This window comes from Micromonospora sp. DT62, from assembly GCF_049847285.1.
GTDB classification, from domain to species: Bacteria; Actinomycetota; Actinomycetes; order Mycobacteriales; family Micromonosporaceae; genus Micromonospora; species Micromonospora reichwaldensis.
On sequence record NZ_JBNCOB010000014.1, the window covers coordinates 1 to 57,671 of the forward strand.

The 57,671-nt window shown below is 72.3% G+C and carries 50 protein-coding genes, 1 tRNA gene and 1 pseudogene (1 of these 52 running past the window's edge); 33 read left to right on the forward strand and 19 right to left on the reverse strand.

Annotation, left to right across the window (positions count from 1 at the left end; genetic code table 11):
• Window positions 1-933 (reverse strand): hypothetical protein (locus ACPXCB_RS19505; RefSeq protein ID WP_425877169.1); only part of this gene is annotated, 933 nt, incomplete at its 3' end.
• Here ACPXCB_RS19505 and ACPXCB_RS19510 point away from each other — a divergent pair.
• Together ACPXCB_RS19510 and ACPXCB_RS19515 are read left to right on the forward strand one after the other, a co-directional pair.
• Complete coding sequence (locus tag ACPXCB_RS19510; RefSeq protein WP_425877162.1) at window positions 889-1,938, forward strand: tetratricopeptide repeat protein; 1,050 nt, start codon at window positions 889-891, stop codon at window positions 1,936-1,938. The genes ACPXCB_RS19505 and ACPXCB_RS19510 overlap by 45 nt on opposite strands.
• The gene (locus ACPXCB_RS19515) at window positions 1,935-2,951 is read left to right on the forward strand and encodes an HAD-IIA family hydrolase (protein ID WP_425877066.1); all 1,017 of its coding nucleotides are present in this window, start codon (window positions 1,935-1,937) and stop codon (window positions 2,949-2,951) included. Before ACPXCB_RS19510 ends, ACPXCB_RS19515 begins: the two co-directional genes overlap by 4 nt.
• A 135-nt stretch (window positions 2,952-3,086) precedes the next feature.
• Here ACPXCB_RS19515 and ACPXCB_RS19520 read toward each other — a convergent pair whose 3' ends face one another.
• Window positions 3,087-3,425, reverse strand: coding sequence for an SCP2 sterol-binding domain-containing protein (locus ACPXCB_RS19520; protein ID WP_425877163.1), 339 nt, complete (start codon window positions 3,423-3,425; stop codon window positions 3,087-3,089).
• Window positions 3,426-3,538: 113 nt separating this feature from the next.
• On the opposite strand from ACPXCB_RS19520, the gene ACPXCB_RS19525 reads away from it, so the two are divergent.
• The 13 genes from ACPXCB_RS19525 (at window position 3,539) to ACPXCB_RS19585 (ending at window position 19,315) form a co-directional block, all read left to right on the forward strand.
• The gene (locus ACPXCB_RS19525) at window positions 3,539-4,141 is read left to right on the forward strand and encodes a hypothetical protein (protein ID WP_425877067.1); all 603 of its coding nucleotides are present in this window, start codon (window positions 3,539-3,541) and stop codon (window positions 4,139-4,141) included.
• A gap of 28 nt (window positions 4,142-4,169) precedes the next feature.
• Window positions 4,170-4,475: a hypothetical protein gene (locus ACPXCB_RS19530; protein WP_425877068.1), complete on the forward strand. Its 306-nt coding sequence runs from the start codon at window positions 4,170-4,172 to the stop codon at window positions 4,473-4,475.
• A gap of 21 nt (window positions 4,476-4,496) precedes the next feature.
• Complete coding sequence (locus tag ACPXCB_RS19535) at window positions 4,497-5,357, forward strand: TlyA family RNA methyltransferase (protein WP_151455230.1); 861 nt, start codon at window positions 4,497-4,499, stop codon at window positions 5,355-5,357.
• Between the two features lie 40 nt (window positions 5,358-5,397).
• Complete coding sequence (locus ACPXCB_RS19540) at window positions 5,398-6,315, forward strand: NAD kinase (RefSeq protein WP_425877069.1); 918 nt, start codon at window positions 5,398-5,400, stop codon at window positions 6,313-6,315.
• A gap of 115 nt (window positions 6,316-6,430) precedes the next feature.
• Window positions 6,431-8,188, forward strand: a complete 1,758-nt coding sequence (recN, locus tag ACPXCB_RS19545; protein WP_425877070.1) for a DNA repair protein RecN — start codon at window positions 6,431-6,433, stop codon at window positions 8,186-8,188.
• 119 nt (window positions 8,189-8,307) lie between these two features.
• On the forward strand, window positions 8,308-9,486 hold the full coding sequence (gene steA, locus ACPXCB_RS19550; protein ID WP_425877071.1) for a putative cytokinetic ring protein SteA: 1,179 nt from the start codon (window positions 8,308-8,310) through the stop codon (window positions 9,484-9,486).
• A gap of 27 nt (window positions 9,487-9,513) precedes the next feature.
• Complete coding sequence (locus ACPXCB_RS19555; protein ID WP_425877072.1) at window positions 9,514-10,452, forward strand: copper transporter; 939 nt, start codon at window positions 9,514-9,516, stop codon at window positions 10,450-10,452.
• Window positions 10,453-10,513: 61 nt separating this feature from the next.
• Window positions 10,514-11,380, forward strand: coding sequence for a hypothetical protein (locus ACPXCB_RS19560; protein WP_357580373.1), 867 nt, complete (start codon window positions 10,514-10,516; stop codon window positions 11,378-11,380).
• Window position 11,381: 1 nt separating this feature from the next.
• The gene (locus tag ACPXCB_RS19565) at window positions 11,382-13,085 is read left to right on the forward strand and encodes a lipid II flippase MurJ (RefSeq protein ID WP_425877073.1); all 1,704 of its coding nucleotides are present in this window, start codon (window positions 11,382-11,384) and stop codon (window positions 13,083-13,085) included.
• Between the two features lie 55 nt (window positions 13,086-13,140).
• A complete protein-coding gene (locus tag ACPXCB_RS19570; protein WP_425877074.1) occupies window positions 13,141-14,310 on the forward strand; it encodes a glycosyltransferase family 4 protein in 1,170 nt (389 codons plus the stop codon).
• A complete protein-coding gene (locus ACPXCB_RS19575; RefSeq protein ID WP_425877075.1) occupies window positions 14,310-16,697 on the forward strand; it encodes a hypothetical protein in 2,388 nt (795 codons plus the stop codon). Before ACPXCB_RS19570 ends, ACPXCB_RS19575 begins: the two co-directional genes overlap by 1 nt.
• A 151-nt stretch (window positions 16,698-16,848) precedes the next feature.
• Window positions 16,849-18,600, forward strand: coding sequence for a CTP synthase (locus ACPXCB_RS19580; RefSeq protein ID WP_425877076.1), 1,752 nt, complete (start codon window positions 16,849-16,851; stop codon window positions 18,598-18,600).
• 109 nt (window positions 18,601-18,709) lie between these two features.
• Entirely contained in the window at window positions 18,710-19,315 is a 606-nt protein-coding gene (locus ACPXCB_RS19585) for an NUDIX domain-containing protein (protein ID WP_425877164.1), read from the forward strand.
• 64 nt (window positions 19,316-19,379) lie between these two features.
• Here the strand turns inward: ACPXCB_RS19585 and ACPXCB_RS19590 are convergent, their stop codons facing one another.
• On the reverse strand, window positions 19,380-19,721 hold the full coding sequence (locus tag ACPXCB_RS19590) for a TM2 domain-containing protein (protein WP_311413956.1): 342 nt from the start codon (window positions 19,719-19,721) through the stop codon (window positions 19,380-19,382).
• Window positions 19,722-19,947: 226 nt separating this feature from the next.
• Between ACPXCB_RS19590 and ald the strand changes: the two genes are divergently transcribed.
• The 9 genes and pseudogenes from ald to ACPXCB_RS19635 all read left to right on the forward strand — a co-directional run bounded on the left by ald (window position 19,948) and on the right by ACPXCB_RS19635 (window position 29,098).
• The gene (gene ald / locus ACPXCB_RS19595; protein ID WP_425877077.1) at window positions 19,948-21,063 is read left to right on the forward strand and encodes an alanine dehydrogenase; all 1,116 of its coding nucleotides are present in this window, start codon (window positions 19,948-19,950) and stop codon (window positions 21,061-21,063) included.
• 11 nt (window positions 21,064-21,074) lie between these two features.
• Window positions 21,075-22,067 carry a site-specific tyrosine recombinase XerD gene (locus ACPXCB_RS19600; RefSeq protein ID WP_425877165.1) on the forward strand — a complete coding sequence of 331 codons (993 nt, stop codon included), beginning with the start codon at window positions 21,075-21,077 and terminating at the stop codon, window positions 22,065-22,067.
• A gap of 365 nt (window positions 22,068-22,432) precedes the next feature.
• Window positions 22,433-23,356 carry a ParA family protein gene (locus tag ACPXCB_RS19605; protein WP_121397670.1) on the forward strand — a complete coding sequence of 308 codons (924 nt, stop codon included), beginning with the start codon at window positions 22,433-22,435 and terminating at the stop codon, window positions 23,354-23,356.
• A gap of 35 nt (window positions 23,357-23,391) precedes the next feature.
• Window positions 23,392-24,429: pseudogene (locus ACPXCB_RS19610) on the forward strand (segregation and condensation protein A); the annotation flags it as partial.
• 485 nt (window positions 24,430-24,914) lie between these two features.
• On the forward strand, window positions 24,915-25,829 hold the full coding sequence (gene scpB / locus ACPXCB_RS19615; RefSeq protein WP_425877166.1) for an SMC-Scp complex subunit ScpB: 915 nt from the start codon (window positions 24,915-24,917) through the stop codon (window positions 25,827-25,829).
• Window positions 25,816-26,586, forward strand: a complete 771-nt coding sequence (locus ACPXCB_RS19620) for a pseudouridine synthase (protein WP_425877078.1) — start codon at window positions 25,816-25,818, stop codon at window positions 26,584-26,586. Before scpB ends, ACPXCB_RS19620 begins: the two co-directional genes overlap by 14 nt.
• A 157-nt stretch (window positions 26,587-26,743) precedes the next feature.
• A complete protein-coding gene (gene cmk, locus ACPXCB_RS19625) occupies window positions 26,744-27,424 on the forward strand; it encodes a (d)CMP kinase (RefSeq protein WP_327027806.1) in 681 nt (226 codons plus the stop codon).
• Window positions 27,421-28,824, forward strand: coding sequence for a ribosome biogenesis GTPase Der (gene der, locus ACPXCB_RS19630; protein ID WP_132234404.1), 1,404 nt, complete (start codon window positions 27,421-27,423; stop codon window positions 28,822-28,824). Before cmk ends, der begins: the two co-directional genes overlap by 4 nt.
• 200 nt (window positions 28,825-29,024) lie before the next feature.
• A tRNA-Pro gene (locus ACPXCB_RS19635) sits at window positions 29,025-29,098 on the forward strand.
• Between the two features lie 114 nt (window positions 29,099-29,212).
• Here ACPXCB_RS19635 and ACPXCB_RS19640 read toward each other — a convergent pair.
• The 3 genes from ACPXCB_RS19640 to ACPXCB_RS19650 all read right to left on the reverse strand — a co-directional run bounded on the left by ACPXCB_RS19640 (window position 29,213) and on the right by ACPXCB_RS19650 (window position 33,476).
• Window positions 29,213-30,424 (reverse strand): tyrosine-type recombinase/integrase, encoded by a 1,212-nt coding sequence (locus ACPXCB_RS19640; RefSeq protein ID WP_425877079.1) that lies wholly within the window; start codon window positions 30,422-30,424, stop codon window positions 29,213-29,215.
• Window positions 30,425-30,427: 3 nt separating this feature from the next.
• The gene (locus ACPXCB_RS19645) at window positions 30,428-30,637 is read right to left on the reverse strand and encodes a helix-turn-helix transcriptional regulator (protein WP_425877080.1); all 210 of its coding nucleotides are present in this window, start codon (window positions 30,635-30,637) and stop codon (window positions 30,428-30,430) included.
• Between the two features lie 919 nt (window positions 30,638-31,556).
• Window positions 31,557-33,476, reverse strand: a complete 1,920-nt coding sequence (locus ACPXCB_RS19650) for a hypothetical protein (RefSeq protein WP_425877081.1) — start codon at window positions 33,474-33,476, stop codon at window positions 31,557-31,559.
• Window positions 33,477-34,692: 1,216 nt separating this feature from the next.
• On the opposite strand from ACPXCB_RS19650, the gene ACPXCB_RS19655 reads away from it, so the two are divergent.
• Both ACPXCB_RS19655 and ACPXCB_RS19660 read left to right on the forward strand, forming a co-directional pair.
• On the forward strand, window positions 34,693-36,417 hold the full coding sequence (locus tag ACPXCB_RS19655) for an AfsR/SARP family transcriptional regulator (protein ID WP_425877082.1): 1,725 nt from the start codon (window positions 34,693-34,695) through the stop codon (window positions 36,415-36,417).
• A gap of 182 nt (window positions 36,418-36,599) precedes the next feature.
• Complete coding sequence (locus tag ACPXCB_RS19660) at window positions 36,600-37,067, forward strand: NUDIX hydrolase (RefSeq protein ID WP_425877083.1); 468 nt, start codon at window positions 36,600-36,602, stop codon at window positions 37,065-37,067.
• 53 nt (window positions 37,068-37,120) lie between these two features.
• Here the strand turns inward: ACPXCB_RS19660 and ACPXCB_RS19665 are convergent, their stop codons facing one another.
• The 9 genes from ACPXCB_RS19665 to ACPXCB_RS19705 all read right to left on the reverse strand — a co-directional run bounded on the left by ACPXCB_RS19665 (window position 37,121) and on the right by ACPXCB_RS19705 (window position 49,032).
• Entirely contained in the window at window positions 37,121-38,146 is a 1,026-nt protein-coding gene (locus tag ACPXCB_RS19665) for a C40 family peptidase (RefSeq protein ID WP_425877084.1), read from the reverse strand.
• Window positions 38,147-38,433: 287 nt separating this feature from the next.
• Window positions 38,434-39,423 carry a DUF932 domain-containing protein gene (locus tag ACPXCB_RS19670; RefSeq protein WP_425877085.1) on the reverse strand — a complete coding sequence of 330 codons (990 nt, stop codon included), beginning with the start codon at window positions 39,421-39,423 and terminating at the stop codon, window positions 38,434-38,436.
• A gap of 75 nt (window positions 39,424-39,498) precedes the next feature.
• Window positions 39,499-40,815 carry a helix-turn-helix domain-containing protein gene (locus tag ACPXCB_RS19675; RefSeq protein WP_425877086.1) on the reverse strand — a complete coding sequence of 439 codons (1,317 nt, stop codon included), beginning with the start codon at window positions 40,813-40,815 and terminating at the stop codon, window positions 39,499-39,501.
• Window positions 40,816-41,027: 212 nt separating this feature from the next.
• Window positions 41,028-41,759, reverse strand: a complete 732-nt coding sequence (locus ACPXCB_RS19680) for a hypothetical protein (RefSeq protein ID WP_425877087.1) — start codon at window positions 41,757-41,759, stop codon at window positions 41,028-41,030.
• Window positions 41,760-41,855: 96 nt separating this feature from the next.
• On the reverse strand, window positions 41,856-42,545 hold the full coding sequence (locus ACPXCB_RS19685; RefSeq protein WP_425877088.1) for a hypothetical protein: 690 nt from the start codon (window positions 42,543-42,545) through the stop codon (window positions 41,856-41,858).
• Between the two features lie 308 nt (window positions 42,546-42,853).
• On the reverse strand, window positions 42,854-43,708 hold the full coding sequence (locus ACPXCB_RS19690) for a replication-relaxation family protein (protein ID WP_425877089.1): 855 nt from the start codon (window positions 43,706-43,708) through the stop codon (window positions 42,854-42,856).
• Between the two features lie 208 nt (window positions 43,709-43,916).
• Complete coding sequence (locus ACPXCB_RS19695; protein ID WP_425877090.1) at window positions 43,917-46,385, reverse strand: type IV secretory system conjugative DNA transfer family protein; 2,469 nt, start codon at window positions 46,383-46,385, stop codon at window positions 43,917-43,919.
• Window positions 46,382-48,085 carry a VirB4 family type IV secretion system protein gene (locus ACPXCB_RS19700; protein WP_425877167.1) on the reverse strand — a complete coding sequence of 568 codons (1,704 nt, stop codon included), beginning with the start codon at window positions 48,083-48,085 and terminating at the stop codon, window positions 46,382-46,384. The genes ACPXCB_RS19695 and ACPXCB_RS19700 overlap by 4 nt, the downstream gene beginning before the upstream one ends.
• A gap of 44 nt (window positions 48,086-48,129) precedes the next feature.
• Window positions 48,130-49,032 carry a PrgI family protein gene (locus ACPXCB_RS19705; RefSeq protein ID WP_425877091.1) on the reverse strand — a complete coding sequence of 301 codons (903 nt, stop codon included), beginning with the start codon at window positions 49,030-49,032 and terminating at the stop codon, window positions 48,130-48,132.
• 30 nt (window positions 49,033-49,062) lie between these two features.
• Between ACPXCB_RS19705 and ACPXCB_RS19710 the strand changes: the two genes are divergently transcribed.
• Entirely contained in the window at window positions 49,063-49,305 is a 243-nt protein-coding gene (locus tag ACPXCB_RS19710; RefSeq protein ID WP_425877092.1) for a hypothetical protein, read from the forward strand.
• Between the two features lie 11 nt (window positions 49,306-49,316).
• On the opposite strand, the gene ACPXCB_RS19715 is transcribed toward ACPXCB_RS19710, so the two are convergent.
• Window positions 49,317-49,526 carry a hypothetical protein gene (locus ACPXCB_RS19715; protein ID WP_425877093.1) on the reverse strand — a complete coding sequence of 70 codons (210 nt, stop codon included), beginning with the start codon at window positions 49,524-49,526 and terminating at the stop codon, window positions 49,317-49,319.
• A gap of 571 nt (window positions 49,527-50,097) precedes the next feature.
• Between ACPXCB_RS19715 and ACPXCB_RS19720 the strand changes: the two genes are divergently transcribed.
• Complete coding sequence (locus ACPXCB_RS19720; protein WP_425877094.1) at window positions 50,098-51,249, forward strand: hypothetical protein; 1,152 nt, start codon at window positions 50,098-50,100, stop codon at window positions 51,247-51,249.
• 114 nt (window positions 51,250-51,363) lie between these two features.
• On the opposite strand, the gene ACPXCB_RS19725 is transcribed toward ACPXCB_RS19720, so the two are convergent.
• The 3 genes from ACPXCB_RS19725 to ACPXCB_RS19735 form a co-directional block, all read right to left on the reverse strand.
• Complete coding sequence (locus ACPXCB_RS19725; RefSeq protein ID WP_425877095.1) at window positions 51,364-52,278, reverse strand: conjugal transfer protein TrbL family protein; 915 nt, start codon at window positions 52,276-52,278, stop codon at window positions 51,364-51,366.
• Window positions 52,279-52,288: 10 nt separating this feature from the next.
• Entirely contained in the window at window positions 52,289-52,588 is a 300-nt protein-coding gene (locus tag ACPXCB_RS19730; RefSeq protein ID WP_425877096.1) for a pilin, read from the reverse strand.
• A 360-nt stretch (window positions 52,589-52,948) separates the two neighbouring features.
• Window positions 52,949-53,725 (reverse strand): hypothetical protein, encoded by a 777-nt coding sequence (locus ACPXCB_RS19735; RefSeq protein ID WP_425877097.1) that lies wholly within the window; start codon window positions 53,723-53,725, stop codon window positions 52,949-52,951.
• 282 nt (window positions 53,726-54,007) lie between these two features.
• Between ACPXCB_RS19735 and ACPXCB_RS19740 the strand changes: the two genes are divergently transcribed.
• The 5 genes from ACPXCB_RS19740 to ACPXCB_RS19760 form a co-directional block, all read left to right on the forward strand.
• Window positions 54,008-54,583: a hypothetical protein gene (locus tag ACPXCB_RS19740; RefSeq protein WP_425877098.1), complete on the forward strand. Its 576-nt coding sequence runs from the start codon at window positions 54,008-54,010 to the stop codon at window positions 54,581-54,583.
• Window positions 54,576-55,418, forward strand: coding sequence for a TRM11 family SAM-dependent methyltransferase (locus tag ACPXCB_RS19745; RefSeq protein WP_425877099.1), 843 nt, complete (start codon window positions 54,576-54,578; stop codon window positions 55,416-55,418). Before ACPXCB_RS19740 ends, ACPXCB_RS19745 begins: the two co-directional genes overlap by 8 nt.
• Before the next feature lie 410 nt (window positions 55,419-55,828).
• A complete protein-coding gene (locus ACPXCB_RS19750) occupies window positions 55,829-56,026 on the forward strand; it encodes a hypothetical protein (protein WP_425877100.1) in 198 nt (65 codons plus the stop codon).
• Window positions 56,023-57,207 (forward strand): hypothetical protein, encoded by a 1,185-nt coding sequence (locus ACPXCB_RS19755; protein ID WP_425877101.1) that lies wholly within the window; start codon window positions 56,023-56,025, stop codon window positions 57,205-57,207. Before ACPXCB_RS19750 ends, ACPXCB_RS19755 begins: the two co-directional genes overlap by 4 nt.
• A gap of 43 nt (window positions 57,208-57,250) precedes the next feature.
• Window positions 57,251-57,671 carry the beginning of a DUF4192 domain-containing protein gene (locus ACPXCB_RS19760; RefSeq protein WP_425877102.1) on the forward strand. The gene runs 590 nt beyond the window's last position, so 421 of the gene's 1,011 nt are visible here — the first part of the coding sequence; it begins with the start codon at window positions 57,251-57,253; its stop codon lies off the right edge, out of view.

A 57,671-nucleotide genomic window follows, 5' to 3' on the forward strand; every position in this document is an offset into this window, starting at 1 on the left:
GGCGGCGACCGTCGTGAGGGTGGCGAGCGCCAGGGTGGTTTCCGTTCGGGTCCGCCGCGTGAGGGCGGCTTCCGCGGTGGGGACCGTCGTGAGGGTGGCGACCGTCCGGGTGGTTTCCGTGGCGGTGACCGCGAAGGCGGCTTCCGCGGTGGCGACCGTCGTGAGGGCGGCGACCGTCCGGGTGGCTTCCGTGGCGGTGACCGCGAGGGTGGCTTCCGTGGCGGCGACCGTCGTGAGGGTGGCGAGCGCCAGGGTGGTTTCCGTTCGGGTCCGCCGCGTGAGGGCGGCTTCCGCGGCGGCGACCGTCGTGAGGGTGGCGACCGTCCAGGCGGCTACCGGGGTGGTGACCGCGAGGGTGGCTTCCGTGGCGGCGACCGTCGTGAGGGTGGCGACCGTCCGGGTGGTTTCCGCGGGGGTGACCGTGAGGGTGGTTTCCGTTCGGGGCCGCCGCGTGAGGGTGGTTTCCGCCGTGAGGGCGGCGACCGTCCAGGCGGTTTCCGTGGCGGTGACCGCGAGGGTGGCTTCCGTGGCGGCGACCGTCGTGAGGGTGGCGACCGTCCGGGTGGCTTCCGTGGTGGCGACCGTGAGGGCGGGTTCCGTGGTGGCGACCGTCCGGGTGGTTACCGGGGCGGTGACCGCGAAGGCGGCTTCCGTGGCGGCGACCGTCGTGAGGGCGGCGACCGTCCAGGCGGCTACCGGGGTGGTGACCGCGAGGGCGGCTACCGGGGCGGAGAACGCCAGGGTGACCGTCGTGAGGGCGGCTTCCGGGGCGGAGAGCGTCGCGACGAGCGGCGGGAGCGTCCGGAGGCGGAGGGGGAGCGTACGGCGGCCCCCGCGCTGCCCGACGAGATCGTCGCGACCGACCTCGACAAGGACGTCCGGGCCGAGCTGCTCTCGCTGGCGAAGCCGGTCGCTGAGACGGTCGCCCGGCATCTGGTGGCGACGGGTCAGCTGATCGACGAGGACCCGGCCGAGGCGCTGGCGCACGCGCTGGCGGCCCGTCGGCTGGCGTCCCGGATCGCGGCCGTCCGCGAGGCGGTCGGCCTGGCCGCGTACCACGCGGGGGAGTGGCAGACCGCGATCGCGGAGCTGCGCACGTACCACCGGATGAGCGGGTTGCAGAGCCACCTGGCCGTGCTCGCGGACTGCGAGCGGGCCCTGGGCCGGCCCGAGCGGGCGATCGACCTGTTCCGTGGCGCGGACCGGGAGAAGCTGGACCAGGCCGTGGCGACCGAGCTGCTGATCGTGGCGGCCGGGGCGCGCGGCGACCTGGGCCAGAAGGACGCCGCCGTGGCCATGCTCCAGGTTCCCGAACTGACGAGCGAGACGGCCGAGCCGTGGACGGCCCGGCTGCGGTACGCGTACGCCGACGCGCTGCTCGCGGTCGGTCGTCGTGACGAGGCCCGCGAGTGGTTCTCCCGGGCCGCCGACGTCGACACCGAGAGCGAGACCGACGCCGCCGAGCGGCTGCTGGAGCTCGACGGTGTGGTGATCGAGGGCGACGAGGAGGACGAGGAGTCCGCCGAGGCGATCGCCTCCGGCCCCGGCGCCCCGGGCGCGGTACCGGCCCGGCCGGACGCCGACCTCGCCGGCGACACGGAGCCGACCGAGGACGAAGAAGACGAAGACGACGACGAGAACGACGCCGACGACGACGACGAAGACGAAGACGACGAAGACGACGAAGACGAAGACGACGACTACGAGAACGACGCCGACGAAGACGAAGACGACGACGAAGACGACGAGAACGACGAAGACGACGAGCAGGACGAGGCCGCGGTCGCGGCGGTGCCGTCGGACGACCTGACCGACGACGAGCTCGCCGACGACGAGGCGGGCGCCGATGCCGCCGGTACGCCCGGCGACGGCAGCGGGGCTGCCACCGACGGTGGCGAGCCCACCACCTCCGGCGAGTCGGACACTGCGCAGCGATGACGACGGGTGCCGGGGAGCGGCTGGTCGACGGGTACGCCCTGGTCGTCTTCGACCTGGACGGCGTGATCTACCTGATCGACCGGCCGGTCCCCGGCGCGGTCGAGGCGGTCGGCCGGCTGCACGCCGAGGGCCGCTCGGTGGCGTACGCGACCAACAACGCCTCGCGCCGCTCCAGCGAGGTGGCCGACCTGCTCACCGGGATGGGCGTGCCCGCCCGGCCCGAGGAGGTGCTCACCTCGGCGGCGGCCGCCGCGGAGCTGCTTCGCGACCAGCTTCCCGCCGGCGCCGCGGTGCTGGTCGTCGGCACCGAGGCTCTGCGGGCCGAGCTGCGCGCGGTCGGGCTGACCCCGGTGTCCCGGGCCGACGAGTCGCCGGTCGCGGTGGTGCAGGGGTTCGGCCCGCAGGTCTGCTGGGCGGACCTGGCCGAGGCGTCGGTGGCCGTACGCGGCGGCGCGACCTGGGTCGCCACCAACACCGACCCGGCCCTGCCCAGCGATCGCGGACCACTGCCGGGCAACGGTGCCCTGGTCGCCGTGCTGCGTACCGCGCTGCGCCGGGATCCTGACGTGGTCGTCGGCAAGCCCGAGCCGGCGCTGTTCACCACGGCGGCCCGACGTGCCGGCGAGGGCCGGACGCTGCTGGTCGGCGACCGGCTGGACACCGACATCGAGGGCGCCCGCCGGGCCGGACTGGACAGTCTGCTGGTGCTCACCGGCGTGAGTGACGCGGCCGAGCTGCTCGCCGCCCCGGCGCACCGCAGGCCGACGTACGTCTCGATGGACCTGGCGGGGCTCTTCGACCCGGCGGCAGTGGTGCGGGTCCCGGGCCCGGCGGACGCCGGCGGATGGTCGGTGACCTCGCGGGACGACGCGCTGGAGCTGGCCGGGTCGGGCCGCGCGCTGGACGCCCTGGCGGCGCTCTGCGCGACCGCCTGGTCGACGCGGCCGGCGCGGATCCGTCCCGGCTCGGCCGAGGCGGAGAAGGCACTGGCCGAACTCGGCCTGTCCGCCTGACAGCTGGCCGCCGCCGAACTCGATCCGGCTGACGGCCGCCAACGCCGAATTCATCCCTCTGTCGGCCGCACGACGCCGAACTCCATTGCGCCGCCGGCCACCCGCGTTGCCGGGCCAGGCCATGCGCGGGTTGACTCAGAGCAGCTTGCGCAGCTTCATCAGGTCGAGCGGGTTGGCCTTGATCGACACCCGTCGGGACGTGACCGCGCGGGTGATGTCGAGGTCACCGCGGACCAGTGCGAGCAGGTCGTCGCTGCCGGTGCTCAGCGCGATCTTGGCCTTCGGGTCGTCGCCGTCGGCCAGGTCGACCAGGCGGCCACCGGAGAGCCGGCCGTGGAAGGCGGTCTCCAGGTCGGTGATCCGGCAGGCCAGCGTCCGGTCGAAGTCGACCTTCTCCCGCACCGTCTCCGCGTTGCGGTCCAGCCGGGCCGCCAGATCCCGCAACGCCTGCCGGCATTCGTCCACGCTGGCCACCATCGCCCCCTCACCGCTCGCCACGCCGTCCCCGGCACCGTACCGCACAGGGCGTCGCGGGGCGCCCGGTAGCGTGGCACCTGCACACCCCCGCCCCGCGGAAGGAAACAGGCATGCAGGACGCGTGGCGCGCCTACCTCGAGCTGGCCATGGGCCTGACGGAGGCGCCCCGGAAGAAGGCCCAGGACGCGGTTCGCCGGGTCGTCGGCTCGGGCGGGGCGACCGCCGCCCAGCTGCAGACCCTCGCCGAGGAGTTGGTCTCCACGGGCGCGGCCAACCGGGAGTCGCTGACCAAGCTGGTGCGGTTCGAAGTGGACCGCGCCCTCGGCGCGGTGGGGCTCGCCACCGCCGACGAGGTCGCCGAACTGACCCGACGGGTGCACGAACTCGAGCGCCAGCTCCGGGACACCAAGGCGACCCTCGGCGCCCCGCCGCCGGTGCCCGCCCGCACCGAAGCGTCGGCGCACCCGGTGCCCGCCGCCGGGCCGTCGCCCGCCCCGGGGGCGGCCGAGCCGGCCGTACCGACCTCGGCGGCCCCCGCCCCGGTGGCGAGGCCGGCCGTCGCGAAGAAGGCGCTGGCCAAGAAGGCCGTGGCGAAGAAGGCGGTGGCCAAGCGGACGCCGTCGGCCCTCGCCCCGACCGAGGGCGCCGCGGAGCCGGTCCAGCCGGCGAAGAAGGCACCGGCCCGCAAGCGGCCGCCGGAGGACGAGGCGTGATGCGCCCGGCCCCGGCCGGGAGCGGATCGTGAGCGGCCCCTACCGGCCCGGCCCGCCGCCCGGCGCCCGCCCCGGCCCGCCGGGTGCCGGCCACGGTTCGGCGACCGGCCCGTTCCGCCCCGGTCCGCCGCCCGGCGCCCGGCCGGGCCCGCGCCCCGCCCCGCCGTTGCCGGAGTCCGCCGAGGACCTCGGCGAGGACCGGCATCCCGCCGTGGACGCCGCCGTACGGGCCATGGCCAACGCCGCGACGCTCGCCCCGGCCGACCAGATCGCGCAGTACGAGGCGGCGTACGAGACGCTGCGGGAGACCCTCGCCACCATCGACCAGACCTGACCGACCGGAGAAGAACCACGCATGGCACGTCGTAACCGGCTGGACGCCGAACTCGTCCGCCGCGGGCTGGCCCGCTCCCGGGAGCAGGCCGCCGCGCTGGTGGAGGCCGGCCGGGTCCAGTTGCGCGGCGTACCGGCCCGCAAGCCCGCCGCGATGGTCGACCCCGCCGATCCGCTCCTGGTCACCGGCGAGGACCCCGGCTCGGAGTACGTCTCCCGGGGCGGGCACAAGCTGGCCGGCGCGCTGGCTGCCTTCGCCCCGGGCGGGCTGACCGTGGCCGGCCGGCGGTGCCTGGACGCGGGTGCCTCCACCGGCGGCTTCACCGACGTGCTGCTGCGCGCCGACGCGGCGGAGGTGGTCGCGGTCGACGTCGGCTACGGGCAGCTCGCCTGGCCGCTGCGCAACGATCCCCGGGTGCGGGTCTTCGAGCGCACCAACGTCCGTACGCTGACGCCGGAGGTCATCGACGGCCCGGTCGACCTCACGGTCGCCGACCTGTCGTTCATCTCCCTGCGGCTGGTGCTGCCGGCGCTGGCCGGCTGCACGCGGCCCGACGGTGACCTGGCGCTGATGGTGAAGCCGCAGTTCGAGGTCGGCAAGGAGCGGGTGGGTGCCGGCGGGGTGGTCCGGGACCCGTCGCTGCGCGCGGAGGCCGTGCTCGACGTGGCCGCCGCGGCGGCCCGGCTCGACCTCGGCCTGGCCGACGTGGCCGCGAGTCCGCTGCCCGGGCCGAGCGGCAACGTCGAGTTCTTCGTATGGTTACGCCGGGACGCACCGCCGGCCGACCCGGAGCGGGTGCGCGCGGTGGTGACCGCCGGGCCGGGTGGCCCGGTGCCGTCCGGCGACCAGCCGGACGCGGCGACGGAGGAGGTGGCCGGGTGAGTGGACTGGCGAGCCCCGCGGTCGCGGGCGTGCCGCGCGGATGCCGCGCGGGCGCGACGGGACGGCCGTCCCGGTGAGCCGCACGGCGCTGCTGGTGACGCACACCGGTCGCCGGCGCAGCACCGAGCACGCCCGCGCCGTCGCCGCCGACCTGATCTCGGCCGGCTTCGAGGTGCGGGTCGTCGCCGAGGAGGCCGAAGACCTCGACCTGCCCGGAGTGGTCCCGGTGACCGGCATCGAGGCGGCCGCGGGCGCGGAGATCGTCTTCGCGCTCGGCGGGGACGGCACCTTCCTGCGCGCGGCGGAGCTGGCCCGCCCGGAGAAGGTGCCGCTGATCGGCATCAACCTCGGCAAGGTCGGCTTCCTCGCCGAGGCCGAGATCGACGACCTGGACAGCGCGGTACGCGACGTGGTCGAGCGCAACTACACCGTCGACGAGCGGCTCACCCTCGACGTGACCGCCGAGTTCGACGGCGGGCCGACCATCGAGTCCTGGGCCCTCAACGAGATCAGCGTCGAGAAGGGCGAGCGCGCCCAGATGCTGGAGCTGATGGTCGACGTGGACGGCCGCCCGCTGTCGCGGTACGGCTGCGACGGCGTGGTCTGCGCGACCCCCACCGGCTCGACGGCGTACGCGTTCTCGGGCGGCGGGCCGGTGGTCTGGCCGGAGGTGGAGGCCCTGCTGCTGGTGCCGATCAGCGCGCACGCGCTGTTCAGCCGGCCGCTGGTCACCGCGCCCACCTCCACGTTCGTCATCACCGTCGACCCGTTCACCACCCTCGCCGTGATGTCCTGCGACGGCCGACGCGTCTACGACCTGCCGCCCGGGGCGCGGGTCACCGTGCGGCGCGGCGCGCTGCCGGTGCGCGTCGTGCGGCTGCGGGACCGCCCGTTCACCGACCGGCTGGTGGCGAAGTTCGACCTGCCCGTGCACGGCTGGCGCGGCAACCGCCGCTGACCCGGGGTCCGGCCAGCGCCGATGGGCCGCCCCGGCGGGGTGTCGGCGGGCGGACGCACCGGCGCGCGCACGCCGGCTGGTCAAGTGTCGGGGGCCGCGTCTACTGTCGGTTGCTGTGCTGGAAGAGCTGCGCATCACCGGACTGGGCGTCATCGAGGACACCACGCTGCCGCTGACCGGCGGCATGAACGTCATCACCGGCGAGACCGGGGCGGGCAAGACCATGGTGGTCACCGGCCTCGGCCTGCTCTTCGGCGGGCGGGCCGACGCCGGGCGGGTGCGCGCCCAGCCGGGCCGGGCGGTGGTCGAGGGCCGGCTGCGGCTCGCGGGCCGCGTCGCCGCCACCGTGCACGCGCGGATCACCGACGCGGGCGGCGAGCCCGACGAGGACGGCTCGGTGCTGCTGAGCCGCACCGTCACCGTGGAGGGCCGCTCCCGGGCGCACCTGGGCGGGCGGAGCATGCCGGTGTCGATGCTCGGCGAGGTGGGCGAGCAGGCGGTGGCCGTGCACGGCCAGTCCGACCAGCTGCGGCTGCTGCGGCCGGCCGAGCAGCGGGCCGCGCTGGACCGCTTCGCCGGCCCGGAGCACGAGAAGCTGCTCGACGCGCTGCGCGAGGCGTACGCCCGCTGGCGCGCGGTGGTCGACGACCTGTCCGACCGGCGGCGCAACGCCCGCGAGCGCAACCAGGAGGCGGACCTGCTGCGCCTCGGCCTCGACGAGATCACCCGGGTGGACCCGCAGCCCGGCGAGGACGGCGAGCTGAAGGCGGAGGCGCAGCGGCTGGAGCACGCCGAGGGGCTGCGTACCGCGGCGCAGGTGGCCCACCAGTGCGTGGCCGGCGGCGTGGAGGCGACCGACGAGACGCCGGACGCGGCGGCGCTGCTCGGCACCGCCCGCCGCACCCTGGAGGCGCAGGCCGGCACGGACCCGGCGCTGGGCGAGCTGGCGGGGCGGCTGGAGGAGGCGGCGACCCTCGTCACGGACGTCTCCGCCGAGCTGTCGGCCTACCTCGCCGCGCTGGACGCCGATCCGGCCCGGTTGCAGACCGTCTACGAGCGGCGTGCGGCGCTGCGCGCGCTCACCCGCAAGTACGCCGACGACGTCGACGGGGTGATCGCCTGGGCCGAGCGTGCCCGCACCCGGCTGGCCGACCTGGACACCTCCGACGACCTTCTGGACGAGCTGGACCGGGAGGCCTCCCGGCTGGCCGGCGAGGTGGCCGACCTGGCCGGCCGGGTGTCGGCGTCGAGGCAGGAGGCGGCGACCCGCTTCGCCGAGCAGGTCACCGTCGAGCTGGCCGGGCTGGCCATGCCGCACGCCCGGATCGAGGTGGCGGTGCTGCCCCGCGCGGCCGGCCGCGCCGAGCCGACCCTGCTGGTCAACGGCACCGAGGTCGCCGTCGGCCCGGATGGCGGCGACGAGGTCGAACTGCGTCTGCTGGCCCACCCGGGCGCGCCCTCGCTGCCGTTGCAGCGCGGCGCCTCCGGCGGTGAGCTGTCCCGGGTGATGCTCGCCATCGAGGTGGTCTTCGCCGGCTCCGGCGGGCCACCCACGCTGGTCTTCGACGAGGTCGACGCCGGGGTCGGCGGCCAGGCCGCGGTCGAGATCGGCCGGCGGCTGGCCCGGCTGGCCCGTAGCCACCAGGTGCTGGTCGTCACCCACCTGCCGCAGGTGGCCGCGTTCGCCGACCGGCACCTGGTGGTGGCGAAGGACACGGGCGGGGCGGTCACCACCAGTGGGGTCCGGGTGGTGGAGGACACCGAGCGCGCCCGGGAACTGGCCCGGATGCTCGCGGGTTTGCCCGACTCCGACCTGGGTATCGCGCACGCCGAGGAGCTTCTCGCCGTGGCGGCCCGGGAAAGGCGCCCGTGAAGTCGGCGATTGTGAGCACAGGCACACCGGCCTGCGCGGTAGTGTGCTTCCCTGGGTAGGCGGCCCTGCTCAGGCATGTCGCGACAGATTTGCCTGCCTCACATGCCAGGATGGTCACGATGCGTCTACCCACGTTGCGCCGGACCCGGAACGCGGAACCGGGCAGGATTCTCGGCACCGCACGCCTCGACCGCCGGACAAAACGCCTGGTCGGCCGGCTCCGCCCCGGTGACATCGCGGTCATCGACCACGTCGATCTCGACCGGGTCGCCGCCGACTCGCTCGTCGCCGTCGGTGTCGGCGCCGTGCTCAACGCGAAGCCGTCGGTCTCCGGCCGCTACCCCAACCTGGGGCCCGAGGTGCTGGTCGCCGCCGGCATCCCGCTCCTGGACGACCTGGGGGAGGGGGTTTTCGAGCGGATCCACGAGGGCGACACCGTCCGGATCGAGGGCAACACCGTCTTCCTCGGCGACGAGCCGGTGGCGCACGGCAGCCTCCAGGACGCCGAGTCGGTGGCCAAGTCGATGGCCGACGCCCGGGAGGGGCTCTCGGTCCAGTTGGAGGCGTTCGCCGCCAACACGATGGACTACCTCCGCCAGGAGCGCGACCTGCTCCTCGACGGGGTCGGCGTGCCGGAGATCCAGACCGAGATGCAGGGGCGGCACTGCCTGATCGTGGTGCGCGGCTACGACTACAAGGCCGACCTGGACGTGCTGCGCCCCTACATCCGCGAGTTCAAGCCGGTCCTGATCGGTGTCGACGGCGGCGCGGACGCGCTGGTGGAGGCCGGCTACACGCCGGACATGATCATCGGCGACATGGACTCGGTCACCGACGACGTGCTGCGCTGCGGCGCCGAGGTGATCGTGCACGCCTACCCGGACGGCCGGGCGCCCGGCCTGGCCCGGGTCAACGGCCTCGGCGTGCCGGCGGTGACCTTCCCGGCGGCGGCGACCAGCGAGGACCTGGCCATGCTGCTGGCCGACGAGAAGGGCGCCTCGCTGCTGGTCGCCGTCGGCACCCACGCCACCCTCGTCGAGTTCCTCGACAAGGGGCGCGGCGGGATGGCCTCCACGTTCCTGACCCGGCTCAAGGTCGGCGGCAAGCTGGTCGACGCCAAGGGCGTGAGCCGGCTCTACCGGCAGAACATCTCCGGGTCGTCGCTGCTGCTGCTGGTGCTCTCCGCCATCGCGGCGATGGCGTCGGCGGTGGCGGTCTCCACCGTCGGCAAGGCGTACTTGGGCGTGGTCTCCGAGTGGTGGAACAATTTCGTGTTCCAGCTTGAACAGCTTTTCTAGCGTCCCACCGATCAAGAGGCTGCAGGTGTGATCAACTTCCGGTACCACGTCGTGTCCCTGACCGCGGTCTTCCTCGCGTTGGCGATCGGTCTGGTGGTCGGCACCGCCGCCCTCAACGGCCCGGTGGCCGACTCGCTCAAGGAGAACGTCAACGCGCTGCGCAAGGACAACCAGCAGATGCGCCAGGCGGTCCAGAGCATGGAGAAGGAACTCGAGCTCGAGGAGGACTTCGCGGCCCAGACAGCGGAGTTGTTGTTGCCCGGCAAGCTGACCGGCAAGCGGGTGCTGGTCGTCGGCCTGCCCACCGGGCGCGACCACACCGAAGGCGTGCTCAAGATGCTCCAGCTCGCCGGCGCCCAGGTGACCGGCCGCATCGACCTGCAGGACAAGTTCATCAACCCGGACAACAACAACAACCTGCTGGAGCTGGCGGTCACCGCCGCGCGCCCCACCGGCGCGCCGACCGCCGACCTGCCGAGCAACAGCAACGGTGTCGAGACGTCCAGCGCGCTGCTGGCCAGCGTCCTGATCGACCGGGCGGCCGGCGCCACCCCCGTCACCGAGGCCGACCGGCGGGCGGTGCTCGCCGCCTACGTCAACGCCAACTACCTGACCACCGAGAAGCCGGTCACCGCGCCGGCGGAGGCCGTCGTCCTGGTCAGCGGGCAGCCGTACGTGGACAAGGACTCGGCGAAGAAGGACGAGGCGGTGCTCAAGGTCGCCGAGCAGTTCGACCAGGCCGGGACGCTCGTCGTGGGCGGCAACGGCTCGGCCGGGGGCAACCTGGTGGCCGCCGTGCGGAGCGACCCGGTGCTGGTGCAGACCATCTCCACCGTCGACAACGCCAACACCGTCCAGGGCCAACTGGTCACCGCCCTCGCGCTGGTGCAGCAGGTCACCGAAAAGAAGGCCGGTCAGTACGGCGTCGCCGACAACGCCACCCTGCTGCCTAGACTGCCCCAGTGAGCGAACGACGTACCCCGCTGTCCGGATCCCGCTTCGCCGACGTACGGCGGGAGGGACGCGCGTGAGCCTGCTCGGTCGACTGCTGATCGCCGGCGCGGGCGCCGCCGCCGCCCGGTACGCGCTGCGCGAGGTGCGCACCTCGCCGGCCGGGCCCGCGCTGGAGCGCACCAACTTCCGCGGCCGCACGGTGAGCCTGGCCGCCGGCCCCGCCCTCGCCGCAGGTGCCGCCGCAACGGGCGCGTTCGGCGCCTCCAGCGGCCCGTCGGGAGCCGCGGCCCTGGTCGCCGGGGTGGGCGCCGGGGCGGTCGGGCTCTACGACGACGTGGTCGGCACCCGGCCGGAGCAGAAGGCGGCCAAGGGGTTCGCCGGGCACCTGGCCGCGCTGCGCGAGGGCCGGGTCACCGCTGGGCTGGTCAAGGTCGTGGGGGTGGGGGCCGCGGGCCTCGGCGCCGCCGCGCTGCTCGCCGCCGACCCCCGGGTCGCCGGGCATCGGCGTCGCCAGCGGCAGGGCGCGCTGGGGCGGGGCGTCGACGTGCTGCTCGGCGCCGGTGTCATCGCCGGCACCGCGAACCTGCTCAACCTGCTGGACCTGCGTCCCGGCCGGGCGCTGAAGTCCGGCCTCCTGCTCGGCGCCCCGCTGGCCGGTGGCCCGCACGGCGGGATCGCCGCCGGTGCCGTCGGGGCCGCCGCCGGGCTGCTCCCCGCCGACCTCGGCGAGGACGTGATGCTCGGCGACAGCGGCGCGAACGCGCTCGGCGCGCTGCTCGGCGTGGCGCTGGCCGCGCGTACCGGGCCCGTCGGGCGGGCCGGGCTGCTCGCCGTGCTCGCCGGCCTCACCGCGGCCAGCGAGAAGGTCAGCTTCACCCAGGTCATCCAGCGCACCCCCGGGCTGCGCGAGCTCGACGCACTGGGCCGGCGCGCCGACTGACGTGACGACCCCGGCACCCCTCGCCGGCGCCGGCCGTGTCGCCGGAGCGGCCGCGCTCATCGCCGTACTCACCGTCCTCAGCCGGCTCGCCGGCTTCGGCCGTACCGCCGTCTTCACCTGGACGTTGGCCCCGACCGACCTCGGCGGCACCTACGTGGTGGCGAACGCGGTGCCGAACTTCATCTTCGAGATCGTGGCCGGCGGGGCGCTGGCGAGCCTGGTCGTGCCGCTGCTCGCCGGTCCCGTCGCGACGGGAGACCGGGCGGCGGTGGCCCGGACCACCGGCGCGCTGCTCACCTGGACGGTGAGCCTGCTGGTGCCACTGGCCGTGCTGGTGGTGCTGCTCGCCGGGCCGGTGGTCGCGCTGCTCGGCGAAGGGCTGACCGCCGCCCAGCAGGCCAGCGGCGAGCGGATGCTGCGGGTCTTCGCCCCGCAGTTGCCGCTGTACGGGGTGGGCATCGTGCTGACCGGGGTGCTTCAGGCGCACCGGCGGTTCGCCTGGCCGGTGCTCGCTCCGCTGCTGTCCAGCCTCACCGTCATCGTGGTCTACCTGGGCTTCACCGCCGTCGAGGGGCCGCTGGCCACCGTCGCCGACGTGAGCCCCGGCGGCGAACTGCTGCTCTCCGCCGGCACCACGCTGGGCGTCGTCGTGCTCTCCCTGTCGCTGCTGGTTCCCGTCCGCCGGCTGAGGCTGCGGGTCCGACCCGGCTTCGGCTTCCCGGCCGACGCCCGGGCCCGGGTGGGCGGGCTGGTGGCGGCCGGCGCGGTGGCCGTCACCGCCCAGCAGGTCGCCCTGATGGTGAGCCTCAACCAGGTCACCTACGGCGCGGCGGCGAACCCGGGCGTCTACCAGTTGGCCCAGACGCTGTACCTGCTGCCCTGGGCCGTGCTGGCGGTGCCGCTGGCGGTCGCCGCGTACCCGGCGCTGGCGGCGGCCCGCGCGGCGGGCGACGAGGATGGCTACCGCGCCACCCTGGCGCCGGCCGTACGCGGCGTGCTGCTGTTCAGTTGCCTGGGGGCCGCCGCGCTGGTGGGCACGGCTGTCCCCGTCGGCCACCTCTTCTTCGCGCCGGCCCCGGCGGGCACGGCCGCCGCGGCGATCGCCGGGTTCGCGCCGGGCCTGCTCGGCTACGGGCTCTACGCGCTGCTGAGCCGGGCCCTCTACGCCCGGGGGGAGACCCGGGCGGCGACCGTCGCCATCGCTGCCGGCTTCCTGACGGTTCCGGCCACCGCCCTGCTGCTGGCCGCGGTGCTGCCGCTGCGGGACCGGGTGCTCGCGGTCGCCCTGGCCAACTCGGCCGGGATGGTGCTGCTCGGCGGGCTGCTGCTCGTCGCGGTGTGGCGCTCGGCCGGGCGCCCCGCGCTCGCCGGAGCGGGCCGGGCCGGCGCCGCCGGACTGCTCGCCGGCGCCCTGGCCGCGCTCGCCGGAACGGCCCTCGCCCGCTGGCTCGACGCGGCCGCCGGCGGCACCCCGACGACACCGGGCGCACTCGTGCAGGGCATGCTGTCCGGAGCCCTGGTCGGCGTCGTGTTCCTCGCCGTCGTCTGGCTGGTCGACCGGCGGGACGTGACGCCGCTGCTCGCCGGGGTGCTCCGGCGGCTGGGCAGGGCGGGCCGGCGTGGGCCGGCGGCCCCCGCCGATGGGACGGGCGAGGGCGACATCCCCCCGGAACGGGGTGGCGGGAAGGAGACGGTGTCCCGGTGAGCGGGTGCAGGACGGGTGACCGGCCGACGACTACCGACGAACGGGGGTGGTCGCGGTGACGCAGCCGGCACCGTTTCCCGGCTGGCGCGGCACGGTGGCCCTGCTGCTCGCCTCCAGCACCGGCGGCGTCGGGCAGCACGTCCGCTCGCTGGCCGAGGGGCTGACCGCCGCGGGCGCCTCCGTGCTGGTCTGCGGCCCCGCCGCCACGCAGGAGCAGTTCGACTTCACGGGCGTCGGCGCCCGGTTCCTGCCGGTGGAGATCCCGGCCAGCCCGACCCCGGCCGACGCCCGCGCGGTCACCGCGCTGCGCCGGGCCCTCGCCGCCGAACCGGTCGACGTGCTGCACGCCCACGGCCTACGCGCCGGGCTCGTCGCCGTGCTCGCCCGGCCCGCCGCCCCGCTCGTGGTCACCTGGCACAACGCGGTGCTCGCCGGCGGCCTGCGCGGCGGCGTGTCGCGCCTCGTCGAGCGGGTCGTCGCCCGGGGCGCCCGGGTGGCGCTCGGCGCCTCCACCGACCTGGTCGAGCGGGCCACAGCGCTGGGCGCGGCGGACGCCCGGCTCGCCCCGGTCGCCGCGCCGGCACTGCCCGCGCCGCGCCGCCGCCGGGCCGCCGTCCGCGCCGAGTTCGGCGTCGGCCAGGACCGGCCGCTGATCCTCTCCGTGGGCCGGCTGCACCCGCAGAAGCGGTACGACGTGCTGGTCGAGGCCGCCGCCCGGTGGCGTACCCGGACACCGGCGCCGGTCGTGGTGATCGCCGGCAGCGGCCCCGCCTACCTGCCGCTGGCCGCCCGGATCTCCGCCGCCCGGGCCCCGGTGACCCTGCTCGGGCACCGCACCGACGTGGCCGACCTGCTGGCCGGGGCCGACCTGGCGCTGGTGACCAGCGACTGGGAGGCCCGTCAGCTCTTCGCGCAGGAGGCGATGCGGGCCGGCGTACCACTGGTGGCGACGGCGGTCGGCGGCCTGCCGGAGCTGGTCGGCGACGCCGCGGTGCTGGTGCCGCCGGCGGACGTGGACGCCGTCGACGCGGCCGTGCGCGCCCTGCTCGACGACGACGCCGGGCGGGCCGAGCTGGCGCGGCGCGGCGCCGCCCGGGCCGCCTCCTGGCCCACCGAGGCGGACACCCTGGCCCAGCTGGCGGCGCTCTACGCCGAGCTGGCCCCGCACGGCGCCGGACCGGCCGCTCCTCCCGGCGCCGACGCCCCGTCGACGGGACGCCGGTGATGCGGCGCAGAATCGCCCCGATCCTGCTGACCCTGGTCGTGGTGGTGCTGGGCATCACCGCGCTGACCGCCCGCCCCGAACGGGCGGCGTCGCCCGGGCGTACCGCCGACTTCGTGGTGCTGGTCGGGGTCGCCGGGCTGCGCTGGGAGGACGTCGACCCGCAGACCACGCCGACGTTGTGGCGGATGGCCCAGAAGGGCTCGATCGGCTCCCTGTCGGTACGTTCCGCGCACCGCCCGACCTGCCCGGTGGACGGTTGGCTGACCCTCGGCGCCGGCAGCTACGCCGCCTGGAACGGCAGCCGTCAGGCCGGGGGCTGTCCACCGGCCCAGGTGACGGTCGAGCAGCCCGACGGCATCGGCGCGAACCTGCCCGACCAGGGGAGCGTCGTCCTGCACAACCAGGAGCGGCTGCCCTGGGGCACGGTGCCCGGCGCGCTGGCGGAGTCGGTGCGCTGCTCGGTGGCGGTCGGGCCCGGCGCGGCCGTGGCCGCCGCCCGACCGTTCGGCCGCGTCGACCGGTACGCGCCGGCGCTCCCGGCGGACCCGGCGGGCCTGCTCGGCTCCTGCGTGCTGAGCATCGTCGACCTCGGCACGGTCACCGGCGAGGACCCGGCGGCCCGGGCCGCGGTCGCGAGCGAGGCGGACGCCCGCCTGGCCCGGGTGCTGGCCGCCCGGCCGCCCCGCTCGCTGGTGCTCGTCGCCGGGGTGTCCGACACCGACGCCCCGTCCCGGCTGCACGTCGCCGTCGCCGACGGGCCGGGCTGGGAAGGCGGGTGGCTCACCTCGGCCAGCACCGGCCGCGAGGGCTACCTGCAACTGGTCGACCTCGCGCCGACCGCGCTCACCGCGCTGGGCCGGCCGATGCCGGAACGGCTCTTCCTCGGCCGACCGGCCGAGTCGGTCGGCGGGCGGCCGACGGACCTCGCCGCCGCGATCGCCGCGCCGGCGGACGCCGACCGGGAGGCGGCCGCCCAGCGCCGGGTGGCCGACTGGTTCTTCACCCTGCTGGCCGGCGCCCAGGTGCTGCTGGCCGTGGCGGTGCTGCCGCTGCTGCGCCGGGCCCGCCGGCACGCCGGCCCGTACGGCCCGGAGCCGGTCTCGCGGCGGGTGGTGGCGGTCGTGGAGCTGCTGCTGGTCGCGGCGGCCCTCGCCGTCCCGGCCGCGCTGCTGGCCGACGCCGTGCCCTGGTGGCGCGGGGACCACGCGGGCGTCTACTTCGCCGGGGTGACCGTGCTGCTGCTGGTCGCCGCGACCGCCGTGGTGCGGCTCGCGCCCGGGCACGCGAGCACGCTCGGTCCGCTCGGTGCGGTGGCCGGCCTGACCACGCTGGCTGTGGGGCTGGACGTGCTCACCGGCGCCCGCCTCCAGCTCAACGGGGTGGTCGGCTACTCCGCCCTGGAGGGCGGCCGGTACGCCGGGCTCGGCACCGTCGGGCTCGGGGTGTTCCTGGCCGGGTCCCTGCTGAGCGCGGGGTGGCTGGCCCAGCGGGTCCGTCGGTCCTGGCGGCCGCCCGTGATGGTGGCCGTCGGCGGCGCCGCCGTGCTGGTCGTCGGCAGCCCGTACCTGGGGGCCGACCCGATCGGCGCGATCGCGCTGACCGCCGGGTTGAGCGTCGCCGCGGCGATCAGCGCCGGCGGCTGGCTGACGATCAGCAGGCTCGCCTGGGCCACCATGGCCGGGCTCGCGCTGACGATCGGCTTCGCGGTGCTCGACCTGCGTCGGCCCGCCGCCGAGCGGGGCAGCCTCGGCCGGTTCCTGGCCGCCGTCGGTGACGGCACCGGCGGGCTCACCGTGCACCGCTCCAGCACGGCCAACTTCGAGACCCTGGTCAACAGCCCGCTGACGGTGCTGGCCCTGGCCGGCGCCCTGCTGGTCTGGTTCGCCCTGCTCCAGCCGTGGGGTGGGCTGATGCGGCTGTTCGGCATCTACCCGGCGATGCGGGCGGCGATGGCCGGCACCGCCGTCGCCGCCGTGATCGGCGGGGTGCTGGGCGGCGACGCCCTGGACGTGGCCGGCGCGGCCGCCGCCCTGGTGGTGCCGATGGCGGCGCTGGCCGCGCTGCGGGTGCTCGACCACTCCACGGACCGCACGCTGCCCGACGCGGGCCGCCCGCGCGACGAGGGGCCCGGCGGTACGGGCGACGGCTCGGGCGGGGACACCGGCGGGGGACCGGACGGCGCCGGCCCGGACCGGCCGGCACCGACCGGCGCGGGGCCGGGCGCCGCCCGTACCCCGGATCCAGGTGCGGAACCGGCCACGGCGGCGGCGCCCCCGGCTCCGCGCGCCCCGGACCCGGCGACCGGGGCGGCCGGGCCGACGGCCGGAACCGGCGCGGGGGAGCGCGCGCCGGCTGGCCTGACATCGACCGAGGTCACCGCCAGCTGAGGCGTCTGCGGGACGTCCCGCAGCCCGCTCCGGGTGCGCCCGGCGGGTGGACCGGGAGAGGTGTTACCGTGGAATCCCGTGGATCGCGTGATCACTTGGCTGATCGGCACGGCGGTCTGCACGACCGCGACGGACGACACGGGAGCAGGCCTTGGCCCCTTCAGCACGGACGACCAGGCACATTTTCGTCACCGGGGGAGTCGCCTCCTCGCTGGGTAAGGGCCTCACCGCCTCCAGCCTCGGCAACCTGCTCACCGCGCGCGGCCTGCGCGTGGTCATGCAGAAGCTCGACCCCTACCTCAACGTCGACCCGGGGACGATGAACCCGTTCCAGCACGGCGAGGTCTTCGTCACCGAGGACGGCGCCGAGACCGACCTCGACGTCGGGCACTACGAGCGGTTCCTGGACCGGGCGCTCTCCGGCAAGGCGAACGTCACCACCGGCCAGATCTACTCGGAGGTGATCGCCAAGGAGCGGCGCGGCGAGTACCTGGGCGACACCGTCCAGGTCATCCCGCACATCACCAACGAGATCAAGTCGCGGATCCTGGCGATGGCCGCCCCGGACGACGACGGCCAGGTGCCGGACGTGGTGATCACCGAGGTCGGCGGCACCGTCGGCGACATCGAGTCGCTGCCGTTCCTGGAGTCGATCCGCCAGGTCCGCCACGACCTGGGCCGGGACAACTGCTTCTACCTGCACGTCTCGCTGGTGCCGTACCTGGCGCCGTCGGGCGAGCTGAAGACGAAGCCGACCCAGCACTCGGTGGCCCAGCTACGCAGCATCGGCATCCAGCCCGACGCGCTGGTGCTGCGCTGCGACCGGGAGATCCCCGACAAGGTCAAGCAGAAGCTGTCGCTCTACTGCGACGTCGACCGCGAGGCCGTCACCGCCGCCCCGGACGCGCCGAGCATCTACGACATCCCGAAGGTGCTGCACCGCGAGGGACTCGACGCGTACGTGGTGCGCCGCCTCGGCCTCTCCTTCCGGGACGTCGACTGGGCCAGCTGGGACGACCTGCTGGACCGGGTGCACCAGCCCCGGCACACCGTCACCGTCGGCGTGGTCGGCAAGTACGTCGACCTGCCCGACGCGTACCTGTCGGTCAGCGAGGCGATCCGGGCCGCCGGCTTCGGCCACCGGTCCCGGGTGCAGCTGCGCTGGGTGCCCAGCGACGAGTGCGTCACCCCGTCCGGCGCGGCGGCCGCTCTGGCCGGCGTCGACGGCATCGTCATCCCCGGCGGCTTCGGGGTGCGCGGCATCGAGGGCAAGATCGGCACCGCCCGGTACGCCCGGGAGAACGGCATCCCGCTGCTCGGCCTCTGCCTCGGCCTGCAGTGCATGACCATCGACGTGGCCCGGCACCTGGCCGGCCTGGAGGGCGCCAACTCGCTGGAGTTCGACGAGGAGGCCGCGCACCCGGTCATCGCCACCATGGCCGACCAGGAGGACATCGTGGCCGGCAGGGGCGACCTGGGCGGCACCATGCGGCTGGGCGCGTACCCGGCGGCGCTCGCCGAGGGCTCGCTGGTCGCCGAGGCGTACGGCAGCACCGAGGTCAGCGAGCGGCACCGGCACCGGTACGAGGTGAACAACGCCTACCGTGACGCGCTGACCAAGGCGGGCCTGCACATCTCCGGCACCTCGCCCGACGGGCGGCTGGTCGAGTTCATCGAGCTGGACCGGGACCTGCACCCGTTCTTCGTGGCCACCCAGGCGCACCCGGAGCTGAAGAGCCGGCCGACCCGGCCGCACCCGCTGTTCGCCTCCTTCGTGAAGGCGGCGGTGGCCTACTCGGAGGCCGACCAGCTCCCGGTCGACCTGGACGCTGCCGAGAGCGCGGCGGCGCAGAACGCCGCCCGCAACGGTGGCGCCGCCGCGAAGGCGACGTCGGCCTCGTGAGCGAGCGTAGCGAGCGAACCATCGGGCACTGCAGCGCGGCGCCTCGCGCCGCTGGCACGCGAAGCGGGGCGGCGGCGTGAGCGAGCGGGGCACCGGGCACGACAGCGGCGTGAGCGCCGTCGAGCACCGCTACGAGGTGCGCTCCCGCACCGAGCGCTACCGGGGCCGGATCTTCGACGTGGTCAGCGAGGAGGTGACCATGCCGGGCGGCGGGACGGGGGTCCGCGACTTCGTCCGGCACGTCGGCGCGGTCGCCGTGGTGGCGCTCGACTCCGCCAATCAGGTGGTGCTGATCCGCCAGTACCGGCACCCGGTGGGGCGGCACCTGTGGGAGCTGCCGGCCGGGCTGACGGACGTCTCCGGCGAGGACCTGGCCGCCGCCGCGGTCCGGGAGCTGGCCGAGGAGGTCGACCTGACCGCCGGGCGGATCGACGTCCTGGTGGACCTGCACAGCTCGCCGGGCTTCACCAACGAGCTGGTCCGGGTCTTCCTGGCCCGGGACCTGGCCGACGTGCCGGCGGAGCAGCGGCACGAGCGTCGCGAGGAGGAGGCCGACCTCCAGGTCGTCCGCATCGACCTGGACGAGGCGGTCGGCATGGTCCTCGCGGGCGAGATCACCAACGCCTCCTGCGTGACCGGGCTGCTCGCCGCCGCCCGGGCCCGCGACACCGGCTGGTCGGCGCTGCGCCGGGCCGATGCGCCCCTGCCGGGCTGAGTCGGGAAGAACGTGAAGGGGCCGTGCGGTACGTCCGCACGGCCCCTTTCGTCGTTCGGGTCGGTCAGTCGCGCAGCGGCCGGCCCTGCCCGTCGACGCCACCGTTGATCAGGATCAGGACACCGTCGACGAGGCCCCAGATGCCGCCGATGCCGCACGTCACGAGGGACACGATGAGCTGGATGACGCCGGTCTTGGTGTCGCCCATGTAGAAGCGGCCGACGCCGAAGGTGCCGAGCACGATCTGCAGGACGCCGGCGACGACCTTGCTCTTGTCGGAGACACCCGACGGGTACCCGGGCTGGTTGGGGAAGCCGGGCTGGTAAGGAGGTGTGGTCATGAGGCGACACCCTAGTGATCCACTGGTCTCCTGTCCGCAGCGGCACCCGAAGAGTGGGACGATAATGGAGGAACACTGTCCTGACGGCTGAGGCGCGGGTCCCACCGCCGGCCCGGTTCACGCCTGACACATCGTCAGCGGGTGCGGGCACCGGATGTCACTGTGCTGCCTCATCGGGGGCGGCGACGCGCCTAGACTGCCGCCGGCGGGACCGGTGGACCACGGCGGCAAAGGGGCCGTCGTGGCACCGCGCAGTCGGGGGAGCGCAGCCCCGAAGAGAGGTGTCTGCATCGTGAAGGTCGGAATCCCACGCGAGGTCAAGAACCACGAGTACCGCGTGGCGATCACGCCGGCGGGCGTCAACGAGCTCGTCCGCAGCGGTCACCAGGTCTTCGTCGAGTCCGGCGCCGGCGTCGGGTCCAGCATCGGCGACGACGAGTTCGCCGCCGCCGGTGCCAAGATCCTGGCCACCGCCGACGAGGTGTGGGAGACCGCCGAGCTGGTGCTCAAGGTCAAGGAGCCGATCGCCGAGGAGTACCACCGGATGCGCGAGGGGCAGGTGCTCTTCACCTACCTGCACCTGGCCGCCTCGAAGGCCTGCACCGACGCGCTGGTCGACCGCAAGGTCACCGGCATCGCGTACGAGACCGTCGAGCTGCCCGACCGGTCGCTGCCGCTGCTCGCCCCGATGTCCGAGGTGGCCGGTCGCCTGGCCCCGCAGGTGGGCGCCTACCACCTCCAGCGGCAGGGCGGCGGGCGCGGCATCCTGATGGGCGGCGTCTCCGGCGTGTACGCCGCGAAGACGGTGGTCATCGGCGCCGGCGTGTCCGGCATGAACGCCGCCGCGATCGCGCTCGGCCTGCAGGCCGAGGTGCTGCTGCTGGACAAGAACGTCGCCCGGCTGCGCCAGGCCGACGCCATCTACCGGGGCCACCTGCAGACGGTCGCCTCCAACGCGTACGAGATCGAGCGGGCCGTGCTGGACGCGGACCTGGTCATCGGCGCGGTGCTGGTGCCCGGCGCGAAGGCCCCGACCCTGATCTCCAACGAGCTGGTCTCCCGGATGAAGCCGGGCAGCGTGCTGGTCGACATCTCCATCGACCAGGGCGGTTGCTTCGAGGACTCGCGTCCCACCACCCACGCCGAGCCGACCTACCAGGTGCACGACTCGATCTTCTACTGCGTGGCGAACATGCCGGGCGCGGTGCCGCACACCAGCACCTACGCGCTGACCAACGTCACCCTGCCGTACGCGCTGGAACTGGCCAACCACGGCTGGCGCGAGGCGCTGCGTCGCGACCCGGCGCTGGCGCTGGGCCTGAACACCCACGACGGGCAGGTCACCTACGGCCCGGTCGCCGAGGCGCACGGCATGGCGCCCCTCGCGCTGGCCGACGCGCTGGCCTGAGAGGTGGCGGGCTGACCGGCACACCGGACGGGGCCGGCGCGGGCGTGGAGCCCGCGCCGGCCCTGCGTCGTGCCGTCCGCGGCTACCTCGACCACCTCACCGTCGAACGGGGACTGTCGGCGAACACGCTCACGTCGTACCGGCGGGACCTGGAGCGCTACCTGGCCACCCTGGCGGCGGCCGGCGTGCCGGACCTGGCCGCCGTCGGCCCGGGGCAGGTCGAGGCGCACCTGGCCCGGCTGCGCGCCGGCGACGAGGAGCATCCGCCGCTCGCGGTCGCCTCCGCCGCGCGGGCGGCCAGCGCGGTACGCGGCCTGCACCGGTTCGCGTTGCGCGAGGGGCTGGCCGGCGCCGACCCGAGCCGGGACGTCCGCCCGCCCACGCCGCCGCGCCGGCTGCCCCGCGCGCTGCCGGCCGACGCCGTGGTGCGGCTGCTGGAGACCGCCGGGTCGCTGACCGCCGCCGGCGACCAGGCGCCGCTCGCGCTGCGCGACCGGGCGCTGCTGGAGTTCCTGTACGGCACCGGGGCGCGGATCTCCGAGGCCGTCGGCGCCGCCGTGGACGACCTGGACGTGGACGAGGGCACCGTGCTGTTGCGCGGCAAGGGCGGCCGCACCCGGCTCGTCCCGGTCGGGGGGTACGCCGTCGAGGCGGTGCGGGCCTGGCTGGTGCGGGCCCGCCCCGGGCTCGCCGCCGCCGGCCGGGGCACCCCGGCGGTCTTCCTCAACGCCCGCGGCGGCGCGTTGACCCGGCAGGGCGCGTGGACCATCCTGCGTCGCGCCGCCCAGCGGGCCGGGCTGCCGGTGGACGGCCCGGAGGCGGTCTCCCCGCACACCCTGCGCCACTCCTACGCCACCCACCTGCTCGACGGCGGCGCGGACGTACGGGTGGTGCAGGAGCTGCTCGGCCACGCCTCGGTGACCACCACCCAGGTCTACACCCTGGTCACGGTCGAGCGGCTGCGCGAGGTGTACGCCACCGCCCATCCCCGGGCGCGGGGTTGACCCCGCCCAGCCCCGGCCCCGGGCCCCGGCCCGGCCCCCGGCCCCGCCTCCGGCCGCCGCTCGGCCCCGGCCCAGGCGCGAGACCGACCGCCGGGCTGCTCGCCAGCGATGATGGCCGCCGGCCGGCAGGGGCAGCGCGACGGTGTCCGGGTCGGCGCGCGCAGGACGCCGCCGGTGGCTGGCCTGGTCGGCGGGGCGGCGACACGCCGAGCGGGTGCGACCGGGCCGCCGGGCGGTGGCGTACAGTCGGCATCGGCGCGGACCTCCTGGGGCGATGGTGAAGCAGACCGGGGTGCGCAGCGGCGCCGCGAAGGACGTCGGACGGCTCCGACGCCGGGTGGTCGTCGGGAGGGGGCAACGAGCACATGGCTGGCAACGGTGACCGTGCCGAGACCTGGACGTCGGAGCTCCGCGAGCAGCAGGCCACGCTCGGGGCGGATCTCGGTCCGGCGGATCCGGCCGCATACACGATGCGTAAGCCGATCCCCGAGCCGATGCCGACCGACCGGCACGGCCCGGCCCGGATCATCGCGATGGCCAACCAGAAGGGTGGCGTGGGCAAGACCACCACGACCATCAACCTGGGCGCCGCACTGGCCGAGTACGGCCGCAAGGTGCTGCTTGTCGACTTCGACCCGCAGGGCGCCCTCTCGGTCGGGCTGGGGGTCAACCCGCACAACCTCGACCTGTCGGTCTACAACCTGCTCATGCAGGACGACGTCACCGCCGAGGACGTCCTGATCAAGACCGACGTGGCGGGGCTGCACCTGCTGCCCGCCAACATCGACCTTTCCGCGGCCGAGATCCAGCTGGTCAACGAGGTAGCCCGGGAGATGGCCCTGGCCCGCGTGCTCCGGTCGGTCCGCAAGGAGTACGACTACATCCTGATCGACTGCCAGCCCTCGCTGGGCCTGCTGGCGATCAACGCGCTGACCGTGGCGCACGGCGTGCTCATCCCGCTGGAGTGCGAGTTCTTCAGCCTGCGCGGGGTGGCCCTGCTGCTGGACACCATCGACAAGGTGCGCGAGCGGCTCAACTTCGACCTGGAGCTCGAGGGCATCCTCGCCACCATGTACGACAGCCGCACCACCCACTGCCGGCAGGTGCTCCAGCGGGTGGTGGAGGCCTTCGGCGACAAGGTCTACCAGACGGTGATCACCAAGACCGTCAAGTTCCCCGAGTCCACCGTCGCCGGTGCCCCGATCACCACGCTCGACCCGGCCTCGTCCGGCGCCCGCAACTACCGCCAACTGGCCCGCGAGGTGATCGCCGCCCAGGCCGAGCGGTAGGCCGGCGTGCACCTTCGCACCGAGCCGGCCGGGGCGTGGACTACGGTCTTCCGGTGACCGCGCCACCCCTCGACCCTCCGACGACGCCGGAGCAGCCGCCCGTACGGGCCGCCGAGGCCGTCGCCGAGGTGCCGACGGACCCGGTCGGCGTGCCCGAGGCGGCGGTGGAGAGCGGCGGGTTCACCGTCCGGCTGGCGAACTTCACCGGCCCGTTCGACCTGCTGCTCCAGTTGATCGGCAAGCACAAGCTCGACGTGACCGAGGTGGCGCTGCACCGGGTCACCGACGAGTTCATCGCGTACATCCGCGCGATGGGCGACGAGTGGGACCTGGACGAGGCCAGCGAGTTCCTGCTCATCGCCGCGACGCTGCTCGACCTGAAGGCGGCCCGGCTGCTGCCCGCCGCCGAGGTCGAGGACGAGGAGGACCTCGCGCTGCTGGAGGCGCGGGACCTGCTCTTCGCCCGGCTGTTGCAGTACAAGGCGTACAAGGAGGCGGCGGCGCACATCGCCGCGCTGGAGGAGGTCGGCGGCCGGCGCTACCCCCGCGCGGTCACCCTCGAGGCCCGGTACGCCGACGCGCTGCCCGACCTGGTGCTCGGCATCGGCCCGGAGCGGCTGCTGAAGCTGGCGGTCAGGGCGATGACGCCGAAGCCGGTTCCCGAGGTCTCCATCGCCCACGTGCACATGGTCCGGGTCAGCGTCCGGGAGCACGCGGGCATCCTCACCGAGCGGCTGCGCCGGGCCGGCACGGCCACCTTTTCGCTGCTCTGCGCCGACTGCGAGGCCACCCTGGAGGTGGTGGCCCGGTTCCTGGCCCTGCTGGAGCTCTACCGGGAGGGCCTGGTCGCCTTCGTCCAGGAGCAGGCCCTGGAGGAGTTGACCGTACGCTGGACCGGTCCCGCCGACGGCGGCCCCGACCTGCACGTCGACGAGTACGCCGGCACCCCGCCCGAGCCGGCCCCGACGTCGCCCGAGCGGCGGCCGGTGTCGGACGGCATGGCGGACGAGAGCGGCTCAGGCACGGTCGCAGGTGCGCTGGCGGCCGACACCACATCGGCGGCGGACACCGGGCCGGCCGTGGCCGGCAACGGATCGGCGCCGGGTGCGTCGGCGGGCGCCGAATCGGCCGTGGTTGACGCCGGATCGGCCGTGGCCGACGAATCAAAGCCGGGTGCGTCGGCGGACACCGGATTGGTGGTCGACGCAGGATCGGCAGAGGCCGACAGCGGGTCGGCGTCGGGTGCGGCGTCGGTGGAGAGCGGGACGTCGCCGGGTGCGGCGGCGAACGAGAGCGGGGCGGCGACGCCGGAGGAGCGAGCGGGATGAGCAACGACGAGCGTCGGGACTCCCTGGCCGACCAGGCCGCCGCCTGGGTGCCGCCCTGGCAGCGCCCCACGGCCCCCGCCGCGGCCCCCGACACCGGAGATCTTGGTAGTTCCGCGCCCCCGGAGGGGCCTGAACCTACCAAGATCTCCGAGGACTCCGACGGCGCCCGGGAGGCGGGCGCGGGTGCGGGTGCGGGCTTCGAGGATTCCGACGCCGCGCCCGGAGCGGAGGTGGGCTCGGGCGCGGCGACCGCGAACGGGGATCAGCCCAGGGAACCGGCAGGGCCTGAGGAGCCGGCTCCGGCGGCAGGGCTTGAAGCGTCGGCGTCGGCGGCTGCGCCTGAGGAGCCGGCTCCGGCGGTCGGCCCGGCGGGGCCGGCATCGGTGGTCGGCCGGGCGGGGGACAGCGGGGCCGCGGTCGGGCCGGCGGGAAGTGGAGCGGCGGGGGAGAGTGAGGCCGCGGTCGGGCCGGTGGGAAGTGGAGCGGCGGGGGACAGCGGGGCCGCGGTCGGGTCGGCGGGACGGGGACCGGCGGGGGGCATACCCGCGAAGGGGCCGGCGGGGCGGCGGCGGGCGGTGCCCGAGCCGGCGCCGGAACTCGACGACGCGGAGCTGCGCGGGGCGCTGGAGGCGATCCTGCTGGTGGTGGACGAGCCGGTCAGCGAGCTGGTCCTCGCCCAGGTGCTGGAGCAGCCCGCCGAGCGGATCGGGCCGGTGCTGGACGAGATCGCCGCGGGCTACACGGCCGCCGGACACGGCTTCGAGCTGCGCCGGGCCGCGGGTGGCTGGCGTCTCTACACCCGCCCGGAATACGCCACCTACGTGGAACGGTTCGTACTGGACGGGCAGTCCGTGCGGCTGACCCAGGCCGCGCTGGAGACACTGGCCGTGGTCGCCTACAAGCAGCCCGTGACCCGGTCGCGGATCTCCGCCATCCGGGGTGTCAACTGCGACGGGGTGATCCGTACCCTGGTCTCCCGCGGGTTGGTCGAGGAGTGCGGCACCGAACCGGACAGCGGGGCGTTCCTCTACCGGACCACCACGATGTTCCTGGAGAAGCTCGGGCTGAACAGCGTCGACGACCTCCCGCCGCTGGCCCCGTTCCTTCCCGACGACGTAGAAGAGCTTGCCGATGCCACGCGATGACCGCACGCCCCGTCCCGACGCGCCCGCCTTCGAGGGGGCCGAGCGCCTGCAGAAGGTGCTGGCCGCCGCCGGTGTGGGTTCCCGGCGCGCCTGCGAGGACCTGATCTTCCGTCGCCGGGTCACCGTCGACGGCCGGGTCGCCCACCTCGGCGACAAGGTCGACCCCGCCACCGCCGTGATCCACGTCGACGGCGAGCGCCTCGTCGCCGACACCCGACTGGTCTACCTGGCCATGAACAAGCCCCGCGGGGTCGTCTCCACGATGGCCGACGAGAAGGGCCGCACCGCGCTCGCCGACTTCCTCGGCAACCGGGTGGAGCAGCGGGTCTACCACGTCGGGCGGCTCGACGCCGACAGTGAGGGCCTGCTGCTGCTCACCAACGACGGCACCCTTGCGCACAAGCTGATGCACCCGTCGTACGGGGTGCAGAAGACGTACCTCTGCGAGGTGTCCGGGCCGATCCCGCGCAACCTCGGCAAGCGGCTGATGGCCGGCGTGGAACTCGAGGACGGCCCGGCGAAGGTCGACTCCTTCCGGGTGGTGGACACGCTGGGACGGACCGCCCAGGTGGAGCTGAGCCTGCACGAGGGACGCAAGCACATCGTCCGCCGCCTGCTCGGTGAGGCGGGCCATCCGGTGAGCCGGCTGGTGCGTACCGCGATCGGGCCGATCCGGCTGGGCGACCTGCGCGCCGGGCGGACGCGGCGGCTGACCAACGCGGAGGTCGCCGCCCTGTTCAAGGCCGTGGGTGACTGACCCCCGAGTTCGGGGTACGGCTGCCGGTAGGCTCCCTGGCGGCCCGGCGCGGGCGGCGCCCACCGGGCGGCGCGACGCCGGGCATCATTGAGAACGTTTGGACAACCGCTCGCGACACATCCGGTGTTTCGTGAGGTACGGGCTGAGGAGGACGACGGTGGAGGAAAACGAACGGGCCGGGCGATGTGTGGTCGCTGTGGACGGACCGTCCGGTTCGGGCAAGTCCACCGTCTCCCGGCGGCTCGCCGTCGGCCTCGGTGCCCGCTATCTCGACACCGGCGCCATGTACCGCGCCATCACCTGGGCGGTGCTGCGCTCGGGGGTCGACCTGACCGACGCCGAGTCGGTGGCCAAGGTCGCCGGCGAGGTGGACCTGCGCATCGGCACCGACCCGCAGGGGTACGGCGTGACCGCCGACGGCGTGAACGTCGACGCCGAGATCCGCGGGCCGGAGGTGACCGCGGCGGTCTCCGCCGTGGCCGCCGTGCCGGCGGTGCGCGCGCTGCTGGTCACCCGGCAGCAGGAGATGATCACCAATGCCGGCCGGATCGTGGTCGAGGGCCGCGACATCGGGTCCGTGGTGGCCCCGGACGCCGACCTGAAGGTCTACCTCACCGCCTCCGAGGCGGCCCGCGCCGCCCGACGCAGCGCCGAGGACGCCACCGACGTGGCGGCGACGGCGGCCGACCTGGCCCGGCGGGACCGGCTCGACTCGACGCGCAAGGCCGACCCGCTGACCCAGGCCGCCGACGCCGTGGTGCTGGACACCACCGAGTTGGGCATCGACGAGGTCGTCGGGCGCCTGCGCGACCTGCTGACCGATCGGGGAGTGGCATGACCGACACCGACGGGTGGATCGAGCTGCGGGAGCCGGACGTCGACACCGAGGAGCCGACCGGTCCGCAGCCGGTCGTGGCCGTGGTCGGCCGCCCCAACGTGGGCAAGTCGACCCTGGTCAACCGGATCATCGGCCGCCGTCAGGCGGTCGTCGAGGACGTCCCCGGGGTCACCCGGGACCGGGTGCCGTACGACGCGCAGTGGGCCGGCCGGCAGTTCACCGTGGTGGACACCGGCGGCTGGGAGCCCGACGCCAAGGACCGGGCCGCCGCCATCGCGGCGCAGGCCGAGACGGCCGTCGTCACGGCAGACGTGGTGCTGTTCGTGGTCGACGCGATGGTCGGCTCGACGGACGTGGACGAGGCGGCCGTACGGATGCTGCGCCGCAGCGCCAAGCCGGTGATCCTGGTCGCGAACAAGGCCGACAACACCGCCATCGAGATGGAGGCCACCTCGCTGTGGTCGCTGGGCCTGGGTGAGCCGTACCCGGTGTCGGCGCTGCACGGACGTGGCTCCGGCGACCTGCTCGACGCCATCATGGCCGCGCTGCCGGAGGCCCCGAAGATCGTCGAGAACCGCCCGCGCGGCCCGCGCCGGGTGGCCCTCGTCGGCCGGCCGAACGTCGGCAAGTCCAGCCTGCTCAACCGCTTCTCGGGCGAGGAGCGGGCGGTCGTCGACTCGGTCGCCGGCACCACCGTGGACCCGGTCGACAGCCTGGTCGAGATCGGCGGGGAGACCTGGCAGCTCGTCGACACGGCGGGCCTGCGCAAGCGGGTCGGCAAGGCCAGCGGCACCGAGTACTACGCCAGCCTGCGCACCGCCGGGGCGATCGAGGCCGCCGAGGTCGCCGTGGTGCTGCTGGACTCCAGCGAGCCCATCAGCGAGCAGGACCAGCGGATCCTGTCCATGGTCACCGAGGCCGGCCGGGCGCTGGTGATCGCCTTCAACAAGTGGGACCTGGTCGACGCCGACCGCCGGTACTACCTGGACAAGGAGATCGAGCGCGAGCTGCGCCGCATCCCGTGGGCGATCCGGCTCAACCTGTCGGCGCAGACCGGCCGGGCGGTCGACAAGCTCGCGCCGGCGCTGCGCAAGGCCCTGGCCAGCTGGGAGACCCGCGTACCGACCGCGCAGCTCAACTCGTGGCTGACCGCGCTGGTGCAGGCGACCCCGCACCCGGTGCGGGGCGGTCGGGCGCCGAAGATCCTCTTCGCCACTCAGGCGGGCGTGGCGCCGCCGCGCTTCGTGCTGTTCACCACGGCCCCGCTGGACGCCGGCTACCAGCGGTTCGTCGAGCGCAAGCTGCGCGAGGAGTTCGGCTACGAGGGCAGCCCGATCGAGATCTCCGTACGTCCCCGCAAGAAGCTCGGCCCCGGCGGCCGGGGCAAGGCGCACGGCTGACCCGTCCGATCTGAAGCCGGGTGGGAGCACACCGCTCCCACCCGGCTTTTTCGCAGCCATCAACTTCCCTATCCTCCTAGGATGCCTTGGGCGATGTGCGCGGGACGACGCGTTCCGGCACGGGAGGGGGCAGTGCGGACGGCGCGAAGATCCTGCGCTAAGCTGTACCGGCTGTCGCGGGGAGATCCGCGCGAGGGCATCGGGACGTGGCGCAGCTTGGTAGCGCACTTGACTGGGGGTCAAGGGGTCGTCGGTTCGAATCCGGCCGTCCCGACAGACAAAAAGCCCTGACCAGCGAGAATGCTGGTCAGGGCTTTGACTTTCTTCTATGGAGTTTTGAACCTCCCCCCAAAAACCCCCCACTTATGGGGTGCGGCAACCAGGTTCGTCATCGGTGTGCATCGTTGTGTGCTGTTCGTGGTTGCGGGGCACTCCGGTCGGCCCCGAGCCGTTCCAGGATGCCGGATACGTCCGGGGCCTGTACCGGCTTGGCGATGTAGTAGGTCTCGGTGACTTCCTCGCTGGAGTGGCCGAGCTGTGCCGCCGCGCTCTTGGTGTCAGTTTCCTCTTTGATCAGGGTGGCCACGGTCTTGCGGAAGGTGTGGGGAGTGACCCAGTCGAGGTCGGCGTCGGCGCGAGCCTGGCGCCACTGGCGGCGCACGTTGTTGGGCGACAGCCAGGTGCCGCGTCGAGAGGCGAAGATCGCGTCATGCGGGTTCTCGGCGGCACCGAGCTTGCGGGCCAGGAGCATGCCGGCCGCGAACCGCGGCAGGACGACCATCCGATAGCCGGCGTCGCTTTTGGTCCAGGGTTGTCGGAAGATGCCCTGGCCTTTGACGAAGACGAGGGTGCCGCAGATCGTCAGGGTGGGTCGTTCGGCGGCGAGATCCAGGTCTTCCCAGCGCAGGGCGAGGATCTCGCCGATGCGGGCGCCGGTGGCGAGCATGAGGTCGACGACGTCGGCCAAGTCGCCGGTGTGTCGGGGTCCCGGTTTGCCGGGGACCGGTTGCTGCCATTCGCGGATGGCCGTGCGGACAGCTTGGAGGTGCTCGTCGGTGAGGGCGACTACTGTCCGGCGGGGTTTGCGCAGCCGGCCGGTGTCGCGTACGGGATTGGTCGGGATCGCGCCGTGGCGTACGGCCAGCGCGAACATCTGGCCGAGGACGACCTTTACTCCCTTGGCCGTTGACGGGCGATCCTTGGCGATGTCGCGTAGGAGCCGGTCGAGACGGCCGACGCTTGCTTCTCGGATCCGGAGGTTGCCCAGGGCGGGCACGATCGCGGTGCGCACGCTGGTCTCGTATCGGTGGATGGTCTGTGGTGTTATCCGTTCCTCGGCGGTGATTTCTTCGATCCACAGCTCGGCGAGTCTGCTGATGCGGGTTTCGCGGGTGATTTCGTCGTCGTTGGGTGTGGCGCGGTCGCGGAGCTTGACCTTCAGAGCTCGTTCGGCGGCTGGACCGGTGGTGTCGGTGGCCTCGATGTCGCGAGCCCTGCCGTCGTAGTCGCGGAACCGGGCGCGTGCCCGGAACCTGTTGGGTCCCAGTTTCTCGGTGCGGATCTTGCCCCAGGTGCCGACGGGGAGTTCAGGTCGGGCCACGGCTCACCGCTCCGCGTCGGTGTGGTCGTCCAGCCAGCGTTCGACCTCGCTGCGGCGGTAGCGCAGCGTGTTGCCGACCCGGATGGCGCGGGGCCCTTTGCCGCGGCTGTGCCAGGCGTAGAGGGTGTTCTTCGGCTTGCCCAGCCAGGCGGCGAGTTCATCGATGGTCAGTAGTGGGTCTGGCCGCCATTCGGGGGCGGCGGGGCTGTTCATCGCCGGTCCAGGGTGTTGGCCGAACGGGGGTGCCTGTGTGGTGTAGCGCGGCCGGCGGATCGCCGGTTGACGCCGACGCCTGACGGCACGAATTCGGGGCCTGGGCGGGGATGGGGTGCGCATGGATCCGGCTTCCTCTCGGGGTCACAGCGCCGCTGTAACCGGGTATTGCTGCTGCCGCCGCTGCGATTCATGGTCGCGGTTTGTGTCACTTGTGGACGTCCATCCACCCGTCGCGGCCGCCGGGTGTCAAGCCTGCTTCCCGTAGCGCTGGTTGCGGTGCACTGCCAGCTTTGTGGAGCCTCTGAGCAGGCATTCTCGTTCTGGTCCTTTAGGCCATTGGCTGGTGGACGAGGGCGGCTTGGCGAGCCGCTTCTCGACGGTTGCGATACGGTGCGTGCACCGGCACGGGGCTCGGCCGCGCAGGAGCGGGCTGCCCAGGTTGGGTTACTCATTCGTCTCGTCAGGACGATGAAGATCGGGAAGTCCTGGATTGTCTTCATGGTGCTGGCCTTTCGGAGAGGTTCATCAGGGTGAGGTGCTCGGGCGGTACTGACCGCTTCGCCGTGTTGGCGGGAGCGCGTGTCCGCCATCGGCTCGGCCGGGCGAGCCGGCCGGCTGGAAGGGCGGAGTGGGTTCGGACGCGGCTGAGCTGAACGTCGTCGGGACTCGGTCAACGCCAAGATGCGATGCCTCCTTCGCTCGAACGGGCACGTGCAGATAGCCCGCCGAGCGAAGAGCTCAGCGGGCTGGCTTTTTCATGGAGTGGACGCCGCCGTTTTCGGGATGGAATAGCCGCAGAGCATGAGCTCTCGTCGCTTCATGGCGACGTGGAGGAATGGCGAAGGCTCACCGAATTCGGTGGGCCTTCGCCATCGGAGCCGTTACTTGCTATCCGGTCGTCGCTCGGCGGTGGTCGTCAGGAGGCTTGTCCGTCGATGATGCGGCGTAGCGCTCGTCCGGTGGCTGGGAAGGCGAGCCGCAGCGTGTGTGCGGTGAGGCGGGTGGCCCACCAGGTGAGGGCGATGAGGTATCCGACGATCAGCGCGCTGTTGGTGTCGTAGGTGACGACGATGGCGTAGCCGATGGCGAGGCCAGGTGCGGTGATGGCGCGGGTGGTGCGGTTCCGCGTGGCGGTGAGGGCGGTGGCGACGCCGATGAGCGCGGCTCCGACGCTTGCGAGGAGGCCAGGCATGCCGGTCACGTCGACCGGTGGGGTGAGCGTGAGAGCGGCCCGCATGAGGTAGATGCCGGTGGTGGCGATGGCGGCGTACAGGATCGCCGGTCGGGTACGGGCGAGCCAGGAGGGCAGCTCCGGCGCGGGGATCCGCGGTGCGGTGGCGGCGATGACGGCGGCACAGACTGCAAGGGGCATCGCAGCGCCGAGTGTCCACTTCAGGTACGGGCCGTAGTCGTATTCGACGGAGGTTCCGGTAGCGAGGCCGTAGAGGGCGGAAACGACGACGCCCCCTACGGCCGTGGTGAGGTATCCGCGCCGGATGAGGCTGCCGGTCGCGGGTTCGGCCGTGGACGGGGTGGGGGCTCCTGCGAGCCAGGTGGTGGGGGCGAGGTGCGCCATGGCGAAAGCGGTGAGCATGGCGAGTGCACCTGCGGCCCCGAGCTCGGGCAGGGAGAGGCGGACACCGACGACCTGGACGGAGTAGATGGTGGTGATGTCTGCGGTGAGGATGGCTTGGAGGAGCAGGGTGAGGGAGCAGGCGCCGAGAAGGACGACGTTGGTCAGGTCTCGGATGCGGAGCCGGACGCGTGGTAGCTGGGTCTCGGCGGCGGTGGCTGTTGCCTGATGGTGGGGTGCGGTGAGGGCCAGGGCGCCGTCCGCGAGGGCGTGGGAGTGTGCGGTGAGGGTGGTAGGTGCGAGGCTGGTAGCTGCGGCGAGCCGGTCTCGCAGGCCCGGAATCGCTTCGGCTTCGCGGCAGATCACGTCGTGGAGGTGCTGGCGGTCCACGTCAGCTGCATCGAGGACGTCATCGACCGCTGCGGCTACCTCGTCGAGGAAGGGCTGGGCGGCCTCGGCGACGTCGTCGCGGTTGATGACGGCGGGCTTGCGGGGCTCGGGAAGCAGCACCGGCGCGCGGTCCTGAGCGGTCAGGAGTTGCCTGGCCTGGCGGACGGACTCCAGCAACAATCCGTCGTGGCGGGGTTGGGCTGTCTCGGCTCGTAGTGGGTCGTCGTCTGCGGTGTTGGCGTCAATGATCCGCTGGGCGAGCACCTGGTTCAGGTCGTGGTTGGGGTTGATCGATCGGGTCGCGAGTTCGCGGTATCCGTCGGGGTCGGCCTGGAGCACGGTCAGGGTGGGCGGATGCCGTTCGGTCTGGCAGATCAGCAGGCACGAGCCGTGAGGGGGATTGCCCTCGTGACCTCTGGTGTAGGCGGCGAGTGCTGCTGGCGCGGTGACCATGGCGGGCGCGGGCAGGCCGGCGCGGGCCGCCGCGTCGGCGAGGTGTCCGCGTCGGCGCGGTCCCCAGCCCCAGGGAATGGTCACGGTCAGAGCGGCGACAGGTCCTCCGGCTTGGCGGGCGGACTGGTCGGCGACGTGCCACAGCTGCCTGGCGAGTAGCTGCACAGCATCGACCGGTGGGCCGGGCTCGGCCCCGCTGAGCAGCTCCAGCGGATCGCGAATGTACTGGTGGTTCGCTGACGCCTCAGCTGGCGCGGCCACGCCCAGATGCGGGTGACCGGTGGGGTCGAGGGTGATGCCATGCGGCATGACGAGGCGGCCATCGAGCATGATGGGGATTCGGGCCCCGTGCCGGTCGATTGTCGCGGCGATGGCCGACGAGCTCAGATCGATGGACAGTGTGATGCCCCCGCTTGGCATGTGAGGCAGTCTCTCCCGTCCGGGGAGTAGATCGTCAACCGCCTTCTCACCGAGTGATCCTTTGTGCGCGTATGGTGAGAATCCTTCTTCATGGGATGGTCGCCAAAGCGCATAGTCGTGTAGGCGGGACGAAGATCAGCGTCAGGCACGGGGGAGGGGCGCAGTGCCGCAGGAATCTCCAGACCGAGGTGACCGGCTCGCCGAATACACGCGCCCGACGGTCTACACCCCACGCCCGCCATCACCGCCCCGACAACCGGCGGCGCGGGCGGCGACCGTGGCCCGGGTGATCCGCGCCGCCCTGGGGGCGGTGGTGTTCCTGGCCGGGATACCTGTGTTGCTCTGGTATCTCGGTGGGAACCCCGTACGGCGGCTGCCGTCATGGCCGCAGGTCGCGGCGTGGTTCGATCAGCCGAGCGGCCGGTTCACGCCGCACGTACTCACTGGCACGGTCACCTGGGCGCTGTGGCTGCTGTGGGCTGCGCTGGCGCTGCTGTTGGTTGCCGAACTGCTCGCGCTGGTGACTCGGTGGCGGGTCCCGGTACTGCGGCTTCCCGCGCCACTGCACCGGCTGGTGTTCGGTCTGGCCGGCACCGCCGCGATCGCCGTCACCTCCGTCGGCAACCTCAACCTCGCCGGCGGCGACAGGCCGCCGGCCGTGGCCGCCTCGTTCGAGGACGCGGGAGCCATCCCTCGCCAAGCCGTTGCGCGAGGACCCGCGCTGATTCAGGTCGCCGGCACCCGCTACGTCTACACCGTCGAACGGCAGGACACCCTGTCCAAGATCTCGATGGAGTGGCTCGGTGACGCAGGCCGGTGGCCGGAGATCTGCCGCCTGAACAAGCATCGCCACTTCCCTGGAATCGGCGGCACCCTGCGCGACTGCGACCTCATCTATCCCGGCTGGGAACTGCGGCTGCCCGCTGACGCCCACCCACCGCAGAGCGCCACACCGGCACCCCCATCCCCGTCCCGTCCGCCGACACCACCACCGGCGACCGTCACCCCCTCATCACCCTCGAATCCCTCAGCAGACGCGCCGAGCCCCACCGTCTCGCCCACGACGGGCGACCACGGAGCAGCCGCCACCCCCGACCGCACCCCGCCGGGCGTACGAGAGTCCACCCCGTCAACCGGTGAGCCGGCGAACCCCGTACCCACCATCACGGTGCCACCGTCCGCCTCGCCAACCGGAAGCGTTCCGCGAAGCCCGACGGTGGCGACCGACGAGCACGGTGTGCAGCTGTCACCAGCCAACTGGCTGCCCTGGTCACTCGCCGCCGCGATCAGCGCCGCCGCCGTCCTGGTCTGGGCACAGCGCCGCCGCCGCTACACCGGCCAACCCGACGACGACCCGCCCAGCGAGCTACCGCCGCCGGTGGTCGAGCTGCGCCGCGCCGTGGCCCGAAAATCCCAGCTGCCGCGCCCGGACGCGGACGACACCGAGCCGCCCGCGCTGGTGCCTGAGGTCGCCCCGCTGCCAGCCGGTGGTACCGGAATCGTCGGCGACGGCGCGCCCGCCGCCGCCCGCGCGATGCTCGTTGCCGTGCTGGCCTCCGGCGGCCCGCAGCACCCCGACGCACGCGGTGAGGTCATCACCGACGCCGCCACCCTGGCCAGCCTGCTCGACACGGAGGTGGCGGCCCTCGGCCCGTGGCCGCGCCTGCACGTGGCCGCCAACATCGACGATGCGCTCGCCGCGGTTGAGTCCCGGCTGCTGCGCCGCAGCCGCATCCTGAACGAACACGCGTTGACCGATCTGAACGAGTTACAGCGGGCCGTGCCCGACGAGGAAGCGTTACCGCCGGTCATGCTCATCACCGAGACCCCGCCCACAGAACTCCGCATGCGGACCGAGACCGCTCTCACGGTGGGCGCGAGTCTGCACGTGTCCGCGTTGCTGCTGGGCGATTGGGCTCACGGGGCCACCGTCGAGGTCACCCCCGACGGACACACAAAAATCGTGTCCGGGCAGCCCACTGAACCGGTGCCGCCGCGCCTACCCGTGCTCGCACCGGTCACGGCGGTCCAGATCCTGACCACCCTGCACGAGGCGCAGACCGGTGCACCACCCGCCATCGCCTCACCCCCCGCACCGGTCGTCGTCCCCCTGCACGCCAGCCGCGTACAGAGCACACCCGAAGCCACCGACCTGCCTGCCCCGGTCATGACCGAGCCCGCCGCCGACGTCGCGTCGAGACGGGCGCGGCTGTGCGTGCTCGGCCCGCCGCGCATCGAAGACATCACCGCGGAAGGCCGGCCACTACGAGCCAAGGCCCTGGAAATGGCGGTGTACCTTGCCGTCCACCCTGACGGCGCCACCACCCGAGAGATCGGCGAGTACCTCGAACCCGACGCCCGCATCAGCCAGGCCGACCAACGCGTACACACCAACGCCTCCAACTTGCGTCACGTGCTCGGCCGCGCCGGGAGCGCGGAGACGAAGAACGCCTACGTCGTCAAGTCCGCTGGGCGCTACCAGCTCGACCCGGCGACCGTGGACGTCGACGTGTGGACCCTCTGCGACCTCATGCGCGCAGCGACCATCGCATCCGGGCCGCGCCGCAAGGAACTGCTCACCGCCGCCTGCGACCTCTACACCGCGCCCCTCGCCGAAGGCCAGGACTACGAGTGGTTGCAGCCGTACCGCGAAACGGTCCGTCGCTGGGGCACCGAGGCCCACCTACTGCTCGCCGACGACCTGCTCGAGCGCGACCCGCAGGCCGCATCCGACCTGCTCGACAAGGCCATCGGCCTGGACCGCTACAACGAAGCCCTCTACACCAAGGCGATGCACGCCCGACATGGCCTCGGCGACCGCGACGGCATCCGCACCCTCCTACGCGCCCTGACCAAAGCCCTCGCCGACCTCGACGCCGAACCACAGGACGACACCATCAAGCTGGCCAACCAGCTCCGCAACAGCCTGGACGAGAAGTGACCGCCACCGCCGTATCACCACGCGTGCTCCTGCTATCCCTGCTGGCCCTACGATGGGCCATCGCCGGGCACGCCGATCAGCCGTAATGCGTCCAATGCCCATGCCCCACTAAGATGCAGACACCCCAGCGGCCACGCGAAGGTCGTCGCCGGCTCGGTAGGGTCGGTTGGGAGGGTGTACGGATGAGTTTCCGGCTAGCGGCGTACGCCGTGTGTATCGAGGACGGACGCGTGTTGCTCGCCCGTTATGTTTCGCCGACGGGGGACACCAACTGGACCCTTCCTGGTGGCAAGGTCGAGCAGGCAGAGGATCCGTTCGATGCTGTGGTGCGAGAGGTCGCCGAGGAGACGGGCTGCGTTTCGGTGGTCGAACGCCTGCTGGGCGTGGACTCGCGGGTGATTCCTGCTGCGGAGGCGCGGTTGGGTGTCGAGCATCAGAACGTCGGCATCTTCTACCAGGTCCGGATCACTGGTGGTGTCCTGCGCCCCGAGGCTAACGGCGAGACCGCCGAGTCGGTCTGGACATCGATATCAGATGTCGCCGGTCTGTGCCGGTCGTCGCTGGTCGATGTCGGTCTCGCGCTGGCGCGAACGCTTCCGGCGACCGGTCACGTTCCTCCGGTTGCGGTCGGAGGCCTGATTCGGCACTGACGTGCCGTCCGGGAACGACAGCGAGAACAGCAAGTAAGTGAGCTTGGAAAGGCTCAATCTGCTTCAACGATGCGCCGAATCGCTGCGATCTGGTCGAGCCAGCTGCGTAGCCGAGTGATCTTGACAACGTCGCCGGTCTTGGGAGCTTGGATGACAAGGCCCTCACCGAGGTACATGCCGACGTGACGCGGGTTGGCCATGGTGCCTTCGCTTCCGGGGATGAGGATGAGGTCGCCGGGTAGCAGAAGTGCCGGATCGCTGACCGGCTTCCCCGCGTTGACCTGATCAGCAGTGACGCGGGGGATGGAGATCCCGGCTGCGCGGTACGCCGACTGCATCAGGGATGAGCAGTCGCACTGCAGGGCGGGATCGCCGGAGTGCGGGTCGGTGCATGATCCGCCGAAGTGGTACGGGGTGCCGAGCTGGTTCACGGCCCAGAAGATGGCGGTTGCCACCGCATGTGGGGTTCCAGGGGGCAAGGCGAACCCGTTCGGGAGGACAGCGAGCGCATCGGTGGCGCAGTCCCCGAGAGTGTTGGTCAGCTGCTCCACCAGACGAAGGGCGTCGTCGGTCCACTTGGCGTACGCGTCTGGGACGGCCGAGACCTGGACCGCCTGCGCGGCCTGGGCGAGTGGCATCGATTCCCAGCCGCTAACGGTCAAGAGCTTGTCGAAGAACTTGCCAGCCTGGTAGGCGGGCTCGGACAGCTGCTTGACGGTGCCCCAGCCCTGACTTGGGCGCTGCTGGAACACCCCGATGGAGTCGTGGTCGTTGCGATCACCGAGATGGGGCAGGTTGCGCAGGCCGGATTCCTGCATGGCGGTGGCGACAGCGATTACCCAGCCCCAGCGAGGTATGCCTTTGGCTACGCCGACGTCGATGATGGTGACGGCGATTTCCGACTGTTCGGTGTCCCAGCTACCGGTGCCGGGCGGTTGCTCGGAGGAGCGTACGAGGGGCGCGGCGGCGATGCCACACCCCGTTGAGCCGCCACCCGTGATAGCCGACAGCAGCAGTGTGGGCACGCCGAGGCATGCGACGGTGACGACGGTGACGACGCCGATGACGAGCTTGGTCATGTGATTGCCTTCCGTTGGAACAGAAGCAGAAAAGGCCGTTGTCCGCGCGGGTACGCGACCGGCAGAGGCCGAGTGGTGCTGCGGGCTACACGGCATGACGGAGCAGCAACAGCCCGGCGTGGGGGTGGCGGAGGAAGCCGGCAGTCTCGAACGGCGGAGAGCCGACGTCGGCCGCCCGTCTGGTCGAATTCCCACCAGGTCGTATTTGTCATGGCGTTTGGCCCTTCCTCTGGGGCCGGGGCAGCGGCACGGCGGCCGCTGCCCCGGAGGTGTGAACGAGCGGGTGGTCAGACCTTGAGCAGGTCGAAGGCGGCCACCTTCAGGTCGCCGGCGTTGCCGGTCAGCACGCGGTTGGCGCGCGCGGTCTCGTTCTTGGCGGGCTGGTAGTGGTCGAGGTACTCGGTGATGGCCTGGTACCCGGCCCACCGGCTGCCGGTGATGGGCTTGACGGTGTCGGCCTCGCGGATCAGGTACTTGAGGGTGCCGAGCCGCTGCTTGGCGTTGTTCTTCGTCTGCTCGGACGCGTTGTCCTTGACCGGCCACACCTGCGCCACCACGTTCTCGAACTCGCGCATGGCCATCTCGGTGTTGAGCATGCGCTCGGCGGCCCGCTCGAAGGTCTCCATGTACTTCCACATCAGGCCCAGCGCCTCGCGCGCCTGGCTGATCTGGGAGTTGACGTTGGAGGTGTGTCGGAACGTGTAGTGGCCGACCGCATGCTGGAAGGCCGCGCGTTGGGTGTTGGCGCAGACCACCCGGATTGGGCTGGCGTCCACCCGCAGCGCGGCGGTGCCGTCGTGCGACGTGGTGCCGATGAGGTAGAGGTCCAGGCGGTCGACCCCGGCGATCTCCATCGCGTCCGGAAGCTTCATGGTCACGAACACGCTCTTGCCGCGGCGGAGACTGCCGGCGGTCTCGAAGTGGGCGCCGCCGACCTGGTCCACGATGCGGTCCAGCATCTCGGCGCACTGCTCGTTCTGGACCACGGTGTAGTCGGTGCCGACGATGCCCAGGTACTCGGTCTGGCCGGTGGCGGGGTTGCGACGCACGGTCATCCGCTTGTCGCCGGCGGGGATCTGCACCTCGACTCCGTCGACGAGGTCGATGCCAACGGTGCGGATGGTGCGCACGCCCCATCCGCCCAGCCGGGCGGCGGCCATGATTTCCTCGGCGCGCATGGTCTCCTGAGTGACTGTGCCGAGCTGGTGCCAGGCCGACAGGCGGGCGCTGGCGAAGGCGGTCGTTCCGTCCGTGAAGGTCTCGAGTTCGTGTGGCACGGAGTTCTCCTCTCGATGTGCCGCGGGGGCCGAGCGCACGCTCGGCCCCCGCGAAGGGATGGGGATTCGTGTGGCTCAGGACCGCTCGGGAGCGGCGTCGCCCTGCCCGGCGTCGTCGGCGTCGGGCTGCGCCTGGTAGGCGAAGGTCAGCGGCGCGTCGGAGACCAGGAGGATGCGGCCCGCGGCGGCGGCCTTGGTGCAGTTGTTGCGTACCGCTCCGTTGCTGACGGCGCGGCCGAACTGCCTGCCGATGGCGGTGGCGATGTCCTGCGGGCTCATGGCTGTGCCAGGGTTGGCCGCCAGGACGTCGAGCGTCAGCTTCTCCAGCTCGCCGCGACCGAACGGCTGGCTGCCGTCGGCGTTGGCGGTGAAGTCGGCGCGTCGGCCCCCGCTCGTGACGACGCCCCTCGCGCGGGCCGTGGTGCGGGTGGGCAGAGCGACGATGTGGGTCTCACCGTCCGGGCCGACGACGTGCAGTGTCCCGTCCTGACGGATCAGCGGCAGCACCGTCGCCGTGGCGCTCGGCGTGGTTGCCGACTTCCGGATGACCTGAAGGCAGAGCGGGCAGCGGGGCGGCTCCGGGTTCGGGTCGACCTCACTGGCCTTGGTCGGTCCCGGGATCCACCGCTCCGGTAGACCGGGGAGGCGGCGGGCGGCGTCGGCCTGCTCCATCGCGGTCAACAGCCGGGTGGCCGTCGGATGCCCGATGCCGCTCTCGGCCACGATCACATCAAGGGTCGCGCCGTCGTCGCTGTAGTCGGCCAAGACGCCCTTGATGGCCATGACCTTGCGGTCACCGGGACGCGCCGGCTGCACCACGGCCACCGACCGGCCTTCGTCGTCCTCGCCGCTGTGCTCGCGGTTCGGGCCTTCGTCGCTGGTGTCCTGGCCGGCCTCGCTCTCCGCGTCGTTGGCCCCGCCACCCCGGTCGGTTTCCTCCTCGCCGCTCTGGTCGCCGTCGCCGTCGCTGTCGCCGTCGCTGTCGCTGTCGCTGTCGCTGTCGCTGTCGCCCTCGCCGTCGCCGTCGGTTCCGGCCTGTTCGGTGTGGTCGGCATCCGGCTCGTCGACCGTGCTGTCGTGGTCCGGGTGGCCGAGGTCGGTCCCGTCCGGGCCTGCCGTGTGCTCGTCGTCGAGATCGGCGTTGTCGTCCACGACGGTGGTGGGTTCTGCGGGGTTTGCCAGGGTCCATCGGGCCGGCGCGCCCTCGGCCGGGTCGGCATCGGTCTCCACCGCGACGATCACACCGGCGTCAGCCAGGGTCCTGATCGCCCTGTCGGTGGTCGACTTGGCCTTGCCGGAGCGGTCGGCCAGCTCGTGGATGGTGCCCTGACCGAGTTCGGTCAGGGCATCGAGGACGGCCTGCGTGGCAGGCGTCAGGGACAGGTTCTCCATCGGTTTCCCTCCTCGGGAGCGTGGGGTTGGGGTTGCCTGGCACGGTGTTGTGCCGGACGGTCGTGCGCCGGGTCGCGGGCAGCGGCCAGCGCGGCGGGCACGTGAGGCGGTGCGCTGCCGTACTGGGTGCTTGTTGGGATGCGGCCCGGTGGCCCCGGGCCGCAGGACGCAGCCGAGGGGCCAGTGATCGGAGGCGGGTGTGCGCGTCTGACCTAGCTGGCGAGGTACGCGAGTTCGGCCGGCGTGAGCTGGGCGGGGGTGCGGCTGTGCCAGGCGTCGGAGTGGCGTAGTTGCCACCAGCGCAGCAGCGACCGGCAGACCGGGGCGAGGTCGTCACACACCGGCAGCGGGTACGCCATCCCGGACCTGATCTGTCGATGCTTCGGGTCGGTGTACGCGGTCGGCGCCCATCCCTGGTCGGTCTCGGTGACCTCGCCCACGACACGGTCCGGGTAGGGGATGCCGAAGGCGGCGGCAGCCTCGGCGTCGGGCACTACCAGCCAGGTGCGCTGGTCCTTGAGCCGTAGCGTCGCCACGCCGCGCGAGGGATCGCTGCGCTGCAGGAGCAGGTGTCGCTCGTCGCCGTCGCCAAGCGACCGGTGGTTGCGCCACGCGCGGTAGCAGGCGATGAGGGCCGTCCCGAGTGCGACGTGCCGTTCGCGGGCGATGAGCGCGCTGGTGAGGGCCTGGTCGTAGCCGGCCACGTGCTGGTCGGCGCGCACGGCCAGGCCGCGTCGAGCCCTGTCGGCAAGCTCGCCCACCCGGGCGAGAGCACTGTCGAGGGCGGCGGTGCTCTCGGCGAAGTCGCGGGCGGTCTTGTGCAGGACGCGGGCGAGGTCGCCGATCGGGTCGAGGGTGGCGGTGTCGTGACGCCACAGGTGTTCGGGTAGGACGTCGTTGGTGTCGGCGGCGATACGCCGTAGCGCCGGATCGGTCAGGAACACGGGGATCTCCTTTACGGGCGTGAGGGTGCGGGCATGCCGAGGACCGGTCGCAGCGGGGCTGCGACCGGTCCTCGGGAGGTTCAGGCGAGAAGTGGGTCAGGCGATGGCTACGGCGCACAGCCGCGCGGTGGAGTGCAGGCTGCGTAGGTAGCCGCACGCCTCGTTGAGGAAGCGGAATCGGTCAGCGACGGAGTCACTGGCGGGGATGAGCAGACGGCCGTCGGTGGTGATCAGCGCGTCGCCGATCAGTGCGATGCGCCAGTAGAGACCGACGTACGTTGCTTCGCCCGCCTGGTAGACGGACAGCTCGTAGGGGTCGAAGGAATGGGCGAGCATCGCCAGTACGCGCGGCTGCTGCTCGAAGCGGCGGCGTGCCTCGTTGAGGGTGACCTTGGCCGGGTCGGCGTGGTGCTGGGCGAGATAGTCCTCCCACGGCTGCGCGGGCTTGGTGGTGGCGTTGATGTGGGTGTTCCATGCACGCCACCGAAGGGTGGCGTCGTTGGCGGCCCTGGCGGCGGTGCCGGTCAGGTCGAGGCGACTCTTACGGCCTCCGGCGGCCACCGTCACCGCACCGAAGCGGCGGGCGGCGTCGAGCAGGTAGTAACCGAGGAAGCGGGTCAGCCAGCCGATGAGGCGGCGGTGACGGACGTGGTAGCGCCGGGCCGGGGTGCCGTTGGCGTGCAGGAGGTCGTTGACCTTCTCCGAGGCGGCGAACCAGTCGGCGTCGTCACCGGGGGCGAAGCAGACGGTGACGATCTGGGCGGTGAGCGGCATGGGCTTGGGCATGGCGGGGTGCTCCCTTCGCGAACGAGTGGGCTTGGATGGGCGTGGGTGGTGCCACCGGAGCGCGGCGTCTGAACCGGGCAGCTGCCGTGAATGGCGCGAGGCGTGGATCACGAGCCGACCGAAACGGTGGGCTGGAGGTGATGCCGCTGGCGCGGGCAGAACCGAAGAGGAACAGACGGGCGGCGGTGCGAGCAGAAAGAAGAAGCTGCACCGTAACTTCGTGACCTGACAGCACCACCTCTGTCAGGAATCGCGGCCATGCCTTTGACCTGCGATGACGGGACTCGCCGTTGGCCTGACAGGGCCTGTCAGAGGACGAAGTCCCCGTCGTCATCGTAGTTCGGGTTGTCCGCCACGGGCTGGCCGTGGTCGCTGGGCAGATCGGTGAGCCGGACCCGGCCGATGGCGCCGGCCGGGAGCCAGACCGCTTCGGTCGGATGGTTGGTGTGGGTGGCGGTCGCGGCCGGGACGTCGCCGCGTCGGGCGTGCAGGAGTTGGTGGAGGTGTTCCTCGCGCTGCTCGCTGCCGAGCCAGAACAGCACCGGGTAGCGGGGGCCGCCGCGGCGGATCAGCTGCGCGTACCGGTCGAGCTTGGCCACTACCCGGCCGAGCGGTTCGGTGCCGGTGTCGGCTTCCAGGAAGAACCCGACCGTGGCGTCGCCGACGCTCCACAGACCGTGCCCGTCTGCGGTGATGGTCCGGTACTGCCTGGTGGTCAGCGACTCGGACCACCAGCGGTCCAACCGCGCCTCCGGTTGCCGGCGGGCGTACGCGGTGAGCCGGACGAAGAACTCGTTCGCCGTGAGCAGGTGCGCCAGGTGCGGGTTCGCAGACAGCCGCTGCACGGTCTGCCGACTCGTCCGGAGGGTGGGTTCGGGCCGCTGGTGGGCGGCGGCCTGGAACCGGTGCCCGTTGTGGCCGAGCGTCCAGCGCCACGGTTGGCTGCCACCGCCGTCGCGGGCGAACCGGAACCGGTCCAGCAGGCCCAGCCCGAACAGCTCACCCAGGCGGATCTGACAGGTACGACGAGCCTGGAACAGCATGCGGTGGATCTGGTCGGTGGTGAGGACCTGGTGATCGTCGAGTAGCTGAAGCAGGAGGCGGTCACGGCTGGTGATGTGGGGATAGATGGCCAGAAGGTTGGCGGAGCGTGATGGTGGCATGGATGGCTCACCCCGTGGAGAGAGAATCCCGTAGGGAGTCTGGATGTTTCGATCTTGGTGGCGGCCCGGCCAGCGGTCAGGTTTGGCCAGGCCAGGTACCTGACAGGCCGAGTGCGGGGGGCTCGCTTGGGTCCTCGTGTCGTGGACGCCCCCAGACGAGCCCCCGGTGCCGCACCCAGCCGAGCCCTCGAACGAGCGGCCCCGGTGGTCAGCGGTCGTGTGAGTTCATGCGCCGCTTCATCGCGGTGCGGGCGAGCTGCTGCATCGGTGGCTCGCCACCGGCACGGCGGTGGGCGGCGGCGCACTCCTGCCGGATCGCCGTCGCCTCACCCACGACGGGCGTGGGTGGGTTGGTGATGAAGGTGAACGCGGGCAGTTCACGGTTGCCGACCAGCAGCCGGGCGGCGGCGGTGTAGACGTCGAGGTGGGCGAGGTCGTGCTCGTCCAGCTCGGGCCTGGTGTGCCGGGACAGTTCCCTGGCGTCGGCTGGGTCGACGGTGAAGAACAGCTTGCTGCGCGCGTTGGCGGACACCGCAGCCGCCACGTCGTGGGGCAGCTGGGCGAGATCCTGGTGCGCCAGCACGAGCCCGAGGCGGAACCCGCGCGCCTCGGCCAACATGTCTCCCACGCTGCCTGGCAGCGTGAGGAAGTTCTGGCATTCGTCCACGTACAGGCATGCGTCCTTGCGTTGGTCTTCGGGGACGGTGGCTCGCGCGATGGCGGCCTGCCACACCCGGGCCACGATCAGCGAGCCCAGGATGCGGCTGGTCTCTTCGCCGAGGATGCCCTTGGGTAGCCGGCACAGCAGGACCCCACCGTCGAGGATCTTGCCCATGTCGAACGAAGAGTGGGCATTGCCGATGACACTCTTGACGAAGTCCCGCAGCAGAAAGGCCCGTAGCCTGGCGAGCACGGGCGCGATGACCTGCCCGCGGAACTGCTCGTTGATGCCGTCGTACCAGAGCCAGAAACCACCGAGGCCGTCCGGGTCGTCCAGACCATGGGTGAACCTGCCCCGAAACTCCCGATCCTGCAACAGCGACGGCACAAGGCTCAGCGTCGGTTTCGCGTGCCGCATCAGCGTCAGGCACGCGACCCGCATGGTGTCGTCCATTCGCGGCCCCCACTGACCTTGAAAGATCTTCGCGAAGATCCCGACGAGGTTGTCGACGGCCAGGTGCCGGTCACCGCCGTCGTCAAGGGGGTTGAAGCATGCGGGATTCTCCTGGTCCGGGTCGATGATCGCGATCCTCTGCGCGTACGACGCCGGCAGCCGGTCGAGGATGTCGGTGATCAGGTCCCCGCGCGGGTCGATGACCACTGTCCCACGCCCCGCCTTGATGTCGCCGAGGATCATGTTCAGCAACATCGTGGACTTGCCGACGCCGGTCTTGCCGACCACGTGCACGTGCTGGCGGGCGTCGGTGACCTTCAGCCCGACGCTGCTGTGGCCGAGCTGCGACCGGCCCAGCACCTTCACGCCTCGCCCACCGGAAGGCACCTGAACGGGCGCCGGCACAGCCTTGGCCCGAGCCCGATCCAGGCCGGGCACTGCGAGGTCCTGGGGCAACGCGGCCATGGCGGCGAGTTCCGGCACGGTGGCGAGGAACCCCCGTCGCAGCCGCCGCCCGGCGAGGGCAGCGACCGGTTGCGGCATCTTCATCCGCCGCAGCCGGTTCGGGCCGGTGTACGTGGCGGCGGCCGAGGCGATGGTGTGGCCGAGCCCGACCAGGCGCTCACGGGTCTGCTTCGCCCGCCGAGCGTCCGGTGGCGTCTTGTCAGGGTCGGTGGCGACGGCGAACCGGACCGCGACCTCGAAGTGCGGCACCCGTACGGCCTTGTCCACGAGCGTGCGGGCCTCGGCGTTGGCCACCGGATCCCGCTCGGCCGCCCGCCCAACCGTGGCTGGGCCGCCGGGCCGGGCCGAGCTGGACGTGACTACGTCGAGAATCCACAGCAGAGGTTCGAGGGCCAGCCCCGCCGCGCCGGAGAGGGCGCGGGCGGCCACGTCGGGCCGCCCGCGTGGGTGGATGCTGATGTTCGCCGCCGTCCGCCGAGCTGCCCGTACGCGGCGGGCGGCTGCCGGGCGGGCGAGGATCTGCACGCACGCGTGTTCGCGATGATGCACCTCGGCCCCGGCCGCGAGCAGCGCCCGCAGCGGATCGGAGTCGTGCTCGCTACGCAGCGGCAGCACGTCGGTGTGCTGCGGCCAGTGCGCCCCGCCCACCTCTTCGCCCACCTCTGCGGGGATCGGCGCGGCGGCTTCTGTGGTGGTGAGAGTGGCGGCGGGCCAGGCCGTGCGGACGGCGGCTTCGACCGCGCCGGGCGGCACCGTACCGGGCACCCAGACCCGGATGGTCAGGACGCGGCCGGTCCAGGTGTACTCCCAGGCGACGTGCGGGTAGCCGAAGACACGCCGGCGCCACACTGAGGGCGTCAGCACGCCCATGAGGGTGGTCCAGAACGCGGCGGCGGTCTCGGCGGTGACCTGCGGTGGGGCGGCGATGGTCACCCATCGCGCACCAGTCGTGAGCCGTCGGTGCCGCCAGGCGAGAACCTGGTCGTGGCCGAGCATCACTGCGACGGTCGCGGCGGCGGCGAGGAAGCCGAGCCACGGCCGGGCGATGGCCCAGCGCCATGTCTCGGCGGGCCACGTCGGGGTGGCGGCGAGGATCACTTCTCCTCCCCGATACCGGTCACCGCGAGCTGGTGCTCTGCGGCCGAGCCGACGCTGCGGAAGGGGATGCGGCTGCGCCCGGCGACGAGCAGGCCCTCGCCTCTGGGCGCCGACAGCAACAGCCGCGACTCTCCGGCGGTCAGGTTGAACGCCTCACTCACTGCGTCGATCGACTGCGTGCTCTGCCGCATCAGGACCTGTGTCGTGGCGTTGGCGACCACGGCGAGGCCGAGGTCGGTCGAGAGCACGTCGGCCGCGTCCTGGGTGATCACGCACAGGCCGGCGGACCGTTTCCGGGCGGCCTTGGCCATCCGGAACAGGAACCGGCTGCCTTCGCCGTCGCGCATCAGCAGCCAGGCTTCGTCCACCACGACGAGGTGCCGCCGCTGGCGGATGCCCGTGGCCGGTGTGTCGATGTTCGACCAGATGGAGTCGAGAGCCAGCAGCGTGCCCACGGTGCGCAGTTCGTCGGGCAAGTGCCGCAGCGACCACACCACCAGGTGCCCGCCTGGGACGGTGGTGGTCGGCCCGTCGAACAGGCTGGCGAAGTTTCCGACGATCCAGGGGGCCAGCCGGGCGGCGAGTTGCCCAGCGCTTGGGTCATCCTCAGCGGCGAGCACCTCGGCCAGGTCCCGTAGCAGCGGCGCCGGCCTGGTCCAGGTGGCCGGGTCGGCGTTGATCCCGGCGCGGCCGTAGGTGGCGGTGATGGCCCGATCGAGGGCAGCGCGTTCAGCCGGCGGGGGAGCAGCCCCGAGCATGACCGAGATCAGCGTGTGCAGGTACAGCCCGCGGCGGGTGAGCGTGTCGGGTCGATTGTCGGCGGGCAGGTCGAGGGGGTTGATGCGAACGTCCGGTTGGCCGAGTTGCACGACGGTGCCGCCGACGTGCTCGGCCAGGGGCGCGTACTCGTCCTCCGGGTCGATCACGCTGACCGTGGTGCCCTGGTACAGGTTGCGCAGCACTTCGAGCTTGACGAAGTACGACTTCCCCGCGCCGCTTCGTGCCAGGACCACGCTGTTGTGGTTGTCCTGTGCCCACCGGTTCCAGATGACCACGCCGTTGGACGTGGTGTTGACCCCGTAGAGCACGCCCTCGGGCGGGGCGACGATGCCGGGTGCGGGAGCGGCGAGGTCCGCCGACGCGAGCGGGAACGCTGCCGCGAGGGTGGTGGTGTCGAGGATTCGGCGCATCTGCAGCGGGTCCACGCCGACCGGCAGCGTTGCCACCCAGCCCTGCTGGTGGCGGAACGTGGCCGGCTGCAGGTCGAGCAGCACGCTGGCGGCGGCCGACTTCACGCCCGCAGTGACGGCGCGCAGCTCGTCGAGGTCACGGGCATGGATGGTGACGTAGATGCCGACCTCGAACAGCTTCGCCGCTCCGCGCGCGACGCGCTCGGCGAGGTCGGCGGCATCGGCCGCCGCTGCCTCCACCATCGGATCTCCCAAACGGCCCTGGTCGGCGTCCAACCGTCGGGACGATTCGAGGCGGGCCCGCTGGCGTTTGAGCATCGGCGCGGCCAGCTGCGGCGTTACCGGGTCCAGGTGCACCGCGACGTCGACGCGGCCGGGGTAGGACAGCAGCGGATCGAGCCAGGCGGGGCCGACCTCAGCCGGGTAGCCGCACACCGCGTAGGTGGCGGCGTACCCGTCGCCGACCTGCACGTGCCACGGGGTGACCGACAACGCGGCCGGGGAGGGCATGCCCTCCCCGGCCGCGATGCTCTTCTTGTTGGGTCTCAACAGGTTCACGGTGTCCTCCGTAGGGTGATCGGGGCGCCGGGCACCGCGCGAGGGCCAGGCGGTGGGGGAGAGAAGGGGGTGACCGCGGTGGCCAGCGCGGCGGCGACGGCCGGCCCGTCGAGCGCCGCGGCTTCGACGCCGAGGCCGGACAGGGCACGCACGGCGGTGTCGGCCGCGTGTTCTCCGGTGACGACGACCAGGACCTGTCGGCGCAGCGGATCACGCTCGTGGTCGAGGTCGAGGAGGAACTCGGCGTAGTCGTCGGCGGCGGCCTGCAACGCCGGATGCGGCAGGCGCGGCGCGTGGTCGACGGTCGCCTGCGCGTACACGGTCAGGTCGTGCCGCTGGGCGGCCACGACGATCTGCGCAGGCCCGGTCAGGCTGTTGAGGAACCGACCGAATCCGTCCAGCAATGCTGCCTGCTCGCCGCCGGTACGCAGGTGGATGTTCGTGGTGCCGCAAGCGATCACGACCTTGTCGCTGCCCTCGCTGGTGAGCACGCCGTTCGGGCTGAGCGTCGTGACCGGAGAGCGCAGCGGTGCCGGGACGCTCGACTTTCCGACCACGTCCGCGACCGCGCTTTCCCGCGCCGTCCCGGGCGCGAGCGTGCGCGGGCTACGGGACAGCATCAACCCGTGTCGCAGCCACACATCCAGCGGCAGGCCGTCACGGCGGCCGAGCGCCACCACGACGGTGCCTGCCATCACGACGACCCCGGCGATGATCCAGACTGCTGGTGGGAGGAGATGTCGGAAGGCGCGGTAGAGACCGAACCCGGCCAGGCTGACGCCGCCGATGATGCCGAGCTGCCGGAACGTCAGCCCGAACGCGATACGGTCGGGCTCGTTGACGTTGGCCGGGACACGAGCTCTGTAGGGCTCGTCGTAGGAGCTCTTTCTCGGGTTCATTGTTCGTTACACACCCTTTTCCATGCATTGGTGGACCATGAGTTGCCAGTGCTGTTCGCCGTCCGACTGAAGGGCGTGCTGGTGTTCTTGTGCGAGATCGACTGCGGCAAGCGGCGGATCTCCTTGCCGCAGTCGTGGACCGGCCGCGGTTCGCAGGCTCAGCCGAACCGGCTGGCGGTGGATGGGCTCACCGCAGCCCGAGAGTTCGTCGACGCCCTCGCAGCCCGGCTGCGCGCCGCTACCGGAGATGAGCAACAGTCCAATCTGTTGTGAACGGTGGGGGATCATTGGCCGGACGGCGCGGACGAGGATGAGGCGTGGGCGCCGGCTGGGACCAGGTCGAGGCCGTGATGGCCGTGGCGAAGATGGCCGCCGCGGTGCTGCAGGCTCAGGTAGGTCGCGGTGAAGGCGACGTCGAAGATCACCGCGTCGCCTCGCGGCAGGCTGGCGGTGGTGTACGTCCGCCAGTCGACGTGCTGCAGGTCCGCATTCACGGCGAGCCCACCAACGCCAGTACGGGTTGGCCGCGACCGCGGTGGAAATGGGCTGGGCGCCCGGCGGGGTACTGACCATCCACGCCGACCTTGGCGTGTCCGGCCGGTTCGGCGCTCAACGTAACGGGCTCACCGAACTGCTGGCCCAGGCCTGCCGGGCGAGGTAGGCACGATCTTCGGCCTGGAAGTGTCCCGGCCCGCGCGCTCGTCCGGCGAGTTAGCCCGGCCGCTGGAGCTGGCCCGGCTCACCGACACGCTGCTGGTCGACGCCGACGGCGTCTACGACCTGTCGGATGTCAACGACCGCCTCCTACCCGGCCTCAAGGACAGCATGAGCGAGGGCCGAACTGCCCCTGCTCACCGGCCGTTTGCACGGGGCGAAGCTGGCCGCCCCGCTTCGCGTGAACTGCGCCCCCCATGTCTCCCAGCTGCCACCGCACCGTCGGATGGGCCTGTCTCACCGCCCGGAACAGTCGGGTGAGCACGAGATGGGCCGCGAGGATGCACCAGCCGGGATCTCCGTGATCATGGCAGTCTTACCGAGGCGGTCCCGACAATCGGAGGCGACGATATGACCGGCTGGTCGGCGATGGCGGGCACCCACCAGTTCGTCGTGCCTGACGACACACACGCTCACGAGCTGGCTCAAGCCTTGGCGTCGCACGGTTTCGCCTATGTCACGGCCCGGCCGTCGCCTCGCGGCGGATGGATGGTGAGCGCCGTGGATGAAGGGCCGTATCCGGTCTCCGTGACCGGACATCGGACGATCGACGCGGTCGGGCGCGCCGCTGCCGTCATCGCCCGTCAGCACGGCGGCTACCCGGAGGGCGGAAGTCGCTGCGACGTGAGCATGGTGCAGATCCTCCGCGGTCCCGATGCGCCGATCGTGTGCACCAACCCCGGCGCACGGCCCCCGACGCCCAGCATCGTGGTCGTCAACCCACCACCGGCCGCACCGCTGGCCTTGACTCCCGACCACGCTGAGGACACGCCCATCGACTTGTCTGACCTGGACGAGATCCCATGGACAGAGCTCAGCCATGCCCACGGCAGCGCGGAGGACATCCCCGACCTGCTGCGGGCACTGGCAGACCCTTTCGGCGAATGGGACCAGACCCTGGACGAGTTGTTCGGGGACAACCTGCTGCACCAGGGAACCTGCTACTCGGCTACCCCGCCCGCGCTGCCGTTTCTCACGCGCATGATCACGTCCCGGGCGCTGCCCGCCAAACAACGGCTCGATCTCTACGCATGGCTGCTGGTCGCCGCTGACCGATGGGCTGACGAACTGCTCGCCGACGCAGACCGCGCCGCAGCCGAGGGCCGTCCGCCCCAACCAGCAGCCTGGAGCCTGGACGTCCACTTCAGCGTTGACGAGCAGGTGCCGACGTTGCTCACACGCTGGGAGACCGAGCCACCCGCGGTGAGATTCGTGCTGGCCTGCCTGGCTGCCCTGTTTCCCCACCACGGGCGTCAGATCGGCGATCAGATCACCAGCATGGCGCAAGAGCTCGACGGCACCCAACCCGGCGCATACCTGCAGCTGGCCGAAGCACTCGTGCAAACCCGCGACGGCCAGGCACTCGTCGCCGCGACGGACATCGTCGCGTGGGAAGACAGCCACGACCCCGACTGGCTGAACGCACCCGATCTGGCCGTCTCCGTCAAGGCGGGACACGTCCTCGCCGAAGGAGCACTACGCGCTCTCAGCAACACCGAGTAGGCCGATACGCCCCGGCTTCGAACCAAGTCCAGCCCAATCCCACCAACGACCGCAGAGAGGGTAGTACGCGGCGTCCGTCTGGACGGGCGGCCCGCGCAGTGGTGTCGTCGTCGGTCATCGTCCGCCTCGCACGGCAGCAGTGAGCCGGCCGAGTGGCAGGCGCCGGCTTGCCCCCTGGATGAACACCGCTCGTAGCAGCATCCCGCCGGCGCTCGGTGGCCCGGCCCGGGGCACGTAGCGGCCCATCATTCCGGGGATCTTGATGGTGACCCAGAGCACGACGATGACGAGCATGAGGTTCAGCGCGTCCGAGCCGGGCAGGCCGAGTAGGACCGGCAGGTTCGAGCCGGGGTCGGTCAGCAGGTTGATGCCTGCCGAGAACGCGACCGCCTGCAGCGTGGGGGTGGCCAGGCAACCGAGCAAGGTGCGCCACCAGAGTTGCGCGGCGCCCTGCGTCCAAGGTGTGGCGTAGCAGGCGAGCGCCACCGGCGCGATCCCGGCCAGGATGATCAGTACTCCGATCCGAGCGAGCCAGCTGCCGACGAGCATGAACATCAGTACGACGATGAGCAGCCCGACGATGGCCATCAGGAGGGTGGCGCTCTCGTCGGTCATCGCCGAGGTGATGCGGACCTCGACGAAGTTGACGGCCTCGGTGGTCGGCGCGGCTGTGCCGATCATCGCCACCGTCAGCGCGTTGGCGATGTCGATGAGCACGCTGGTCAGCGGAACCGCGAATGCGGAGAGAACGAATCCGACGACGAGCCGGGGGACCAACTCCTTGACGCCGTAGCGCATCTCGACCGAGTCGGCGGCCATCGTGGCGACGCCCACGGCGATGATCGCGATGACGAAGCAGGCGTTGACGACCAGCGCGCTTCTGCCGGCGATCGACGTTACCTGCGGCAGGACGGTGACGTCCGGCGAGACGAAGATGGAGGAGGCCAGAAAGGCGAGCAGGCCGCCGAGAAGGTCGACGACCTTCTCGGCGAGCCATCTGACCAGACCGTTCATCACGTGGTTGGTCATGACGGATGCCTCAGCCGCCGAGGATGCCCTGCAGCACCTGAAGGATGACCGGGGCCAGCACAGCGAGGGCGTAGCCGATCAGCGCGGACTTGAAGTTGCCCTTCGCTTGTTCGACCTGGGCGGGGTCTCCTCCGGCGGCCATGTACCGAAGGCCGCCGATGACCAGGAACATCGTCGCGACCAGCGCGATGATGCCCATGATCCAGCCAGTGATGCCGGAGATGACATCGTTGATGCTGTTGGGCGGCTTGGGCATGGGCGTGGGGGTGGCGGCGGCGAGATCAGACAGGACTGACAGAGCCAGGTGCATCGAGCACTCCATGGAGATCTGCGGGCCGCCGCGGTGGGGACCGGGCGAGGGTCCGTGTGGTCCGGTGGGGGCGCTCCTCCCTTGCCTCATACGAAGGGGGGTGCGGTGTCAGTACGCCGCGCCAGCCATGCCGGACCAGTGGCCTCGCCGGAAAGAGTGGTCCCCACCGGGCGGGCATGCCGTGGATGACATGCACTGCTCAGATCTCGGCTGTCAGGTCGATCGAACCCGCTGCCTGCCTGTCACGCCCTGACAAGACCGGTCGCGATGCAGGTGGTGATGCCGGGGCGCCGCAAACGCGAAGAGGCCGCCCCGGGCGAGCCTCGGGACGGCCTCGTGTCGAGATCTTCAGGGGTGTTGTCAGGCCGCCATGGCGGTTTCGCGGCGGCTGAACGAGCGGATCGGGCTGGACAGGTCGCCTCGCGAGACAGCGGCAGCCACGATGCGCTCGGCACGACGGCGGCGCATCCGCAGGACCGAGGCGGTCACGCCCCGCTCAGCGGCCAGGTGCTCGATCAGCGCGTCGCCGAAGCGGGTCGCACTGATCAGTTCGGCGGCCTCGGCCGAGATCAGACCGGCGGTGACTGCCCGACCGAGCAACAGGTCCGGGTGCCCGTACGGCATCCTCGGCGAACGCGAGCCGGTCGACAGATCGGTCGGAAGTTCCTCGCCGTCGTCGGCCTGGACGACTGTGGCGCCAGCGCGCCAGGCCGCCCAGCACAGCCGTAGCCATAGCCGGGGCGGGGCGAGGTCCGCCGTACGCAGTGCCTGAAGGAATCCGGCCAGGACTTCGGAGTCCACGTCGTCGGCGTGCCGGACGTGGCCGCGACTGATCTTCGCCGCAAGGCGCGTCAGCGCGGGCAGCGCCACGCCGATCGCACCGACAACCCAGGCCGGTCCCCATTCGCGGGCGTGGTGGGCGAGTTGCCGCCACAGCTCGTCGGTGGTGTCGCTGTCGTAGCGCTCGAAGATCAGCAGTTGGCGCAGCTCGTCCAGCGGCATCGTCGTGGCCGGCAGTCCCGGCACCGGGCGTGCGTCGAACACCAGCGGTGCGGGTTCGCAGGTCAGTAACTCGAATGCCTTCTCGGCGGTGGTCAGCGCCGTGCCGGCCGTCCTCGTGCGGGTGGTCGTTGCCATGGTGATGTCCCCTTCGAAAAGAGCACTCCGCCGGTGTGTGGAGGCCCGTGATCTCGATTGGGGCAGCCCGATCTGACACCAGAGGCCGTTGCCAGACTGAGGCAGGCCGTGTCCGGTTCTGTCAGGTTCGCCGCCGTCAGGACGGCCCCGCGCCCGCCGGCCTCAACTGTCAGACGGTCAGGGGCTACGGGTCCTGTCAGACCGGGGGCGGGTTCGATCGGCCTGTCAGCAGCGCACTAGGGATCGTCAGTACGCCCTGCCGGTCCGGGGGCCACCGTGCCCATGACCGATAGAAACCTGCGCCGCGCGCCGGTCCCCGTGGGGGACGTGGTGCCCGGCGACCCGCCCGTGCCGATCACCGTCTGGCCGGTCCCCGCCCCGCAGGGAGGCGAGACCATGTCCAACGCGATGGGCGTGCGGCTGGTCCACAACCTCACCCACCCGTCTGATCTGGTCATCGACCTGGCCGTGGGGCCGCAGCTGGCCCGCGCGGTCATCGCCGCGCACCGCCGCAGCCACCTGCACCCCTCCCGGCCTCTCGGCTGGGGCCGGGAGGCGGCGGCACTGATCGTCACCGGCTGGCCGGTCGACGACGCTGCTTCACCGGTCGAGTTCTTCGTCCGTTGCCGCGCAAGCCTCATGGCGGGCGGCTGCGTGGCGGTGCTGCTGCCGCACGGCGACGTCGTCGCACCAGCCGATGTCGTCGTCGCCGCCAAGCGGGCCAGGCTGGCGTACCTGCAACACGTCGTGGCGGCCGACCGGCCGCCTCGGCGTGGCCAGCGGGCGCAGCTGGACATCCACACCGACGTGCTGATTCTGACCCGGAGCGCGACGGAGATCGGGGACACCGATGACTGAGCCCCTGCCGGTCACCTCGGTATGGCTGACCTGCCAACAACCAGCCCGGGACCAGCGGCGAGGCCGCTACGTCCCGGAAACCTCCAGCCATCCCGGAAAGATGCTGCCCCACCTGGCGGCGCACGCGATCAGCTCGTACACCGCGCCCGGCGACCTGGTGTTCGACCCGATGTGCGGGTCCGGCACCACGCTGGTCGAGGCCGTGCATCTCGGCCGACAGGGGATTGGTATCGACATCGAGCCCCGGTTCACCGCGTTGGCCCAGGCCAACGTCGCCTTCGCGGCCTCGCAGGGCGCCTCGGGCACGGCACAGGTGTTCACCGGCGACGCCAGGGGCCTGCTCGATCTGGTGCCCGCGTCCGTGGTCAGTCGGGTGAGCCTTGTGCTCACCTCACCGCCTTACGGGCGCGGGACCCACGGCCTCGTGCGCACGACAAGTACCGGGGTACGCAAGCGGGACCACCACTATGGGGACCGGGAACGAGGCAACCTGGCCTACACGGGTTGGTCGCGCCTGCTCGACGGATTCGCCGTGATCCTGGCCGCCAGCTACCAACTGCTGCGCCCTGGCGGAACCGTGGTGATCACCTGCCGGCCGGTACGTCGCCAGCGGGACGACCTGATCGACCTGCCCGGCGAGCTGCTGGCCGTCGCGCAGTCGGTCGGGCTGACCCCGGTGCAGCGGTGCGCGGCGATGCTCGCCGCCGTTCGTGACGGGCAGATCGTGCACCGGGCCAACATGTTCGGGCTCCTGGCTGTCCGCCGTGCCCGCGACGAGGGCATCCCCGTGCATCTGGTGGCACACGAGGACGTGCTGGTCCTGCGTCGCTGCTGACCAACACCGTCCGCGACGTTCAGGGACCCTGAACGTCGCGGACGGGTCCCAGAAGCGAACCGCCATGGGCGTACCGCAGTTCTGCTGTGAGCGCTGCGACGGGCAGACCTGACAGGAGGGCGGGCACTGCCGGGTTGTCAGTTTCCGTCCGGAGACCGAACCTGACAGCCCAGCCGCCGGGGCTGCCAGCACGGCTAGCCTGAACGCTCACTCCCTTTCTCCACGTGCCTCCGATCTGACGCCTCCCGCGACGGCATCGCGCCCACCTTCCCGGTCGGCCGCCGCCGCCAGCCTCGGATCTGGCACGACAAGCACGCCCTTCGCCAATGCGCTCGGGGCGCGGCACCCCCATCCCTTCACGCGGTCGTCCTTCGGGACGGCCGCGTTCTGCATGTCCCCGAGGAGGACAGATGCTCTACCCGAAACACCGCGGCATTCGTGCCGACCAGCACAGCGTCACCCCACCCGGCATCCTCAGTGGTGTCGGCCCCTTCGTCGGCCCGAACAGCGGAACCCGCCTGGCCCACCTCAAGACGACGGCCGCACACGACGAGTTGGTCACTGACGCCCGGCCCTCGACCGTCGTCGACCGGGCGGTGCGGCGATGACCGACGAGAGCATGGCGATCCAGATCCGTACGCTGCACGCCGAAGCGGCCGCCGCCGTTGAGCAGCGGCAGTCCCTGGCCGACGAAGCCCGCTCCGCGCTCATCGACGCGCTGCAGAGCGGGCTGATCTGCCGGCCCGGCTGCGAAGACGCCCTAGCCACCTGGGGGTTGGAACCTCTGCCGGAGCGGTGGACCGTATCCGCCGAAGCGCAGCTGTCGCACACGCGGTCGCACACCGACCTTCACGAGGCCCGCGAGCAGGCCCGCTTCGGAGTGCCGGACGAATTGCGCCACCTGCAGCCGGCAGTCGCGGTCTATCCGGAACACGTCATCGACGTGACACCCGTGCCCAGCGAAAGCGATCAACCCGGGCCGCAGCAGTACCGCATCACCGTGCAGGTCAGGCTCCAGACCTGGGCCACGGCGACCCGGGAGACCGACGCGCACGAAACCGCACGCGCGATCGTCGAGAGCCGCCTACCTGCGTTGGCTGACGCTGACATCACGGTGACCGGCCTGACGTGGCAGGCCCCCGGGGGACTTGACGACGTCCCACGGGGCGACGTCGACGCACGCCCCGCAGACGGCCCAGCGGAGTGGACCGGACTCGCCGACGACCTCCACACGGCGACAGCGACGCGCGACGCGGCGGTGCAGGCACTCGCCGACCTGAGGCGCAGCATCCGCACCCGAGCGATTCGTGCCCTGATCGACGATGAGTTCGGTGGCATCTACCAACACATGGCTGAGCGGGTCGAGGGGTTCTTGGTCGACCTCGGGCTCGACCGGCTGCCTCGGGCGCACCAGGTCACGGTGACCGCCGACCTGACGTTGCCAGCCGGCCCCGGCACGGTCCAGGACGCCTGCGACGCCGCACGAGACGTGATTCGGGCGGCCACCAGCGGCAGTCCGGACGAGACACGGCCGTGGACCGCGTACGGCTGGGCCCTCCCCGAGTACGCCACCGTCGACCAGGACGGCTGGCGGATGCCATGCCGGTACGAGTACGAGATGCGGCTCCGCGGCCACGCCACCGCCGACGAGGCGACCGCGACGGCTGAAGCTCTCGTCCGCGCCGCCATGGCCCGTGCGCTGCCGGACTTCGACCACCACCTGATCACGGTGACCGCCAGCGTCGAGAGCGTCGGTGTCGACCTCTACCTCAACCCCGACCTCGACTGAAACCTGTCCTCTGCCGCCCCCGAGATCCGCACTGGAGATTCTCATGTCGTTCATAAACAACAAGCTGACCGTACGATCCCCAGGCGACCTGGTGACCGCGGTGCCGTACCTGCTCGGCTTTCGACCCAGCGACGGCAGCATCGCCGTGATCGCCTGCAGGGAGCGTCGGATCATCTTTGCCGCCCGCGGCGATTCGCCCGCCGTCGACGCCCCCGCAAGCCATCTTCTCGACCTCGCCACCTACCTGGTCTCGGTCGTGTCGCAACAGCAGCCGATCACCGAGCTCATGATCGTCGGATACGGGAGCGCCGACCGTCTCGACCCGGCGCTGACAACCATCGCCGAGACGTTCACCACCGGCGGAATGACCGTCCGGGAGCTGCTGCGGGTCACCGGCACCCAGATCTTCAACCTCACCTGCGACAACCCAGCCTGCTGCCCACCACATGGCACCCCGTTCGACC

Excerpts from the sequence above, each read along its gene's own strand:
- ACPXCB_RS19575 (WP_425877075.1), top strand. The coding sequence starts at position 14,310 with ATGCGGCGCAGAATCGCCCCGATCCTGCTGACCCTGGTCGTGGTGGTG.
- ACPXCB_RS19755 (WP_425877101.1), top strand. The coding sequence starts at position 56,023 with ATGACCGACGAGAGCATGGCGATCCAGATCCGTACGCTGCACGCCGAA.
- ACPXCB_RS19740 (WP_425877098.1), top strand. The coding sequence starts at position 54,008 with ATGACCGATAGAAACCTGCGCCGCGCGCCGGTCCCCGTGGGGGACGTG.
- ACPXCB_RS19650 (WP_425877081.1), bottom strand. The coding sequence starts at position 33,476 with ATGCCAAGCGGGGGCATCACACTGTCCATCGATCTGAGCTCGTCGGCC.
- ACPXCB_RS19540 (WP_425877069.1), top strand. The coding sequence starts at position 5,398 with ATGCCGCGCGGGCGCGACGGGACGGCCGTCCCGGTGAGCCGCACGGCG.
- ACPXCB_RS19515 (WP_425877066.1), top strand. The coding sequence starts at position 1,935 with ATGACGACGGGTGCCGGGGAGCGGCTGGTCGACGGGTACGCCCTGGTC.
- ACPXCB_RS19535 (WP_151455230.1), top strand. The coding sequence starts at position 4,497 with ATGGCACGTCGTAACCGGCTGGACGCCGAACTCGTCCGCCGCGGGCTG.
- ACPXCB_RS19735 (WP_425877097.1), bottom strand. The coding sequence starts at position 53,725 with ATGGCAACGACCACCCGCACGAGGACGGCCGGCACGGCGCTGACCACC.
- ACPXCB_RS19665 (WP_425877084.1), bottom strand. The coding sequence starts at position 38,146 with ATGACCAAGCTCGTCATCGGCGTCGTCACCGTCGTCACCGTCGCATGC.
- ACPXCB_RS19705 (WP_425877091.1), bottom strand. The coding sequence starts at position 49,032 with ATGAACCCGAGAAAGAGCTCCTACGACGAGCCCTACAGAGCTCGTGTC.
- ACPXCB_RS19605 (WP_121397670.1), top strand. The coding sequence starts at position 22,433 with ATGGCTGGCAACGGTGACCGTGCCGAGACCTGGACGTCGGAGCTCCGC.
- ACPXCB_RS19660 (WP_425877083.1), top strand. The coding sequence starts at position 36,600 with ATGAGTTTCCGGCTAGCGGCGTACGCCGTGTGTATCGAGGACGGACGC.
- ACPXCB_RS19725 (WP_425877095.1), bottom strand. The coding sequence starts at position 52,278 with ATGACCAACCACGTGATGAACGGTCTGGTCAGATGGCTCGCCGAGAAG.
- ACPXCB_RS19730 (WP_425877096.1), bottom strand. The coding sequence starts at position 52,588 with ATGCACCTGGCTCTGTCAGTCCTGTCTGATCTCGCCGCCGCCACCCCC.
- ACPXCB_RS19645 (WP_425877080.1), bottom strand. The coding sequence starts at position 30,637 with ATGAACAGCCCCGCCGCCCCCGAATGGCGGCCAGACCCACTACTGACC.
- ACPXCB_RS19750 (WP_425877100.1), top strand. The coding sequence starts at position 55,829 with ATGCTCTACCCGAAACACCGCGGCATTCGTGCCGACCAGCACAGCGTC.
- ACPXCB_RS19620 (WP_425877078.1), top strand. The coding sequence starts at position 25,816 with ATGCCACGCGATGACCGCACGCCCCGTCCCGACGCGCCCGCCTTCGAG.
- ACPXCB_RS19745 (WP_425877099.1), top strand. The coding sequence starts at position 54,576 with ATGACTGAGCCCCTGCCGGTCACCTCGGTATGGCTGACCTGCCAACAA.
- ACPXCB_RS19685 (WP_425877088.1), bottom strand. The coding sequence starts at position 42,545 with ATGCCCAAGCCCATGCCGCTCACCGCCCAGATCGTCACCGTCTGCTTC.
- steA (WP_425877071.1), top strand. The coding sequence starts at position 8,308 with ATGCGTCTACCCACGTTGCGCCGGACCCGGAACGCGGAACCGGGCAGG.
- ACPXCB_RS19525 (WP_425877067.1), top strand. The coding sequence starts at position 3,539 with ATGCAGGACGCGTGGCGCGCCTACCTCGAGCTGGCCATGGGCCTGACG.
- ACPXCB_RS19690 (WP_425877089.1), bottom strand. The coding sequence starts at position 43,708 with ATGCCACCATCACGCTCCGCCAACCTTCTGGCCATCTATCCCCACATC.
- der (WP_132234404.1), top strand. The coding sequence starts at position 27,421 with ATGACCGACACCGACGGGTGGATCGAGCTGCGGGAGCCGGACGTCGAC.
- ACPXCB_RS19700 (WP_425877167.1), bottom strand. The coding sequence starts at position 48,085 with ATGCCCTCCCCGGCCGCGTTGTCGGTCACCCCGTGGCACGTGCAGGTC.
- ACPXCB_RS19720 (WP_425877094.1), top strand. The coding sequence starts at position 50,098 with ATGACCGGCTGGTCGGCGATGGCGGGCACCCACCAGTTCGTCGTGCCT.
- ACPXCB_RS19675 (WP_425877086.1), bottom strand. The coding sequence starts at position 40,815 with ATGGAGAACCTGTCCCTGACGCCTGCCACGCAGGCCGTCCTCGATGCC.